50 protein-coding genes and 2 pseudogenes (1 of these 52 running past the window's edge) are annotated in these 57671 nt (G+C 58.0%); 31 read left to right on the top strand and 21 right to left on the bottom strand.

The window, feature by feature from the left end:
- The 4 genes in view from AABO57_05055 to AABO57_05040 are tightly spaced (at most 11 nt apart) and all read right to left on the bottom strand, a layout consistent with a single transcriptional unit that may run on beyond the window.
- Positions 1-1594 carry the 5' portion of a transglycosylase SLT domain-containing protein gene (locus AABO57_05055; GenBank protein ID MEK6285089.1) on the bottom strand. Its footprint begins 920 nt before the window's first position, so 1594 of the gene's 2514 nt are visible here — the first part of the coding sequence; its start codon is at positions 1592-1594; its stop codon lies off the left edge, out of view.
- Positions 1587-2753 (bottom strand): M20 family metallopeptidase, encoded by a 1167-nt coding sequence (locus AABO57_05050; protein ID MEK6285088.1) that lies wholly within the window; start codon positions 2751-2753, stop codon positions 1587-1589. The genes AABO57_05055 and AABO57_05050 overlap by 8 nt, the downstream gene beginning before the upstream one ends.
- Positions 2754-2764: 11 nt before the next feature.
- Entirely contained in the window at positions 2765-3169 is a 405-nt protein-coding gene (locus AABO57_05045; protein MEK6285087.1) for a PIN domain-containing protein, read from the bottom strand.
- On the bottom strand, positions 3166-3408 hold the full coding sequence (locus AABO57_05040) for a hypothetical protein (GenBank protein ID MEK6285086.1): 243 nt from the start codon (positions 3406-3408) through the stop codon (positions 3166-3168). Before AABO57_05040 ends, AABO57_05045 begins: the two co-directional genes overlap by 4 nt.
- A 339-nt stretch (positions 3409-3747) precedes the next feature.
- On the opposite strand from AABO57_05040, the gene AABO57_05035 reads away from it, so the two are divergent.
- The 7 genes from AABO57_05035 (at position 3748) to AABO57_05005 (ending at position 9424) form a co-directional block, all read left to right on the top strand.
- A complete protein-coding gene (locus AABO57_05035; GenBank protein MEK6285085.1) occupies positions 3748-4239 on the top strand; it encodes a roadblock/LC7 domain-containing protein in 492 nt (163 codons plus the stop codon).
- Between the two features lie 73 nt (positions 4240-4312).
- Entirely contained in the window at positions 4313-4906 is a 594-nt protein-coding gene (locus tag AABO57_05030; GenBank protein ID MEK6285084.1) for an ADP-ribosylation factor-like protein, read from the top strand.
- Positions 4907-5070: 164 nt separating this feature from the next.
- Complete coding sequence (gene greA, locus AABO57_05025; GenBank protein MEK6285083.1) at positions 5071-5547, top strand: transcription elongation factor GreA; 477 nt, start codon at positions 5071-5073, stop codon at positions 5545-5547.
- 149 nt (positions 5548-5696) lie between these two features.
- Positions 5697-6404, top strand: coding sequence for a CDP-alcohol phosphatidyltransferase family protein (locus AABO57_05020; GenBank protein ID MEK6285082.1), 708 nt, complete (start codon positions 5697-5699; stop codon positions 6402-6404).
- Positions 6405-6434: 30 nt separating this feature from the next.
- A complete protein-coding gene (locus AABO57_05015) occupies positions 6435-7208 on the top strand; it encodes a hypothetical protein (protein MEK6285081.1) in 774 nt (257 codons plus the stop codon).
- A 136-nt stretch (positions 7209-7344) separates the two neighbouring features.
- Complete coding sequence (gene accC / locus AABO57_05010) at positions 7345-8856, top strand: acetyl-CoA carboxylase biotin carboxylase subunit (GenBank protein MEK6285080.1); 1512 nt, start codon at positions 7345-7347, stop codon at positions 8854-8856.
- A gap of 73 nt (positions 8857-8929) precedes the next feature.
- Positions 8930-9424: a biotin/lipoyl-containing protein gene (locus AABO57_05005; GenBank protein MEK6285079.1), complete on the top strand. Its 495-nt coding sequence runs from the start codon at positions 8930-8932 to the stop codon at positions 9422-9424.
- 152 nt (positions 9425-9576) lie between these two features.
- On the opposite strand, the gene AABO57_05000 is transcribed toward AABO57_05005, so the two are convergent.
- From AABO57_05000 to AABO57_04985, 4 genes are read right to left on the bottom strand one after another with little or no spacing between them, the layout of a single operon-like run.
- On the bottom strand, positions 9577-10194 hold the full coding sequence (locus tag AABO57_05000; GenBank protein MEK6285078.1) for a hypothetical protein: 618 nt from the start codon (positions 10192-10194) through the stop codon (positions 9577-9579).
- A 6-nt stretch (positions 10195-10200) separates the two neighbouring features.
- A complete protein-coding gene (locus AABO57_04995) occupies positions 10201-10899 on the bottom strand; it encodes a DUF4252 domain-containing protein (GenBank protein ID MEK6285077.1) in 699 nt (232 codons plus the stop codon).
- Positions 10900-10934: 35 nt separating this feature from the next.
- Entirely contained in the window at positions 10935-11492 is a 558-nt protein-coding gene (locus AABO57_04990; GenBank protein MEK6285076.1) for a hypothetical protein, read from the bottom strand.
- Entirely contained in the window at positions 11489-12043 is a 555-nt protein-coding gene (locus AABO57_04985; GenBank protein ID MEK6285075.1) for a sigma-70 family RNA polymerase sigma factor, read from the bottom strand. Before AABO57_04985 ends, AABO57_04990 begins: the two co-directional genes overlap by 4 nt.
- Positions 12044-12322: 279 nt before the next feature.
- On the opposite strand from AABO57_04985, the gene AABO57_04980 reads away from it, so the two are divergent.
- The gene (locus AABO57_04980) at positions 12323-12529 is read left to right on the top strand and encodes a hypothetical protein (GenBank protein MEK6285074.1); all 207 of its coding nucleotides are present in this window, start codon (positions 12323-12325) and stop codon (positions 12527-12529) included.
- Between the two features lie 37 nt (positions 12530-12566).
- On the opposite strand, the gene AABO57_04975 is transcribed toward AABO57_04980, so the two are convergent.
- Both AABO57_04975 and AABO57_04970 read right to left on the bottom strand, forming a co-directional pair.
- Positions 12567-14225 carry a GMC family oxidoreductase gene (locus AABO57_04975; protein ID MEK6285073.1) on the bottom strand — a complete coding sequence of 553 codons (1659 nt, stop codon included), beginning with the start codon at positions 14223-14225 and terminating at the stop codon, positions 12567-12569.
- Between the two features lie 60 nt (positions 14226-14285).
- Entirely contained in the window at positions 14286-14873 is a 588-nt protein-coding gene (locus AABO57_04970) for a gluconate 2-dehydrogenase subunit 3 family protein (protein ID MEK6285072.1), read from the bottom strand.
- Positions 14874-15349: 476 nt separating this feature from the next.
- On the opposite strand from AABO57_04970, the gene AABO57_04965 reads away from it, so the two are divergent.
- Together AABO57_04965 and AABO57_04960 are read left to right on the top strand one after the other, a co-directional pair.
- On the top strand, positions 15350-16411 hold the full coding sequence (locus tag AABO57_04965; GenBank protein ID MEK6285071.1) for a M14 family metallopeptidase: 1062 nt from the start codon (positions 15350-15352) through the stop codon (positions 16409-16411).
- 14 nt (positions 16412-16425) lie between these two features.
- Positions 16426-16995 carry a BMC domain-containing protein gene (locus tag AABO57_04960; GenBank protein ID MEK6285070.1) on the top strand — a complete coding sequence of 190 codons (570 nt, stop codon included), beginning with the start codon at positions 16426-16428 and terminating at the stop codon, positions 16993-16995.
- A 135-nt stretch (positions 16996-17130) separates the two neighbouring features.
- On the opposite strand, the gene AABO57_04955 is transcribed toward AABO57_04960, so the two are convergent.
- Complete coding sequence (locus AABO57_04955) at positions 17131-17574, bottom strand: helix-turn-helix domain-containing protein (protein MEK6285069.1); 444 nt, start codon at positions 17572-17574, stop codon at positions 17131-17133.
- A 271-nt stretch (positions 17575-17845) separates the two neighbouring features.
- On the opposite strand from AABO57_04955, the gene AABO57_04950 reads away from it, so the two are divergent.
- The 5 genes from AABO57_04950 to AABO57_04930 all read left to right on the top strand — a co-directional run bounded on the left by AABO57_04950 (position 17846) and on the right by AABO57_04930 (position 24117).
- Complete coding sequence (locus AABO57_04950; protein MEK6285068.1) at positions 17846-18016, top strand: Trm112 family protein; 171 nt, start codon at positions 17846-17848, stop codon at positions 18014-18016.
- Positions 18006-19100: a glycosyltransferase family 9 protein gene (locus tag AABO57_04945; GenBank protein MEK6285067.1), complete on the top strand. Its 1095-nt coding sequence runs from the start codon at positions 18006-18008 to the stop codon at positions 19098-19100. Before AABO57_04950 ends, AABO57_04945 begins: the two co-directional genes overlap by 11 nt.
- A gap of 6 nt (positions 19101-19106) precedes the next feature.
- On the top strand, positions 19107-20099 hold the full coding sequence (gene rfaE1 / locus AABO57_04940; GenBank protein MEK6285066.1) for a D-glycero-beta-D-manno-heptose-7-phosphate kinase: 993 nt from the start codon (positions 19107-19109) through the stop codon (positions 20097-20099).
- 135 nt (positions 20100-20234) lie between these two features.
- Positions 20235-21551, top strand: coding sequence for a nucleotide sugar dehydrogenase (locus AABO57_04935; protein ID MEK6285065.1), 1317 nt, complete (start codon positions 20235-20237; stop codon positions 21549-21551).
- A 298-nt stretch (positions 21552-21849) separates the two neighbouring features.
- Positions 21850-24117 carry a S8 family serine peptidase gene (locus AABO57_04930; protein MEK6285064.1) on the top strand — a complete coding sequence of 756 codons (2268 nt, stop codon included), beginning with the start codon at positions 21850-21852 and terminating at the stop codon, positions 24115-24117.
- Positions 24118-24339: 222 nt separating this feature from the next.
- On the opposite strand, the gene AABO57_04925 is transcribed toward AABO57_04930, so the two are convergent.
- Positions 24340-25407, bottom strand: a complete 1068-nt coding sequence (locus AABO57_04925; protein ID MEK6285063.1) for an energy transducer TonB — start codon at positions 25405-25407, stop codon at positions 24340-24342.
- A 6-nt stretch (positions 25408-25413) separates the two neighbouring features.
- Positions 25414-26259, bottom strand: coding sequence for a 16S rRNA (cytidine(1402)-2'-O)-methyltransferase (rsmI, locus tag AABO57_04920; GenBank protein MEK6285062.1), 846 nt, complete (start codon positions 26257-26259; stop codon positions 25414-25416).
- A 297-nt stretch (positions 26260-26556) separates the two neighbouring features.
- On the opposite strand from rsmI, the gene AABO57_04915 reads away from it, so the two are divergent.
- The 3 genes from AABO57_04915 to AABO57_04905 all read left to right on the top strand — a co-directional run bounded on the left by AABO57_04915 (position 26557) and on the right by AABO57_04905 (position 33433).
- Positions 26557-31053: an AAA family ATPase gene (locus AABO57_04915; protein ID MEK6285061.1), complete on the top strand. Its 4497-nt coding sequence runs from the start codon at positions 26557-26559 to the stop codon at positions 31051-31053.
- A gap of 94 nt (positions 31054-31147) precedes the next feature.
- Positions 31148-31852 (top strand): hypothetical protein, encoded by a 705-nt coding sequence (locus AABO57_04910; protein MEK6285060.1) that lies wholly within the window; start codon positions 31148-31150, stop codon positions 31850-31852.
- 141 nt (positions 31853-31993) lie between these two features.
- Positions 31994-33433, top strand: coding sequence for a hypothetical protein (locus tag AABO57_04905; protein ID MEK6285059.1), 1440 nt, complete (start codon positions 31994-31996; stop codon positions 33431-33433).
- 69 nt (positions 33434-33502) lie between these two features.
- On the opposite strand, the gene miaA is transcribed toward AABO57_04905, so the two are convergent.
- From miaA to fmt, 4 genes are all read right to left on the bottom strand, one after another.
- The gene (gene miaA, locus AABO57_04900) at positions 33503-34447 is read right to left on the bottom strand and encodes a tRNA (adenosine(37)-N6)-dimethylallyltransferase MiaA (GenBank protein ID MEK6285058.1); all 945 of its coding nucleotides are present in this window, start codon (positions 34445-34447) and stop codon (positions 33503-33505) included.
- Positions 34448-35526: 1079 nt separating this feature from the next.
- Entirely contained in the window at positions 35527-35910 is a 384-nt protein-coding gene (locus tag AABO57_04895) for a helix-turn-helix domain-containing protein (GenBank protein ID MEK6285057.1), read from the bottom strand.
- Positions 35907-36212, bottom strand: a complete 306-nt coding sequence (locus AABO57_04890; GenBank protein MEK6285056.1) for a toxin — start codon at positions 36210-36212, stop codon at positions 35907-35909. Before AABO57_04890 ends, AABO57_04895 begins: the two co-directional genes overlap by 4 nt.
- Before the next feature lie 178 nt (positions 36213-36390).
- On the bottom strand, positions 36391-37365 hold the full coding sequence (gene fmt, locus AABO57_04885) for a methionyl-tRNA formyltransferase (protein MEK6285055.1): 975 nt from the start codon (positions 37363-37365) through the stop codon (positions 36391-36393).
- Between the two features lie 296 nt (positions 37366-37661).
- On the opposite strand from fmt, the gene AABO57_04880 reads away from it, so the two are divergent.
- From AABO57_04880 to AABO57_04855, 6 genes and pseudogenes are all read left to right on the top strand, one after another.
- Positions 37662-38579: a dihydrodipicolinate synthase family protein gene (locus tag AABO57_04880; protein ID MEK6285054.1), complete on the top strand. Its 918-nt coding sequence runs from the start codon at positions 37662-37664 to the stop codon at positions 38577-38579.
- Positions 38580-38599: 20 nt separating this feature from the next.
- Entirely contained in the window at positions 38600-40408 is a 1809-nt protein-coding gene (bshC, locus tag AABO57_04875; GenBank protein MEK6285053.1) for a bacillithiol biosynthesis cysteine-adding enzyme BshC, read from the top strand.
- 192 nt (positions 40409-40600) lie between these two features.
- Positions 40601-41035: pseudogene (locus AABO57_04870) on the top strand (nuclear transport factor 2 family protein).
- A 75-nt stretch (positions 41036-41110) separates the two neighbouring features.
- Positions 41111-41440, top strand: a pseudogene (locus AABO57_04865) (FKBP-type peptidyl-prolyl cis-trans isomerase).
- Between the two features lie 107 nt (positions 41441-41547).
- Complete coding sequence (locus AABO57_04860; GenBank protein ID MEK6285052.1) at positions 41548-42498, top strand: cation diffusion facilitator family transporter; 951 nt, start codon at positions 41548-41550, stop codon at positions 42496-42498.
- A 70-nt stretch (positions 42499-42568) separates the two neighbouring features.
- Positions 42569-44122: a glycosyltransferase family 87 protein gene (locus tag AABO57_04855; protein MEK6285051.1), complete on the top strand. Its 1554-nt coding sequence runs from the start codon at positions 42569-42571 to the stop codon at positions 44120-44122.
- Between the two features lie 30 nt (positions 44123-44152).
- On the opposite strand, the gene AABO57_04850 is transcribed toward AABO57_04855, so the two are convergent.
- Together AABO57_04850 and AABO57_04845 are read right to left on the bottom strand one after the other, a co-directional pair.
- Positions 44153-45238: a hypothetical protein gene (locus AABO57_04850; protein MEK6285050.1), complete on the bottom strand. Its 1086-nt coding sequence runs from the start codon at positions 45236-45238 to the stop codon at positions 44153-44155.
- 40 nt (positions 45239-45278) lie between these two features.
- The gene (locus AABO57_04845; protein MEK6285049.1) at positions 45279-46211 is read right to left on the bottom strand and encodes a VWA domain-containing protein; all 933 of its coding nucleotides are present in this window, start codon (positions 46209-46211) and stop codon (positions 45279-45281) included.
- Positions 46212-46665: 454 nt separating this feature from the next.
- Here AABO57_04845 and AABO57_04840 point away from each other — a divergent pair, with 454 nt between their 5' ends.
- The 4 genes from AABO57_04840 (at position 46666) to AABO57_04825 (ending at position 52060) form a co-directional block, all read left to right on the top strand.
- Positions 46666-47475, top strand: coding sequence for an SDR family oxidoreductase (locus tag AABO57_04840; protein ID MEK6285048.1), 810 nt, complete (start codon positions 46666-46668; stop codon positions 47473-47475).
- A 22-nt stretch (positions 47476-47497) separates the two neighbouring features.
- Positions 47498-48307 (top strand): hypothetical protein, encoded by an 810-nt coding sequence (locus AABO57_04835; GenBank protein MEK6285047.1) that lies wholly within the window; start codon positions 47498-47500, stop codon positions 48305-48307.
- Between the two features lie 60 nt (positions 48308-48367).
- Complete coding sequence (locus tag AABO57_04830) at positions 48368-49957, top strand: M28 family peptidase (protein MEK6285046.1); 1590 nt, start codon at positions 48368-48370, stop codon at positions 49955-49957.
- A 258-nt stretch (positions 49958-50215) separates the two neighbouring features.
- Positions 50216-52060 carry an amidohydrolase gene (locus tag AABO57_04825; GenBank protein ID MEK6285045.1) on the top strand — a complete coding sequence of 615 codons (1845 nt, stop codon included), beginning with the start codon at positions 50216-50218 and terminating at the stop codon, positions 52058-52060.
- Between the two features lie 91 nt (positions 52061-52151).
- On the opposite strand, the gene AABO57_04820 is transcribed toward AABO57_04825, so the two are convergent.
- Positions 52152-54404 (bottom strand): caspase family protein, encoded by a 2253-nt coding sequence (locus tag AABO57_04820; GenBank protein MEK6285044.1) that lies wholly within the window; start codon positions 54402-54404, stop codon positions 52152-52154.
- 619 nt (positions 54405-55023) lie between these two features.
- Between AABO57_04820 and AABO57_04815 the strand changes: the two genes are divergently transcribed.
- Both AABO57_04815 and AABO57_04810 read left to right on the top strand, forming a co-directional pair.
- Positions 55024-55443, top strand: coding sequence for a polymer-forming cytoskeletal protein (locus AABO57_04815; protein MEK6285043.1), 420 nt, complete (start codon positions 55024-55026; stop codon positions 55441-55443).
- On the top strand, positions 55443-55892 hold the full coding sequence (locus AABO57_04810) for a hypothetical protein (protein MEK6285042.1): 450 nt from the start codon (positions 55443-55445) through the stop codon (positions 55890-55892). Before AABO57_04815 ends, AABO57_04810 begins: the two co-directional genes overlap by 1 nt.
- A gap of 92 nt (positions 55893-55984) precedes the next feature.
- Here the strand turns inward: AABO57_04810 and AABO57_04805 are convergent, their stop codons facing one another.
- Entirely contained in the window at positions 55985-56674 is a 690-nt protein-coding gene (locus AABO57_04805; GenBank protein MEK6285041.1) for an SOS response-associated peptidase, read from the bottom strand.
- A gap of 509 nt (positions 56675-57183) precedes the next feature.
- Here AABO57_04805 and AABO57_04800 point away from each other — a divergent pair.
- On the top strand, positions 57184-57552 hold the full coding sequence (locus AABO57_04800; protein MEK6285040.1) for a hypothetical protein: 369 nt from the start codon (positions 57184-57186) through the stop codon (positions 57550-57552).
- Positions 57553-57671 lie beyond the last annotated feature (119 nt).

The following is a 57671-nucleotide window of genomic DNA, read 5'->3' as shown; positions in this document are numbered from 1 at the left end:
GCTCCTTCCTCGCCGCTTCCTCTTCGATCAATCGCAGCGCCTGACCCGCAGCGTCCTTCGCTTCCGCGTATCGCCCGCCTTCAAGCGCGGCTCGCGCCTGAGCGCGATAGGCGCGAGCCATCGGCTCGATCGTTCGCCGTCCCTCGTCGGTGGCCATCAAAGCGCGCATGCGCTCGGTCGCGCGATAGCCGAAGTAGTTGTCGCGCTCGTCAGGAATCGCGAGATACGCGCGAGCCGCTTCGGCGATTCGTCCCATTTTCTCCAGCGTGAATATCCGCAGGAACGCGGCCTCGCCGCGAATCGGCGCGCTAATAACTTTCGCGGTCACCGGTAGCGCGGCGACTCGAGTCATCAACTGAAGCGCCGCGTCGTAGTTTCCTCGGGTAAGCTCTATCTTAGCCTCATTGTACAGACCGACGGTCGCAAGCGGGTGGCCAGGGTACTTCTGCACGATGCGGCGCGACCACTCGATCGCTTCGTCAAACTTGCCCGCGTAGCGCAAGCAATCAACTACGTTTCGGTAGGCGCCTTCGAGCACCTCGCTCGAGGGATAAGCCCCGATGAAATCGGCGTAGCGCCGGCCGGCTTCCTCATAGCGACGCGCCTGCTGCAAAGACGAACCGACATAGTAGAAACCCTTCTCGCCGTCTTTCGTCGCGGGAAACTCCGAGTGTGCGCGCTCGAACCATTTGATCGCTTCGACGTGGTTGTACTCTCGGAAGAAGGTGAAGCCGGCCTGGTAAAGCGCCTCGGCGCGATTTGGGCTTTCCGGGAACCGTTCGACGATATCCGCAAGGTGCGCGCGCGCTTCCGGCCAATGACGGTTGAACAAATAGATTCGAGCGCGGCGCAACGCGTCGAACTCGTTAGGCTTGATTCGGGCTGCGCGGTCGAGCCCGTCCAGCCCAATCGCCGCCGCCAGCGCGTAATCGTCGCGCGCCGCGCCGATCAGTTGAGTGAAGATACCGCGGGCCGGATCTGCCTCTCCAATCTTTGCGTAAGCTTCACCGAGCCTCGCCATCGCGCTTCGACCTTTCACGCCGGTGGATGAGGCGAGCGGCCTAAGCAGCGCGATAGTCGCGCGGTAGTCTCCGCTTTCGAAGTGGCTGTCAATCAGGCGTTCCCGCGCGCGCGACGAAAGCGCGCTCGACGGATAGCTCACCAGCAGCCGCGTTATGTACTGGCGTTCCAGCGCCAGATCACGGGAATCTTTGGCTAACAGCGCCAAATGCCACAACGCGTATTGACTGAGTATCGAGCCGCGGTTCAACAACGCGAGGAAGAGCGCCGAAGCTTCGCTGTTGGCGCCGCGCCGCTCGAGCAGTCTTGCAAGAAGATAATCGTAGTTGTTGCGAGTGAACGCGGCCGAGTCACTCGAGCGCAGTTCACGCACTAACGCTTCGGCGCGCTCGAAGTCGCGCTCGTCCATTGCGGCGCGAATGTCGTTGGCTGGAGGTTGAACCGTCTGCGCGTTGGCTGCGCCTGCCAGATCGAACAGCGCCAGAATCACCGCAGAGACGCAAAGCACGCAGAGATTGCGCAGAGCCTTTGCAAAGACCCTGTGATCTCCGCGTCTCCAGAGTGTGCTAACCAAAGAAGTAAGCCTCGAGCGTTTCAGCATAAAGCACCGAGCCCAATACCAGTTCGTCAATGATTACAAACTCATTCGGAACATGCGCCAGCTTGTCGTCTCCGGGATAATGCACAACCGATGTTATGCCCGCGAAGAAGAGGTTCTTAGCAACAGTGTTGCCGCCGAAGGTCTCGTACTTCATTGGGAGATTCAACCGACGAGCCGCCTGATCAAAGCTTCGAATGATGACCGAGTTCTTATCCGAAAGATGCGCTTCCGTTTCGTGCAGCACCTTCACTCGAATATCCGCGTCAGGAGAACGAACGTGTACCGACGACATCTTTTCGTCGATCTTCGCCAGCACCTGTTGCTTGCTGATGCCCGCCGGCAAACGGAAATCAATGGTCGCGCGCGCCATCGAAGGCACTGTGTTAGTCGACGAGCCGCCTTGAATCGTCCCGACGTTCATCGTCCAACCATCAAACGCGTGATCGTAACTCGCGCCAAGATCGAGCGACTTGATCTCGGCGATCGCCTCCGCGAGCGGCACTATGGCGTTGCGGCCAAGCTCGGGAGTGGAGCCGTGTGCTTGAATGCCGTGGCTTTCCAGCTCAACCCAAAGAATTCCCTTCTCGCCGTAGATCGAAAGGTCCATTCTCCCTCCGTCGGGAATGATCGCAACGTCGAACTTCAGGCCGCATTCTTCCACTAGATAGATGATACCAAGCTCAGACCCCACCTCTTCGTCGGCCGCGGCTATCAAATAAATGGTGCCGTCGAAGCTCGGATGCTCGCCCAGGAATGCCTTGCAAGCCGAGTACGCGCAGGCGAACGAACCCTTGTCGTCGAGTGTGCCCCGCCCGTAGATGCGGCCATCGATGATCGTGGGCTCGAAGGGCGGGGTGTTCCACTGTTCAAGCTCGCCGGGCGGGACTACGTCCATGTGCGAGACGAATCCGACTGACTTGCTGCCGCTTCCGATTCGGCCGACGACGTTTGTGCGCCCCGGCTCCTTTTCGTAGTAAGAGACTTCCATTCCGAGCGATTGAATGCAGCGAGTAACGATCTCCTTGCAGAGATACTCGTTGCCCGGCGGGTTGACTGTGTTTTGGCGAACGAGGTCGCAGACAATCCCGACGATCTCATCGCGATCGACGTGCTTGAGAAACTTTGACTCCATTGATTCTCCCGTCACGGTGCTTCTGATAGCACCGTGAGTCCATCAACACCAAGGTAATGCGAACGATTGTGAGTAACAAGGGGAATTCCGTGCAGGAGTGCTGTTGCTGCGACCCAGGCATCTGCGGTCTCTATCGGACGCCCGTTCCGCCGCGCGTTATTGGTCGCCTCGGCCCATTTGAGACAAAGCGGACGATCGCAATAGGAAAACAGGAAGTCCTGGAGAAACACTTCGAGGCTTCGCCGCCTTCGCGCTCCCCAGTTATGATGAATCGCCCATCGGTCGAGCTCAGCAATCGTCATGAAGGATACGACTACGAGCTTGTCGTCAATGTGCGGGCGATACAATTCAGCGCGGCTATCCTTCTTGAAGGTGAACGAAAGCACGTCTGTGTCAGCAACTACACTGGGTATCAAGGCAATTCCCTGTCGTGACCTTCACTGCGCCACTCCGCCACCGTTGCTATGAATTCATCGATGCTTTCGTCTTCAGGCCAAAAGTCAGCTTTCGCAAGTAATGCATCTAGGTCCAAAGGCCTGACACCCTGCTCTTCAGCCAGTTTCAGAAGTCTCTCGAGGGCCTCCTTCTGCTCAGGAGTCCTTTGCGCGTCTAAGATGTCGTGTTCCTGGTCCGTTGTGAGATTACTGGTTGTCATTTCACCTCCACTCAGCTCCAGTATAGACCGGCTCCTGTCGACTAGAAAAGAGGCGACCGCATCGGCACGCGAACGGTTAGGCGAGCCCACAGCAGAATCGAAGCGCACCCACGAGCTGACAGTCAAATGCCCCCCAGGAGCCGCGCTTAAACGAAGCCAAGGAAAGTGTTGAACTGGTTTTAGCGCCATGCTATAAGAGGCATACCCCATAACTGCCCCTTCCATTGCACACAATGCCAGACTCCGGATTTTTTGAAAGAGTTGCGTTGCGCGGTGGTTAAAGGGCGCATCTACTCTGGCGTGGCTGCGCTTACGCCGGTCTACCATTGAGGAGAAGCGATGACGACTCCGGTCGTACTTTATGAACAGGAGTACGAGCAGCTCAAGCGCGTAATCACCCGCCTGTGCGCCGACGCCAACGCGAAGTTTATTATTCTCGTGGACAAGAACGGCCAGCAGATCGCCGCTCACGGAGAAATGCTGAACCTGGACACTACCAGCCTGGCGAGCTTGACGGCGGGCAACGTCGCGGCTACAGACGGACTGGCTCACCTGATCGGCGAGCGAGGCTTTCCGGTCCTGTCGCACGAGGGCGAGCGCGACAACATTCACATTTCGATCGTCGCCGCGCGGGTGATACTGGTCGTCATTTTCGATGAGCGGTCGAGCCTTGGTCTGGTGCGGCTGCGAGTCAAGCGCGCCACCGCGGAAATGAACTCAATCTTTGCGGCAATCGAAGCCAAGGTAGACCGCGACCGGGACATGGGACTCGCGCTCGATTCGCCGTTTGCCGAGATTACCGAAGCGGACATCGACGCGTTGTTCAACTAGAGCCCCTGCAAGAGCGAGAACGACCGGGGGCGGATTCTACCTCCCCCGGCGCAGCGATAAAGGGATACGAGCCTTGACGTTCATCAACTACGCATCGCGCGAAATCAACTGCAAGATTGTCTATTACGGGCCCGGGCTGGGCGGCAAGACGACCAATCTCCAGTACATCTACGACTCGACGGCGGCGCAGGCGAAAGGCAAGTTAATCAGCCTCGCAACCGAAACCGATCGCACCTTGTTCTTCGACTTTCTCCCGCTGGATCTGGGTTCAGTGCGCGGCTTCAAGACACGCTTTCATTTATACACGGTGCCGGGCCAGGTCTTTTATGACGCGAGCCGCAAGCTTATTTTGAAGGGCGTGGACGGAATGGTCTTTGTCGCGGACTCGCAACGCGAACGCATGGACGCGAACCTGGAATCGCTATTCAACCTCGAAGCCAACCTCAAACAGCACGGGTATGATCTGTTGAAGGTCCCTTACGTGCTTCAGCTCAACAAACGGGACTTGCCCAACATCGTTTCAACCGCGGATCTGACCGCCGAGCTTGTCCGCAAGGGCGAACCTGTGTTCGAGGGCGTGGCCAATCGCGGCATCGGCGTGTTCGATACACTCAAGGCAATTGCCAAGCAGGTGCTGCTCGAGCTTCGCAAGAACAGCGGCGGATAATCGCCAATCGACTTCTCCGCTACCATCTCCAGGAAGCGATTCAACGGTCGCGAGGTCGAATCAACGACCCGCCGCAACCTCCCGCCACAACATCCCGCCGCACTTCCGGCTCTTGTATAGTAACTCTCCTGGGCTATAATCTTGGGGTCAGTTAGGCAAGCACTATGGCGGACGAAGGCAAACAAAAGATCCAGGATGAGTTGCGACAGCTCGAGACGGAACTGAGGACCGAGATTCCACAGGACCTGAAGATAGCCGTCGCAATGGGTGATCTCTCCGAAAATGCCGAATATACGGCTGCGCGCAATCGGCAGGACTACGTGCGAGCGCGAATCGGTAATCTGCGGAAACGTCTTTCGGATCTGTCGATGATCGACCTTTCGCGGCTTCCAACCGACCGCGTTGGGTATGGCTCGACAGTCCTGCTCTATGATGTCGACACTGGTGACGAAGTGACCTACAAGTTGGTAATGGCCGAGGACGCGGATATCGCACAGAAAAAGATTTCCACTTCATCACCTGTCGGGCGCGGGCTGATGGGCAGGAGCGAAGGAGATGATGTCGAGGTCACCACACCCGCCGGAAAACGGCGATTCGAAATAATTAAGCTTACGACCATACACGATTCGGCCGACCTTTGAGCGGTTATTTTCCTCCCTGCGCTCATATGAATCGCCGCTCGTAAGTCGACGACAATGCTACACACCGCGTAGGTTGACAATGGGATTGCGCGTTTGCGATAGTAGCGCTTCGCAACTGGCGGGCGCGGCCGAGACGGGGAGGCCCTGCGATGATAAGTGAAGCAATCGGGGCCGGTGGTCTGAGGATACTAAACGCGATCACCCGCGGCCTGACTCGCAGCCGGATAAACCCGAACGCGCTGACATTCACCGGGTTGCTGATCAACATCGGCTGCGGCGTTTTGTACGGCTACGGCAGCTTTTTCACGGCGGGGCTGCTGATGATCCTCGCCAATTTGTTTGATATGTTGGACGGACAGGTGGCCCGTCTTCGCGGGCGAGTCACCAGTTTCGGCGCGTTCTTTGACTCGGTGATCGATCGTTATTCCGACGTGATCGTTTATGTCGGGATAATGGTTTTCTATGCGCGCGATACGGCGGCGCATTCGACGCTGCTGGTTGCGCTGACGGGCCTGGCACTCGTCGGATCGGTGATGATCAGCTACTCTCGCGCTCGCGCGGAGTCGCTTGATATAGCCTGCAAGGTGGGCTTCCTGGAACGACCCGAGCGGGTGGTGCTGCTGATCATCGGCTCGCTCACGCAGATCGGTCCGGTCGACAATCCGTTCCTGCACAAGATGCCGCAGGTTCTGTGGGTGCTTGCGGTGCTCTCACACTGGACTGTCGTTCACAGGGTGTATCACACCTGGCGCGAGCTGAGAGAGCCTGACCGCCGAGCAGTTGAGGCGGCTCGCGTGAAGCGAGAAGAAGCGCACAAGGAAAGCTTAGTGCAGGCCGACTACTTCGTTCAGAACTGAATTTTGGTTTCTGAGTAAGGAAGGGATAACGTGACCTCGAGACTTGAAATTCAAAAGAAGGTCAACAGCACCCAGGCAATGCTTTGCCCGTGTTGCGGAGCGTTAGTGCTTCGCGGGGCACGGCAATGCGGCTGCGGGGCGCGATTTGTCGGCGAGCCGCTCGACGAAACGCCTATCAAGGTTCAACGGCTGGGACCGGCGTTCACGTCGGTGGTTTTGTTGATCCTGGTCGTCGGCGCAGCGCTGGTCGCAACCAAGTGGCTGGCTCTTGCGGGGTTGCTTGTGATCTGGTCCGCGTGGCGCGCGGTTCGGCTTGCCAGGCAGGACCCCGGTTGGTACGGCGGCTACAAGACCGCAGCCGCGACGCTGGCTGTCACAACCGCCGCAAGCCTGGTCTTAGCCGCTTACGGCATCGCTCACATTCCGCAAGCACTGGATAACTACTTGCTCCGGCAGCGAGCTGCAACCAACAGCGCAATGTACTACGTTGCGAGCCTGCTCGAAGAGTACAAACGCAACGACCCTAACGGCTCGTATCCGCGCAACGCGCAGGAGTACAAGCGGGCGATTGGCGAGTCGTTGCCCGCCGACTATTGGGACCGAAGCATCAAGTATCAGAGCTACGCCGGCGCTATCGCGGACCGTTCGATCGAGACTACCGTGATACAGTTTCGCAATTTCGAATTGCGTTCGGCCGGGCCTGACGGTGTAGTCGGCACCGACGACGACATAGTAATGCGCGACGGGACACTTTTCACAAACTCTGAGGTTAAGAACCAACCGGCAGTTCAACAGCTCCGCTGAGCAGTGAAGAAGTAAGAACCCACCTGGGAGCGCAGGCATTTTCTGCCTGCTCCCCCAGTCTGAATGTTCGAATATTGGAAGGGCAAAGGTGACATGTTCACTTTTGCCTTTTTCGTTTAGACTCTCCTTCGCCTCAATGTTTAAGAAACTGCTGATAGCCAATCGCGGGGAAATCGCGGTGCGCATAGCACGTGCGTGTCGCGAGATGGGCATCTCGCCGATCGCGGTTTACTCAGACGCCGATCGCGCATCGCTGCACGTTCGCGTCGCCGATCAAGCCATTCACGTCGGCGCTTCGCCTTCTAACGAAAGCTACCTGGTCATCGACAAGATCATCGCCGCCGCCAAGACGTCCGGCGCCGAAGCGATTCACCCGGGCTACGGCTTCCTGTCTGAGAGTGCCGAGTTTGCCGAAGCGGTTGAACGTGCCGGCCTCGTGCTGATAGGTCCGCCCGCGGCGGCGATGAAGTTGATGGGCTCAAAGACGAGCGCCAGACGGACCGCCCAGGCAGCAGGCGCTGTCGTGGTGCCCGGAACAATCTCGCCGCTTACATCAGTAGAAGAAGCCGAGCGGCTCGCCGGCGAGATTGGCTATCCCATCATCCTAAAAGCCGCTTCGGGCGGCGGAGGGAAGGGCTTGCGAGTGGTCCGCTCGCGCGATGAGATCGCAAGCGCTTTTTCACTTGCCGGATCTGAGGCCGCGTCGAGCTTCAACGACGCTTCCCTCTACATCGAGAAGTATATTGATTCGCCGCGGCACATCGAGATTCAACTGATCGGCGACCGCTTCGGAAATATCGTTTACCTCGGCGAACGCGAATGTTCGCTTCAACGGCGGCATCAGAAGGTGCTCGAGGAATGCCCTTCCCCGATCGTCGACGCCCAACTGCGGGCGCGCATGGGCGAAGCCGCCGTCACCATCGCGCGCTCGGCTGGCTACGTCAACGCGGGAACGATTGAGTTCCTGGTTGATCGTGAGCGCAACTTCTACTTCCTCGAAATGAACACGCGCCTTCAGGTTGAGCATCCGGTGACCGAGTTGGTCACGGGCCGCGACCTCGTTCACGAACAAATAAGAGTAGCAGCGGGAGAGAAGCTGTCTTTCAACCAGGATGACATAGTAATGCGTGGAACTGCGATCGAATGCCGCATCTATGCGGAAGATTCGGAGAATGGTTTTCTGCCGAGCCCCGGGAGAATCACAAAGCTGGTGACGCCGGCCGGTCCCGGCGTGCGCTACGACAGCGGCAGCTATCAAGGATGGGAAGTGCCGATCTACTACGATCCGCTTCTCGCCAAGCTTTGCGTGTGGGCCGAAACTAGAGAGGCCGCGATCAACCGGCTGTCGCGAGTTCTGAACGAGTACACGATCGAAGGCATACGCACTACAGTGCCGTTCTTCCGCGCGGTTGTTCGGAACGAAGAGTTTCGCCGTGCCGAGTTTGATACCGGATTCATCGATCGGTTTCTGAGCTCCGGTCTGCGCGCCCGCGAAGCAGCCGGTGAACATGAAGCGACGCTCGCGGATATTGCCGCCATTGCATCGATCTTGCACGCGAAATCGATCACTAAGCTGCCCGATGCAACGAGTTCGGCTCGGATCGAGAGTCGCTGGAAGCTCTCCCGCCGCGTCGCGCAGAGGAGGTAGCACGGACTTTAGTCTGTATGCGTTCACGAGTTAAGGAAACGCCATACAGGCTAATAACGCTTGCCACGTCGATATGAAATACGAAGTAGAAATCCACGGCCGCGAAGTTAGTGTCGAGCTTGAACAGCGCAACGGACGCGTCCAGGCTCGCGTCGGCCCCCGCAAATACGACCTGGAAGTCCTCTCTCCCGAAGAAGGCGTGTATACATTTCTAGCCGGGGACCGAGTCTACGAGGCGAACGTGTGGGCGATCGAGCCCAACTCGCTTCGTGTGGAGCTCGCCGGCCATTTCTTTTCGACAACCATCATAGACAGAAAGCACCGTCGCCCGGCCATCGAGCACGGAATCGAAGGCCGGCAAAGCCTGGTCGCGCCCATGCCCGGAAAAGTTGTCCGGGTGCTGCTTGCCGCGGGCGATGAAGTAGCGATGGGTCAAGGTGTCATAGTAGTCGAAGCGATGAAGATGCAAAACGAAATCAAGTCACCAAAGTCGGGCCGCGTTGTGGAGGTTCGCGTCGTTGAAGGAGCGACCGTCAACGCTAATCAGGTACTCGCCGTAGTCGAATAAGCCACTGAATCCGTGAGAATCCGTCAAATCAGTGTCATCGGTGGTCTATGAGTTCACAAGAGTCGCATTGCCAGCGCCGCATAGACCACGGATGACACTGATTCGGCTGATTTGCGCGGATAAACCCCGCTTCCACTAGCAAAGGCGATGAGTCATTCCGGCGGTTTTGCAACAACCGGCTTTTGCTTTTGCGAACCGGCGTCATCATCTTCGTCGGCATCGGCGGTTCCAATTGCGTTACCCTTCGACCTGTTGTCGCTATTGAGCGATATGCCCATGATCTGAGGATTGTTCATGAACTCGACCAGCTTTTCCGGACTGAACTTCGTCTGAAGCACAACTGCGTCTCTCTGCTGAAGCGTGACAACTAGCAACTTCACGTCTTCCTTTTCGCGCATCACGTACACGTATGACCACTGCCGTTCGCGCGGCGAGCTGTACTTCACCAGCGGCGCCCAACGCGGGTCGATCTTGCTGTTGATGAACGAATGAAACTCACCGCCCTGAGGGCCGGGCGCCTCGGAATAATCGAGGTCCCGCAGCAGCACGACCTTGAAACTCTTGACGCCCGCCGGCTTGATGATCTTGACCGCGAATCTGGCAAGCATCATCGCTCCGAAGAAGCCTTGCTGCTTAGCGTGGTAATTCGTCTTGATGTGTTTGACCACCGAGTTGAAGCTCTCATCGCCGGCTAACGCAATCCCCGGCACGAGCGACACCAGCATGATCGTGATCGAGAATCGAGTGAAGAGTCTCTTTGATGTAGTCATGGCTGGTTACTCCGTTGGAGGCTTTTCGCCGCGTACGAGCGTTGGCGGTTTCTTCTCGGGACGTTTTGCAGCATCCGTGGTCTGCTGTTCCGGGTTGTCCGGTTCCGGTTTCTTGTCCTTCTTCTTGTCTGTGACTGTCATGCCCGGTATCTGCTCCAGCCCGAAGTGCGGAATGCCGAACTTGCCTTCGAGTTCCGAAAGCTTCGCAAGATCGATCGGGCCGACGATGTTGACGACAGTGAAGGCCTTCGGTTCTGCAGCCAGCACGGCGAGCCCTCTGATGATGCTGCCCTCGCTCATGATAACGACGTCGTAGTTGCCTTCGCGTTTGCTGCGCACATTGGCAACGTGTGACCATCCCGGCGCGTTTAACTGCGTCCGAATCGAATCGACATCGGCCATCGTGTATTCGTTGTCCTTTTCGAACTCGAACCGTTTAACGAAGACGCCTTTCAAGCCAAGAATGAGTTCTTTGATTTTCGCCTCATCAGGTGATCGCTTCTCGTTGAGAAAGGAAGCGGCCAGGCGCAAGAGTTGTTCGTCCACCGTCACGTTAATGACCTTATCCGCACGCTCGGCGAACTTGTCGAGGTGGCTCATGTCTACCTTTGCCGGGTCTTGCGCGTAGGCTGGCGCCGCCGCCAGAACCGCGAGCGCCGAGCAAAGCGCGATCGCTCTCACTGATTTGGTTATAAGCAATTTCATAAGTCCTCCGTGGGTACTGCAAGATTTCTTTTCAGCTAAGGCTTGGGGCTGTCATCGTGAATCGCCTTCTGCGCGTCGTTGAGAGCGCTGCTGGCTATGTGGAGCGCCAGCATTAGCTTCTCCTTGGCGGCTTCACCTTCAGCTCTCAGCTCTCGCTCCCTCTGCAATCGAGCCAGGGTGAGCCGATGATTCGTTGAAGAGGCGACGCCGCTGCGTCGCGGTTTCGAAGCCGGATCGGAACTAGTCGCCTTCGATTGAGAACGATCATTGACCGGCGGCTGCGCCGCGTGCTCCGGACTCTTGTTGGCTTCCGCGGCGGCGGGGAAATTTTTCGCGACCTTGCCGTCATCGTTGACCACGACTTGATGAAGCTTGCGGTATTGTGCCGCGCCTACTGCCAACAACAACGACGCGGTGACACCGATCGCGACCCATCTCAGCTTCGGTGGATCGAGCAGCATCGCGAGCCTCTGCCACCAGGCCGGCTTAGGAGCGGGCTGCTGAGCAACTCGCCGGAGAAGGTGTTCCGTGAAATCAGCCGGCGGCGGCTCGCGTCTGAAGGCATTTCTCAATTCATCATCAAGACGGCTCATATCGTTATCTCCCCCAACGTGCGGCTCAACTTGTCTCTCAGAATCGACAGCGAGCGCCGCAGATGGCTCTTCACTGTGTTGAGCGGCATATCCAGCACTTTGGCGATTTCCACCGGATCGAGGTCTTCCTGGTAGCGAAGTATCACCACTAATCGCGCTTTCTCGGACAGCGTGTCTACCACTCGCCGAAGCATCTCCGAAAGAAAAAGATCGTTCTCAGCAGACTTGGCCACCGGTTCCGGCACATCATCGAGGCTGACCTGAGGCCTGACCTTCTGCCGCCGAGCCTGGTCGATGCAGCGATGGCTGGTAACCTTGCGTAACCAGAACGTGAGGTGTTCCGGCGACTTTATTGAGTGGAGGTTCTGGTGCAGATTCATAAAAACCTCCTGAGCTAGCTCCTCAGCCAGCGACCGGTCTCGCAGAAAGTGACAGGCCAGGCCGAAGACCATTCCCTGGTGCTGGCGAACGATCTGCTCGAAAGCCAACTCGTCGCCAAGCGCCGAGCTTTCCAGCGTGTCATCAAGCCGGGCTGCCGTCGCCTTATCCAATGTGATTGTTCCTTCCCACCCCACCATGCATTAGTACGCAGGAGGTTTGAGGATCGAATGCAAGTTTCTGTTGCACCCCCGCGCACGCAGACTAGGGTTTAGGACCACTTGACGCAATCAGGGAAGATTACGGCGGTGTCCTAATTGGATCCAAGATAGGACTCTGCCGGCTGTTTCCGAAGCTGAAGTCAATACTGACAGAACAAGACCACAAGTGTAGCCCTACGCAACTCAGCGAACCTTTCACCTGCCATGCTTCGTACGACAGTCGGGGGAAACATGAGAGACCCGGGCATAGCGGCGGTTTTGAGCTTCTTCATCCCAGGGATAGGGCAGATCTACAACGGCAAGATCCTTCGCGGAATCTTCTGGCTGATCGTCACGCCGGGAATCTGGATTGGGACAGGCGGATGGTTCGGCTGGGTGTGCCACATCATCTCGGCTTTCACTGCGTACCGTTACGCTCGCCGGCATCCGATGGGTTAGTGGCTCTTTGTGCCTTCGCGTCTTTGTGGCGAGTTCCTTAAGCGCTTTTAATCTCTCCATTCTTAGCCATTCGAATGATGTGATCAGAAGCGCGATACGCGAGCGCTTGTATCGTGCACGTAGGCTGACCGCGTCCCGATGTCACGAAGCTGCTCCCATCGCAGATGAAAAGATTCGCCAGATCGTGAGCGCGGTGATACTTGTTCACCACTGATCTCTTTGGATCATTTCCCATTCGGCAAGTCCCCAGCAGGTGAACCCCGAAGGTCGACTCCTCAACGGGCCCCGCCCACCTCTTCGTCGCGCCGGCGGCGTCGAGCAACTCCATGCCGCGGTCTGAAAAGAACTTCATGATCTTGAGATCGTCGGGGTGATCCTTGTACGTCACTCGCATCGCCGGCAGACCCCACGAGTCTTTCGCCTCCGGATCGAGCGAAATGCTATTGCGTTCAACCGGCAGCGAAGTCGTGTGCCCGAATGTGAACATCGATCGCGTGTAATACTGCTTGAGAGCCTTCTTATAATCCGCGCCCCAGCGCGGAGTTTCGCGCGGCAACGCTCCAAGCGCGTAGCCGATCGGGTAGACATCGAATCGGGCATCGAGCCCGCCGCCGCCATAAAACCCGCGCTTCGGGTCCGAATCGTAAAAGTCGTGTATTATTCGCGTCACCGCCACGCTTTTGAATTCATTAAGCTCGTGCTCGAAGACTCCAGTCGCGAAGCCGCCTCCGTTGAACATCAGATACTTGCCGACAACTCCACTCGAATTGGCGAGGCCGTTTGGAAAGAGATTCGACTTGGAAATCAGAAGCAGCCTCGCCGTCTCGGCTCCGTTAGCGCACAACACTACAGCTTTGGCTCGCTGGAAAATCTCGGTCTTCTTCTCATCGAAGTAAATCACGCCGGTCACGCGGCCCGCGTTATCGGTCTCGATCTTGCGCACGTAGCTACCCGAGCGGATCTCGCAACGGCCGGTCTTTTCCGCTTCGGGGATGACTGTCGCAAGCGTGCTCGACTTCGCTTTTATCTCGCAGCCATAGCCCTCACAGAAGCCGCAATGCGAACACGCGCTTCGTCCGCGATAAGGCTGGGAGAGGATCGCCATTGGCGCGGGTTGCGGGTGCCAGCCCAGCTTGCGAGCGCCGTTTGCCAGAAGCGCTCCCGCGGACTTTATTGGCAGCGGCGGCAGCGGGTAGGGTTTCGAGCGCGGCGGGTCGAACGGCCCCGGCTGCCCCGAGATTCCGAGTTCCCACTCGGCTTTGGTGTAATAAGGCTCGAGCTCGGCGTAAGTAATCGGCCAATCATCGAAGCCCGTGCCCGAGATCGTTCCAAGCTTGCTTCGCTCTACGAAGTCGATTTCGTGAAACCGCCAGTAGTTCGCCGTGAAGTGCGCCGTGCCCCCGCCCACCATTCGGCCGTACATGACTGCCGGTTGAACCGTGGCTTTCGCTTTCGGAGTCTTGCGAAAACTATTGGGTTGCTTCTTCCAGTCGTTTATCAGCGCCGCCTGCCAAAAGTGTTTTATCTCGTCGTGATCGAAGTCCTTCTCCTTCAAGTACGGCCCTTGCTCGAGAACTACGACTTGAAATCCGGCGGTGGACAACTCCTTGGCAATGATTCCGCCCGCCGCGCCCGCGCCGATAACGACGAAGTCCACCTGCGTCTGCGTTTCAAACTTAGGTTGTTGCGCGCTCATAATCACGTCGGCAGAAAACGGAACTTTACTCGTGCCGTCGCCCTGTCTCCCCGTCGCCGGTCACTGCGCTTCTTTGTACTCACGATCGTAGTAACCGAACGGCGGTTTGAAGTAGAAGTCGTCTTTGAATCCAATCAGTTTCCAGCCGACCTTGTCGTAGTTGCCGCCGTACGACGGATCCGCGAAGAAGCCCACTATCGTGTGCATGCGAACCGTCTCGAAGAACTCATTCTTCTCGAAAGCTTTCAGCACCTTGATTTGTTGTTCCGAGTTCAGGTCGGAAAACTTCGCCGAGTTCTTGAACATCTTCTTCTGCTTCGACTGAAGCTCTTTCAGACCTTTGACGTATTGGCTCTGTTTGTCCTTGTCGAAGGTCGTCAACGCGCGGTCGATGAAGTAGATCACGCGCGCTTCGCGAGCGCCGGGTGAGTCATCAGTCGGGATGATCTGTGCAGCGACGGCTTCCACCTCGGCGGCTTGTTCGGCGGAGAGAAATTCGAACTTGACCGGCGCTGCTGACTGCATCGCGCGATGAGCGTGCTCCTGAGCGGCGACGATCTCCGGAAGCCGCAACGCGAGCCACGCTGAGCTTACCCCTGTGAGCGACTTGATCAGAAACAAACGCCGGGAAGTGTCTTCGCTATCCATAGAGCAGGCCCTCTCAGCGACGAAAGTTAGCGACCTGACCACCAGGGCGCGGTCACTGTGACGTGAACCTACTCGTTCTGTGGAGTGATGTCAATGGCGTTGGCTTACTTGTTGGCTTGCTCGGACTGGGCCGCCTGTTCCTTTGATCATCGAGTATGTCAGGCAGCGGCTTATTTGGACTGCGCCGCCTCTTCGTCAACCAAGGAGTGTCTCAGGCAGTGGCGGCGCTTTTGGCAAACACTCTGCCAACACGCGGTTGCTCACTCCCCCTGGGCCAAAGCGCCGCCACTGCCTGACCAACTCCTTGGTTGACGAAAAGGCGGCGCAGTCCAAATAAGACCTTGCCTGAGGCAGTTCCAAAGAGCTTTGACAATCTCACTTCGTTTCGTTGCAATGAGCCTCATTTCGCGATACTCTCGCCGCCTTGGGGTTGAGTCGCGACTAGGTTTTTAGCGGCTCGCATCTGGAGGTTCAATATGCAACGCGCAATCATCGCTTCAGTCTTAGCCATCCTCACCCTGAGCGGCGTCGCCGCCGCTCAGGATCGAACGACGTTCAGTGTCGGCACCGCGACTGCCACGCGCGGTCAGAAAGCTACCGGCCTCATCGAAGTTCCGCGCGGAGTTGACGCGGCTACCAGCATCCCAGTCGCCGTTGTTCACGGAGCTAAACCCGGACCAGTGATTGCGCTCGTCTCGGGCGCGCACGGGACCGAATACGCGTCGATCATCGCGCTCGAGAAACTGATCGGCCTGCTCGATGCCGCCGAGATATCCGGCACCGTAATCATCGTGCCCCTGGTCAACATCCCATCCTTCGAGCAGAAAGTCCCGCACGTCAATCCGGTTGACGGCAAGAGCATGAACCGGATGTATCCCGGCAAGATGGACGGCACGCAGACGGATCGCGCTTCCTACCTGATCACTAAACAGGTAGTCGAGCAGTGCGATCATTTGATCGATCTGCACGGCGGCGATCTCGACGAGAGTCTGCGGCCGTACAGCTACTGGACCAGGACCGGCAACGAGAATCAGGATCGAATCTCGCGCGAAATGGTTCTTGCGTTCGGGCTAGATCACATCATTATTTCAACCGATCGGCCGAAGGACCCGAATGCTTCGAGGTATCTCGAGAACACCGCAACCACTCGAGGTAAACCTTCGATCACCGTTGAAGCCGGATACGCCGGGACGGTTGAGCCGGAGGACCTTGCCGCGCTGGTCGACGGATGCTTGAGCGTGATGCGCTACCTGAAGATGCTTCCGGGCGTGCCCGCTCCGATTGAGCGTCCTGTGTGGATCGAAAAAATCGCGACGATTGCGAGCGAGCAGACCGGGATTTTCTACCCGCTGGTGAAGCGCGGTACCTATGTCGAGCAAGGGATGAAGGTCGGCTACGTCACCGACTATGTCGGCAAGACGATTTTCGAAGCCCGCGCGCCGGCGGCCGGAGTTGTCCTATACATCTGCGCCGTGCCGTCGATGACCAAAGGCGCAACAATCGCCAACGTCGGAGTTGTCGCCGGCCAGAACAAGTAACAGGAGAAGAATCGATGAGCGCAAGCGACCTGACTGACCCGCATCATTGTATCGGCTTCCTCGAGACTGGCTCGATTGCCAAGGGCATCCAAGCCACCGATGCGATGATGAAGATGGCTGACGTTGAGCTTCTGATGACCACGATAATCCCGCGCGGAAAGTACCTGATAATGATCGGCGGGAACGTGGCCGATGTCGAATCGTCGCTGCGAGCCGGTCTTCAAACCGCCGCCGGAACGGTCCTGGACCACTTCATTATTCCGAACGTTCACAGCGAGCTCTTCCCCGCGATAAGAGGCCGTGTGAAGGTCGAGCACATCGAGGCCATCGGCATCATCGAGACGAAAGAGGTGGCCTCGGCGATTTACGCGGGAGACGCCGCGGTGAAGTCGGCGAACATCAAGCTGATCGAGGCTCGGAACCAACCCGGCGGGAAAGGCCTTGTGGTTTTGACCGGTGAAGTGGGGGCCGTGCGGACAGCGGTCGCTGCGGGAGTGGCCTCGATCAAGAAAGAAGGGATGTTGATCGCCGAGGTTGTGATTCCCTACGCCCACGAGGCGCTGCGGAAAATCTTGACCGCGTAGTCGGGATCAGGCTCATGGACCTGATTTTCTCAAGATGAAACGCAAGATGGAACGCAAGATGGAACGGATGATGTGACGATAGACAGGATTCTAGAAGCTGTGGAACAAATAGTTTTGCAGGGTCGAAACGAGAAGCTAGACTGACCGGCCCTTTCGCTGCGCCCTCCGCTCCGGCTTCCCCAATCTCTTGATATACTGAAGCACGATAGCGCGGTCGGCTGGTGACAACTTGACCACCTCTTGAACGATTTCGGCCACGTCGTTGCTAATGACCGTTTTCTTTGTAATGTCCACAAGTACAAGGTTGTGCGACAGGTCCACGCTTCGATGAGCTTCGCGTTCGTCCGATAGTCCGAACGCCACGCGAATCAGCTCCAGCTCGCGCACTCGGAGCCCGCGCGCCAAAGCCTTGAGCTTCTCGACGCTCAGGTTCTTTGCAGTGCCGCTTATGATTCCGCTCACGTAGCTATCGGTTATCTCTCCGCCGGATCTCAGCTTCACATCGCGCCGCGAAAGGTGCTTCTCCTTCATCACCCGGTCGACGTAATGACTCAAACCTTGTTTGCGGGTCTTCGACATAATGAAACTCCTGCTTAGTCGATATTAGTTTGAGGATGGCCAGTTCAAAAACCCATTGAAAGGCGGCCCTATTCTAAACCAGTACCCTGGTTGACTACAATCTTATCCTGTCCATCTTTTGAGCGGGGCAGCCCCGGGAGGTTCGGGGGTGAGTCTAACCGCGCTCGGCAGTGGAGATCGCACCAAAGCAATGAAGCAGCGGCGTGCCAAAAATTGACGCTCTCAGAATCCGGGTGTTAGACTTGACGCCTCAACTCAAAGGAGGCGCCAGATGCCGGTAAGCGAGAGACTTCTCGAAATCCTTGCGTGCCCGGTCTGCAAGGTGAAAGTCGAACTGAAGCCTGACGCGAGCGCTCTGAAGTGCGCCAAGTGCAAACGCGTGTATCCCATCCGCGACGATATTCCGGTGATGCTCGTAGACGAGGCAGTGATTGAAGAGTGAAGCAAGCAGTTCCCCGAACGCCGCGGACACGCCCGTCGATTGGTCGCGAGTTCAAAGCGTTCTGCTCATTCGCCTGCGGTCAATCGGCGACACCGTTCTCATGACTCCCTGCCTTACGGCGCTCAAAGAGTGGCGGCCGAACCTGGAGATCGCCGTAATGTTGGAACCATTAGCTGCGCCCCTCCTCGAAGATCACCCGCTAGTCGATAAGCTCATAATCGCACGAAAGTCGGTCGCCTCACGCGTGTCGGTGATTGCCAGGTTGCGACGAGCGCGTTTCGACGTCGCGTTCAACATGCATGGCGGCTCGACGAGCGCGATTCTCGCTCGACTTTCGGGAGCGAAACATTCCATCGGCTATCGAGGCCTGCCCCTATCGTGGCTGCTGACCGATCGCACTCCGTCCCCCGGCGTCGTGCTGGAACGCTCGCGAATACACAGCAGCGAGCAGCAACTGGCGTTGTTGAAATGGTCGGGTGTGCCATGGCCGGCATCGCAACCGCGTTCGAGCCTGGTCGTGTCACCCGATGCCCGGGCTAGGGTAAGAGAGAGACTCCAGGCGGCGTGCGACGCAGGTTGGAATGGAGCTGGCGGCGGCGGCTTCGCTTGCATAGTACCCGGAGCAGCTTTTGAATCCAAGATGTGGACCGCCGAGGGATTCGCCAGGGTGGCAGACCATTTGACCGAGCGTTGGAGCCTGCCGAGCGTCGTCGTAGCTGGGCCAGGTCAAGAGAGGCTCGCGCGAGAAGTCGCTTCGGCAGCAAACGCCAAGACCACCGTGCTTGCCGGACTCGGCTTGAAAGAGCTGGTCGCGTTGCTCGAAACAGCTCGCTTGTTCGTGGGCAACGACAGCGGGCCTATGCACATCGCGGCAGCTCTCGAGTGTCCCGTTGTGGCGGTGTTCGGGTCTTCAAATCCAGACGTGTGGCATCCCTGGACCGGAGCGGCTTATCGAGTCCTCGGCGGCGAGCGAGGTACTGCCGACAGCAACGTCCGCGGCTCGATCGATACGGTTAGAGTGAGCGAGGTGATCGCGGCCGTGGACGAGGTGCTCCAGTCCGCTGCGACCCGCGCCGCTTCCTGAAACCTTATGAGCAAACTTAGTCGGGAACGCGCAGGTACACTGACCGCCGGCTTTGATGGCAAGCGCATCATCGTGTTGGGCGACGTGATGCTCGACGAGTTCATATGGGGCCGCGTGCGCCGAATCTCGCCGGAGGCGCCCGTCCCGGTTGTTGAGGTGGATCGGCAAACACTTGCGCTGGGCGGCGCCGGAAACGTCGTTTCGAATCTGGTCGCGCTCGGTGCAAGCCCCACACCGATCGGCGTGGTCGGCGATGACGCTGACGCCGAGCGGCTTCGCCAGGCTTTTCTCGAGCTGGCTGTCAGCACCCACAGAGTCGTGGTCGATACGACCCGGCCGACGACCGTCAAGACTCGCATCATTGCTCATAGTCAGCAAGTCGTGAGGGCCGACCGGGAGAGCCGAGCGCCGATTAGTGAGGAGGTACGAGATAGCGTGATCGAGGCCTTTCGCAGTGAGATCGATACGGCCGATGCCGTTGTTGTCTCTGACTATGGAAAAGGTCTTTTGACGCCGGGCCTGCTTTCTCTCGCGCTCGCGGCTACGCGAGAACGAGGGTTGATCGTTTGTCTCGATCCGAAGATGCGCAGCTTCGTTCACTATCAACCGGTCACAGTCATCACGCCCAACAATCAGGAAGCGGCAGACGCGTCCGGGGTCCCGATCGATGACAAACACAGTCTGGCCGAAGCCGGCCGCAAGCTGCTCGGCTCGATCGACACTCGCGCCGTACTGATCACCCGCGGAGAAGAAGGAATGACGCTGTTCACCGGCGGCGGCACGGATGGCGCCGAAGTCACGCACATCCCCACGGTAGCGCGTGAGGTCTACGACGTAACCGGCGCCGGCGACACGGTCATCGCCACGCTCGCGCTTGCGCTTGCCAGCGGCGCTTCGCTTGAGGAAGCTGCCATGCTCGCCAACCATGCTGCAGGCGTGGTTGTGGGTAAGGTGGGGACGGCAGCGGTTACCCGCGACGAATTGCTCGCCGCTATCTAACGCGTGAGGGGGCGTGACAGCAGGATTAAGGCACTATTGTCTTGACGCGACGGCTGAGGCGTAGTTTCATAACGATTGCGCCCTGCCTCTTACTAATGTGAATCAAAATCAATCGCAACAATGGGGTTCCAACGAATGAGTGAGGAGATTCTGAACAAACTAAACGAGCGTCGCGCCATCGTGGGCGTGATTGGGCTCGGCTATGTGGGACTGCCGCTCGCGGTCGAGTTCGCGCGCGGCGGATTGAAGGTAATCGGATTCGATCTGGACCAGTCGCGCGTCGACTCGATCAACAATGGCCGCTCATACATTCCCGACGTGCCGACCGAGATGGTCGCGGCTCTTGTCGAGCGCGGCAAGCTTTCGGCGGCGACCGACTTCTCGCATCTGGCCGAAGCCGATGCGGTGATCATTTGCGTGCCGACTCCTCTGCGCAAAACGAAGGAGCCGGACATTTCCTTTATTCTCGCTGCCGCCGAGCAGGTCAAAACGTATCTGCATTCGCCGCAGCTCGTGGTGCTGGAATCTACAACCTATCCGGGCACCACGGACGAAGTAGTGCTGCCGATGCTCGAAGCGACAGGGCTTAGCCTCGACAAGGATTTTTACCTCGCATTCTCGCCCGAGCGCGTCGATCCCGGTAACCAGCAGTATCAAACCAACAACATACCCAAAGTCGTCGGCGGAGTTTCGGCCTCGTCCACTGACATCGCGGCCGCTCTGTATTCGACGATCGTTGACGAAGTGCACAAGGTTTCAAGCGCGCGGGTCGCCGAAACCGCGAAGCTGCTCGAGAACACCTATCGCTCGGTCAACATCGGACTGGTAAATGAGATGGCGCAGCTCTGCTATCACATCGGGATAGACTCCTGGGAAGTGATCGAGGCGGCGGCGACAAAGCCGTTCGGGTTCATGGCCTTCTATCCCGGTCCCGGCATAGGCGGCCACTGCATTCCACTCGACCCGCACTATCTGTCGTGGAAGGCGCGGCTGCACGGGTTCGAGGCGAGATTTATCGGGCTCGCAGAAGAAGTGAATTCGCATATGCCCGGTCACGTTGTGCAGCTCGTGCAAGACGGCTTGAACAATCACGGCAAGGCGGTGAAGGGCTCGCGCATTCTCGTTCTGGGTGTCGCTTACAAGCGCGACATCAACGATGTTCGCGAGTCGCCTGCGCTGGGAATAGTCGACCAGTTGCTTCGCAAAGGCGCCGAGATCAGTTATCACGATCCTTTCATTGATGAGATGTCCCTGGACGGAAGGGGCTCGCTCTCCAGCGTCGCGCTAACCGACGAAGCGCTGTCAGGCTGCGACTGCGCCGTGATCGTGACCGACCATTCCGATGTCGACTACGCGCAAGTGGTGAGGCTCGCGCCGCTGATAGTCGACACACGCAACGTCACCCGCAAGCTTGGCATGCCTGAACACGAAGGAAAAATAGTCAGGCTTTGAGGCGCCGTTATGCCTCTAAACTTCGGGCGTCGCCCGGCTAAAAATGGAAAGCCTCATGAATTATGTGACCATCGGGCTCTGTTCTGCGTCTAGGACAATGCACGCCTTCAACCGTACGTGACAGGCTAAGCTCGCTCTAACGCAGTGAGACAGCTATAATGTCCGAGTCTCAAGTCCAGCCTTTGGCCGATTCCAGGCCGGATGCCGGCGAGATGAGAGGTTTAAGGCGACAAGTTTGAGTTCGCTCAGGTTTTGAAACAGCATCGGTTGTCGATCAAACAACAAAAGAGGTTTTTGGATGAAGACGAAGTTATATCTAATCGCAATCTCAATGACGCTTGCGCTGGCAATGCAGGCCTCCACCGGACTACTTCGAAGCGCAAAGGCTCAAGTCAAAACCGATGGAGTTGGAGCGCTTGCCCAAAAGCCGCAGCGTGCGCCCGGCCCAATGGCCGCGATAGTCGAGTTCGAGAGCGAGCCGGTCGCAGCGCACCAGCGGCTGGCAGAACGCATACCTCGTCGAGGCGTCGATTTCGAAGCGCTCAATGCGCAGGCTTACGAGGCGCGACTTGAAAGCGAGCACGCGAGCTTCAAATCGCGGGCGGCGCTCATATCGCCGAACCTGCGCGTGCGTGCTGAGCTTCGCAAGCTTGTGAATGCGGTTTCGATCGAGGTTTCCGAGAGCGAGCTTGCCGAAATCGCCGCCCTGCCGGGTGTTAGACGCGTTGAGTTAGTTAAAGAGGTTCACGCCCTGCTCAACTCGAGCGTTCCACTCATAAACGCACCCGCGGTCTGGGATCGCCTTGGCGGGATCGGGGCGGCCGGTCAGGGAATGAAGATAGCCATTCTGGACACCGGCATTGACATCACCAATCCGCTGTTCTCAGATGCAGGCTTCAACATGCCCGCCGGCTTCCCGAAGACGAACAACGGAAGCGATGCCCTCATCAACAACAAGGTGATTGCGGCAAAGTCGTTCCTTCAGTCGGCCTCGAATGCGGGCGACGAGAACGGGCACGGCTCGAACGTTGCCGGCATCGCAGCCGGAAGTGTGACCGCCGCGACGGCGCTAGGCACACTCTCGGGTGTAGCTCCGATGGCGTACCTTGGCAACTATCGCGTGTTGGGCGCGAACGGCTCGGGAAGCACCGATTTGATAGCTCAAGGGATCGAACAGGCGGTGGCCGACGGATTCGATGTGCTGAACTTGAGTTTTGGCGGCGACGCGGGTCCCGATCTGGATATTAGCGCAAGGGCGGCGGAAGCCGCGGTCGCTGCCGGACGCGTTGTGGTGATCGCCGCGGGCAACATAGGAGACGGAGGCGCTCAGATGACAATCACGTCACCGGGCATCGCGCCGTCAGCCATCACCGTTGGGGCAACCACGAACGCTCACGTAGTCGGACCGGTGATCAGCGTAGCGGGACCGGGTCCGGTCTCGGCAGTTCTAAACGGAATCGGATCGACTCTTGGCAGCGGCAGCTCGGCAGTCGTCGACGGCACCCTCGGGCCATTGACTTACGCAGAGCCGGACCCACTGGGCCGCGCTTGCGGAGGGATTCCGGCGGGATCACTAAACGGAAAGATCGCGCTGATCGAGCGCGGGAACTGCGACTTTGTGACGAAGATCAACGCCGCCGCTGCGGCAGGAGCACGAGCCGTGATCGTCTTCAACAGAGACGCGAGTGAAGACACGGCAGGCAGTACTGGCGGCGGTGACAACCTCTTCACTATGCTTGTTACCGGCACGACGATACCTTCGTTCTTTGTCGTGCGCAGCAAGGGGCTAGCGTTGCGCGATTTCGTTAGAGCGAATCCCGACGCCACCGTCAGCATCGCATCGTTCGGATCCGGCAGCTTCACGCCCGACGTCTTTGCGGATTTCAGTTCGCGAGGGCCTTCAACGATCGAAGGCCTCAAGCCGGATGTCTCGGCCCCAGGTGTGATCATCTATTCGGCGGCCGCGGCCACCGGTAACCCGAATGTCGGAGTAGTAGACCCTAGCGGCTTCCTTGCTATCAGCGGTACCAGCCAGGCCACCCCGCACGTAGCCGGAGCCGCCGCGCTTCTCAAACAACTTAACCCCTCATTCACGCCGGAGCAAATCAAGTCTGCACTGATCAGCTCGGCTACAACCGATGTCTTCACGACGGTCGGCAAGACGGCGCGAGTCGGAGTCCTCGATACTGGCGCCGGCCGCGTCGATCTTGCTCGAGCGAGTTCGGTCAGCGCGACGCTCTCACCGCCCAGCTTGAGCTTCGGAATCAGAAAGCTCAAGAAGAATAACGTTTCGGTGACCATCGATCTCCAGATCACCAGCACGGTCGATGGGCAAAACAGCTTTACTGTAGGGGTGGAGCAGCTCAATCCGGGCGATGGGATTACCGTCACTCCTTCCGGCGGCTCGGTGCTGCTCGTGCGCGGTGAGACAAAGACGATCACGATTACAATGGCGGCTATCGTGGGCTCTCAAAGACGTGACTACACGGGCTACGTGGTCGTCACCGGGGGTGGCCAGACCCTCCACGTTCCGTATTGGGTACGATTCGTTAAGAAGAAGTTCTAGAAATCGCAATTCGTGATGCGCGATGCTCAAAGTTGAAAGTTCGCGTGCGTAGGATTCACAGGTTGGGAAGCGCGGTTTACCCCCGCTACCGGCAGACGTTACATCGCCAAGGTGAGAGACAAGAGTGCGGATAAACCGCCCTTCCCAACCTGTGATCCCTCCCATAGATCCTACCCAAACAGTGTCACGAATCACGGATCATCAATCACGAATCAGGGATCATCACGGCTTCTTTCGCTTCTGCTTCTCGCGTTCCTTCTCCAACTCGCGCTGCTTGCGCTGTTCCTCTTCGATTTCCAATAGTGACGGAGGAGCCGCCGCAAACGTCAGTTCTTCGCGGTAGGTCGCGAACACAGGCTTGCCGTTCAAAAGCGCCGGAGAGAACTTGTACTGGCGGAACGCTTCCACTGCGCGCTCGTCTATCACCGGGTCGAGCGATCTCAGCACCCGGATGTTGACTATCTTCCCCTCGGGTGTGACCACGCCGCCTAACAACACGGCTCCCCTAACGCTGCGGCCGGCTTCAAACTGCGGCGCCACGCGTTCGAGCGCCACTGGAGGAGTGAAGCGGTCGCTCTGGTTCGAACGAATCGGGCCGCCGTATTCATCAACCGGATGCGACAACTCCCCGGGTCGATTCCGCAGGTTTGTGACGGGAACGATTTCGGGTGTTACCGACACCAGCAAAGTGCGCTCGACGGGCACGCTTTCCTGGCCTCCGCCCCCGCCGACGAAATACTTCACGCCGAACATGCCTTTGCCGCCGCGCAGCATCACCGTTTCGTAGTTATCGAACTCAACACCTTTGACCTCGAGCAGCGGTTCATTCGCGTAGCGCACTCGCAGGTCGAGCTTCATGTAGCCGCGGACCACGTCGCGCGGCGTCACCGTGAAAACCATGTATTCGGGACCAAGCAGGACCGCGTCGTTGAATGTCTCGCCGCTTCGCAGACCGACCGACCGAACGTGACGGACGGCGAGCTCTTCGAGCTTGTTCTTGTCCTTCAAGTAGGCGATTTCTTCTTGAGCGGTCGAATAGGTGCCCGACAGTCGCGTCAGTTCTTGCAGTACGGGCGAACGCCCGGCGTCATACTGATAGACGGCGAATGTGAGATTCACGCCGTATTCGCGGCCCCCGGCGCGCACGCCGCCGGCTCCGCTTTGCGCCATTGCGGTTACCTGGACGTCAATCGTCAACAATAGAATCAACCACAGAGGACCCAGAGATTCCCAGAGACGGCCCCTGCGCGCCTTTGCGCCCTCCACGGTTTGATTTCCCGTAAACGTCATCGCTACTTACTCCTTAGCGCGCTCAGCGATCATCAGCCTGTAAGCTTCGCTCTTGCCGATCCCTCGTTCGCGGGCAACACGCTTGAGCGCGGTCTTCCGATCGAGTCCTTCGGCATTGATCAAATGTTCGACCTCCTCGGCCATCGAGCGAGTTGCCTCCCCCGCGGTTTGTTTCGCGTGACCTTGAACCGGCGGCCCAATCAACAAGACGATCTCGCCGCGAGCCGAGCCTTCGGGCACTTCTATCTCAGAAAGCCGGCCTCGCACAAACTCCTCGTGCAGCTTCGTCAGCTCGCGCGCAATCACACATTCGCGGTCGCCAAGGGCTTCGCGCGCATCAATGATTGCGATTCTGATCCGGTGGGGAGCCTCGTACAAGATCAACGCTGATTTAATCCCCGCAAGCTCCTTGAGCCGCGCTCGTCGCGCTGGCCGCCGCGAAGGTAGAAATCCTACAAAAGTGAACTCCGCGGTCGAAAGCCCAGCTACCGAAAACGCTGTCACCAGAGCCGAGGGCCCCGGAATCGGCACAACCGTAATCTCCCGCTCGATGGCCTCGCGCACGATGTGAAGGCCCGGATCTGAGATCAGAGGGGTTCCGGCATCAGATACGAGCGCGATGTTCACACCGGCTTCAAGCTTCTTGATAAGTTCGGCCGTGCGCTCACGTTCATTGTGCTGGTGATAGCTTACGGTTGGCTTTGAGATTTGATAGCGAGCCAGCAGCTTTCGCGAGTGCCGGGTGTCTTCGCAGGCGATGAGGTCGACCTCTTTGAGCACGCGCAGCGCGCGAAGGGTGATGTCCTCAAGATTGCCTATCGGCGTAGCGACGATATACAAAGTGCCTGCCATTAGCGTCTTGAAGGAATCAGACTAAGAGAGATAAGTCCTGTCGAGCCCGAACCAATATAATGCACCGGTTTTGAGGATGAGTAAAAGAGCAGACCGCAATGGAGGAGAGCAGGAAAGATTGTTCGCCTACTGCAGCCTTGAAAGCTTTGTCCTCGAATGAGTCTCAACGGTGTATCGGTCACTCCGTCTCAACATTGATAAAGTTTGACAGCTAATCCTCTCTACACTATAGTGTGCTACGCCCTTATTCGAAGCGCTATTAATGGTGGTCTGTGTCATCAGACCACGGAGCGGTGAATGTTCAGACTCGAAAAACTTGAGATAGCCGGCTTCAAATCTTTCGCGGATCGCACTCATCTCGTCTTCGGCGAAGGCATCACCGGAGTCGTCGGCCCGAACGGCTGCGGCAAGAGTAATATCGCTGAAGCCATCTCTTGGGTGCTGGGCGAGCAGTCCGCCAAAAACCTTCGCGGCGGCAAGATGGAAGACGTCATCTTCAACGGCACCCGCGACCGCAAGCCTACCGGGATGGCCGAGGTGCTGCTCACCATGGTAGCTATCGAAGACATCGCCGTCCGCGACAGCGAAGGCTCGGAAAAAGACGACGAGCAAGAATACGAAGACGCGCTGACCAACGCAGAACACGCCGCCGAAGCCGCGCGCTCGCTGGTTCAAGAGATGGCTCCGCCGGAACCCGCTAACGATGCTCAAGTGGCGCTAACAGCTTCGCCCGAGCCCGCGACCGACGGTCAACGTGAGCCGGCTCTGCAACCGGGACCCGCTGACCTGGAGAGCGCCGGGCAGATTTCGACTCCTGCCGAGTTGGACGCTGGAAAACCAGAAGAGCAAAACCAATCTGGCAACCGCGCACTGTCCGAGGACGCAACCGCCGAGACGGGGACATCGCCGGCGGTAACTTCGCACTCGCTCGATGATAACGAATCACCTCATGAAGCATCAGCGACTGTGAAACACGAGCCGTCGCCGGCGCGGCTTGAACTCATCGCCGTCGAAGCCGATCAAGAAACACCGAAGCCTGCCGAGCGCAAACGCACTCGTCATCATCGCAAGCGCACGACGATAGCCATCTCCGCCGGCGAACGCATAACAGTAGGCCGCCGCCTCTATCGCACCGGCGATAGCGACTACCTGATGAACGGGCGGCCGTGTTTGCTTCGTGACATCCAGGACTTGTTCGCGGGCACCGGGCTCGGCGGGGCCCATTACGCCATCATCGAGCAGGGCCGAATAGGACAGATTCTTTCGTCCAAGCCGCTCGACCGTCGAGCGCTGATTGAAGAAGCGGCCGGAATAACCAAGTTCAAATCGCGAAAGCGCGCCACCGAGCTCAAGCTCGAATCCGCGAAGCAGAATCTTACAAGGCTCAACGACATCATCAGCGAAGTCGAACGTCAGGTGAACAGCCTCAAGCGCCAGGCACAAAAGGCGCGCCGATATCGGCGGCTCCGGGAAGAAATGCGCTCGCTGCTGAAGATCATTTTTACCGCCGATTATTATCGACTGACTGAGGCGAACGAGCGAGTTGGAAGAGAGTTTGAAGAAGCCCGGCACAATCAGGCGGAACTGGATGCGCGGCTATCGGAACTCGAGGCCGAAAACAGGACGGCGTCAGCTCACGCGCGCGCGGCGGAAGATCATTTGGCAGAGTTGCGCGAGCGCGCGGCGGCGGTCGAGCTTGAAGCGGACCGCGCTCGCAATCGGCGCGCATTCGAGGAGCAGCAGATCAATGAACTGACCGCCCGAATCGAGGAGCTCAATCGCGATCAGAAGTCGCTCGATGAACGGCTCACGCAGCTCGACTCGGAATCGCAGCGTCGAGCGGCCGCTCTCCAAGAACTCGAAGCTGAGGTAGCCGCCGAGCAAGCCGACCTGCTCGCGCGCGATGGCGCATACCAGGAAGAGCTGAGGCGCTCGCGGGATGCCGAGAGCGATATCGAGCAGATGCGCCAGCGGATGCTCACCGAGATCGGTATGACCGAGCGGCTTCGAAACCTCGGCGCTAATCTCGAAGATGCGCTCAGACGATTGGATCTGAAACAACGAAGCCTGGCCAGTGAGCTCGAGCGGGCTGCCGCGCGGCGGGATGAGGCTTCGGGCGAGTTTGCCCGCGTTGGAGGCGAAGTCGAGGGTGACGCCAGGCTTCTTGCGGAGCTGATTGAACAAATCGCGGGACGCACGTCCGCTCTGGAGACGCTTCGCGAACAGGCGTCGGCCCTCCGCTCACAGTTTGAAGCCTCGCACGCCAGACGCGACTCTGCCACGCACAGGTTAACGTCACTCGAAGACCTCGACGCGCATCACGCTTACTATTCGGACGCGGTTCAGCAAGTTCTTTCGCGGGAGCAGGCCGCGCGCATAAATGCGCTCGGAACGCTCGCCGACTTTGTCGAGGTCGAGCCTCAATATGAGCGCCTGATCGAGAGCCTGTTCGCGCGCGAGCTGCAAAGCGTTCTGGTCCCTACCATTGATGACGCGCTGGCTGGAGTCGACTACATCAAGAGTGAAGGACTGGGCCGAGGCGCCTTCCTGGTCGTTGGCCTGCATGGCGGCGAAGGGGATCCTGAAGACGAAGGTCGTGAACAAGACGATTCACAGGTGCAACCATCCAGCGGGATTGAACGGTGGCTGATTGCGACTGATGACGAACGCGACGCGTTGCGAACTAACGAAGAGTACGTGCCTGAAGAGCGGCAACTGCCTGCCGCCGATCTCACATCGCTTGACGCCGTGGTGATTCAGCTCAACGATGAGACCCAGCCGCTGATCTCCGACTCCGGAATTGAAGCGGCGGCGGAATCAGATGATCGCGCCGCCCGGCAGTTTGATGAGGAGGCCGCGGCGCACGCTTCGCGCTTTCAACTCGACGTGTTGCGCGCAATCGATTTGCTCGGGATTAGACCCGAGATCAAGACGGTGGTCGAGCGCGCGTTCCCGGAAAAGTGCGGGGCCGCGATTGTGCCCGACATGGAAGCCGCGCTTCAACTGTCGATTGAAAACGCATCCCTGATCTATGTGACCTATGACGGCGATCAGGTCGCGGGCGGCAGGCTGATCGTTACCGGCACGCAAGCGGGGCAAAAGGGCACCTCGCTTCTGGGCTTGAAGCGTGAGATCAAACAGCTTCGAGAACACGCGGAGAGCGGCGCCGAAGAAGAGCGGCAAGTGTCCGAGGAACTGACCGGCGCCGAAGAGCGCCTGCGTCTGGTCGAAGTCGAAGCCTCGTCGCTGGACCAGCAGCTTCGCGAGCACGAAAAATCGGCGGCCGCGCGCAACTCGCATCTGGAAGGACTCGGGCGCGACCTGGAACGCGCCGCGCAGCACGTTCGAGTCGTCGAAGCCGAAATCGAGCAGTCGTCCGCGGAGCGCGCGGAACTCGAGACTCGCATCGAACAACTCGGCGTGGAGCGGGCGGCAGCGGAAGCTTCGCGGGAGGCGGTGCAACGGTCGCTCGACGAGGCAGGGTCGCGCTTCATCGAAATGCGCGCGCACGTCGACGAGTTAGCCCAGCAAGTGTCCGCCGTCCGCGCGTCGGTTGCAGCGCGCGCCGAAAGGTTGCACGCAGCCAAAGCTGAAATGCGGCGGACGGAGAGCGAGGCCGAAGAACTCAGATCGAGAATCAATCGCAACCGGCTGGAAATGTACGACAGCCACGGCCGCATCGACACGTTGAGGACTTCGCTCGAGGAGGGCGCGGGCGCCGCGGCGCAATTCGAACAGGAGCGAGCGTCGCTCGGTGAGCTCATCGCCACCGGCAGCGAAGAACTCACGTCTGCGCGAGCGCGAACAGACGAGCTTGAAAAGCAGTTAGGTGAGCAGAGGCAGGCGTCGGCGACAGCACACGATCGTCGAGCCCAAATCGAAGTCGAGCGGGCAAGGATCGAGTCCGAAGCCGAGCACCTGACCAGGACCTGTTTCTCGGAACTGGCGATGTCGCTCGAGGACGTCGTGACCAGCGTTGAGCTGGCCGGCAGTGGTCAGTGGTCAGTGGCCAGTGACCAGTTGGCCGAGGCCGCGAAACTGTCGCCTGACCCGACGGTTTCTGAGAGTAGCGACGAGAGCCATCCCGAATCTGAGTTGGGTCGTGAACAACAACTGGCCACTGATCACCAGCCACTGACCACTGTGGATATCGATGCGGCGCGCGCTCGTCACGATGAGTTGCGCATCAAGCTCGACGAGATGGGGCCAGTCAACATGATGGCGCTCGAAGAGCTTGAAGAAGCCGACGAGCGCTTCGGGTTCTTGACCGTGCAGCGGCGCGACATACTCGATTCGATTAAGATGACAGAGGAGGCGTTGACCGAAATCAAGCGGCGCTCGCAAGAGCGATTCCGCCACGCGTTCACTCATATCAACGAGAACTTCCAGCGCATGTTCGTCGAGTTGTTCGGCGGCGGCCGCGGCGAGATGATGCTCATCGACGAGGACGACGTGATGGAGTCGGGCATAGACCTGATCGCCCAGCCGCCGGGCAAGCGCTTGCAGAACGTGCTGCTGCTTTCGGGAGGCGAGAAGGCAATGGCCGCGATCGCGCTGGTGCTTTCGATCTTCCAATACCGGCCGTCGCCTTTCTGCATACTTGACGAAGTTGATGCGCCGCTGGACGAAGTGAACGTCGGCCGCTTCGCCGGAAAGGTCACAGAGATGAGCAGCGAAACCCAGTTCCTGGTCATCACTCACAACAAGCGCACGATGGAGGCGGCCCGCGCGCTGTACGGCGTTACGATGGAAGAGCCCGGCGTGTCAAAGCTGGTTTCAGTGAAGTTCGATTAGATTTCTCAACAACAGGGATGGACAGGATGGGCGGGATAGATTTTAATTATCCTTGTTTATCTTGATCGTCCCTGTTTGAATTTGAAGCAACCTTATGCGCAGGCATCGTCTTACGTTATCTGTACTGGTCCTCTTGCTGGCGGCGGCTTATGGACTAGCATATCAAACGTCGCAGAGCCTGGTTGACGGGTCGGCCTCGCGTGATCTGAGTTTCAGCTACAAGTTTGAGCACCCGCGGTTCGACATCCGGGTGATCGAGATCGACCTCGACTCGAACGGGGCGGGCGAACTACGATTCACGCGCGGAACGTCAGATGAGATTCTGGACTGTAAGGTCAAGCTTTTCCCTGCGACCATCGCGCGCATACGCAACCTGTTTGAAGCCTCCGGCCTTCTGGCCTCGGTCATCGACTATCAGGATAAGAAGGACTTTTCGCATATGGGCTGGGTAACGCTCGTCGCGCGGCAGGGAGCGCTCGAGCGAAAGACGCGGTTCAACTTTACTACCAACGTTCACATGAAAGCGCTGCAGGAAATCTTTCGCGCCATCGCGTCCCAGGAGATATCGCTGTTTGACATGGAGAACGCCGAGCGCTATCAGCCTCTCGATCTGCCTAAGCAGATTGAGATCCTCGAGAGGGATTTGAAGCTCGAGCGAATAGCCGAGCCCGAGCGATTGCTGGCCGCCCTGAACGAAATCGCCGGCGACGATTTTCAACCGTTGATCGCTCGCAATCACGCCAAGCGGATAATTGAAGCCATTAAGAAAGGTAAGTTCAAATCGCCGGTAAAGAAATAAAAGGACGTCCGTAGTCCGTAGTCAGTAGTCCGTTGCTCCCCTGCTGCAACACTGACCACTGACCCACTACTGACTGCCTACTGACTACGGACCACGAACTACGGACTACTGACCTCCTCCATGTTCATTCCTCGCGGAAAAATGATCCACGAAAATCTGGCGACCAGCTACGTGCAGGTGGATGCGCTTGTTGCCGATCTCGGCGAAGGTGGCTTCTCGGGTGTTGTTGAAGTAGTGCTCCGCGATACGGATAGCTTCGTCATTATCAGCGCCGGCCGTGTGGCTGCCGTTGTCGAAAGGCGCGGCGAACACGCCCAGGGCAGGGTCGCTTATACTCGCGCAACTATTGAGCAGCTCGCAGAGCGTGCACGACGGGAACGGGGTCGCGTTTCGATCTACGGCTACCCCGCATCCACGGCTGCTGCCGTCGCCGGTAGGATAAACGCGCGGCCGCTTTACGTCGGGTTGAGCACCGAATTTACCGACCTAGAGAAGATGATCTGGAAGCTCGTCCGCGAGCGCGATCGCGAGTGGTTCATCGAAATCTACGCCGAAAGCGCACCAGGCACCCTGATACACATGCGCGATGGCCGCTGCCGAATCCTGAACTCAGAACTTGCGCCGGCCGAGGAGACTGAGGCGCTGGACCTGATGGGTAACACGGCGCTCGCCAGGCTGCTCGATGAAGGCAACCGTGCGGCGGCAAGTTTCGATGTGTACTTCAGACCCGCGGCCGAAGCCGACGTCGCCGCGACTGACCGCGTTGCTTTTGAAGCTGCGGAGCCGATCTCAGATTTTCACCCGATCGAGACGCCGATGAATGAGACGCACGTCGAAGCGCAGCCGGCTAACAGTCTCGACGGCCTCGATCATAGGCAAGCGAACGACACGGGGAGAGCGGCATCCGGACCGTTGACGCCGCACGATATGTCGAGTCCGGATGTTTGGCGGCTGCCCCCGGATCGCCCAGCGGGCGAGCCCGAAGCGCTAATCGAGGGTTCAAACAGCGCGCGATCGGCTGCTGCAACCGGGCCGATGTCAACGCTACCCGAAGAGATCGCCACATGGCCCGAAGGAACTCTCGCGATCGAGAGGCCGGGCGGCCCGATTGAGACGGAGGCTCTCGCCTTGTCGCTTGGAACCGGTGAGCTTTCAGTATCAGCAGACGCCGAAGCTATGGCCGAGATCAAGCGGCTGATGGGCGAGATAGCTCGGACGATCGAACAGGCGGCACAGGCAGTCGATCGACCCGAGAGCTTCTCGATGTCCCTGCGCGCCGGGCAGTTAAAGATCGCCGACCGCTACCCGTTCCTCGATCCGTTTGCGGGTGAGATCGAATACCTGGCGGGCGAAATTGTTTTCGTAGGACACGCCACCGCCACAGAGTTCATCGCCGGCTTAACGGAAGCTCTCAAACTCGCAGTTGCTGCGGTGACGCGTTCCACCTCGTACGCAGACAGGTTTCGCGCTTACGTGACTGAGGATCTGCAGAAACTGCTCGCGGGCAATCGAGCGGAGTTTGAGAGCTTTGGCCTCGATCGAGTGATCGAGAAGATAACCGGCTCTTGGAATAATGACTGACGACTGGCGACCGATGACGGATGACCGGAGACGGTCGTCCGTCATCTGTCGTCGGTCATCTGTCGTCGGTCATCTGTCGTCGGTCAGCGCGCGGCTCGCTTCCTCGAAGGCCTCGGGCTCGTCTCCGAATCGATCGATCCACCTCACTCCAGGCCAGGAGCGCCACCAACTAAGCTGTCGCTTGGCGTAGTGACGCGTGTCCAGCTTCATCTGATTGAGCGCATCCTCACGCGTACGCTTACCGTCGAGATATTCGACCACTCGGCGGTAGCCGTGAGCCTGAAAGGCTTTTGCCGTTGACGGAATGCCCGAGGCGATCAGCGATTCGACTTCTTCGACCAGCCCGCGCTCGAACATTTCATTGGCCCGTGTGTTGATGCGCGCGTATAGCTCTTCGCGCGGCGGGTTGAGCGCGATCACCCGAACGCGTGAGGCAAGTTCGGGCGGGGGAGGCGTCGCCGGTTGGGACTCCGAAATGCGCCGGCCGGTTTGAAGGTAGACTTCCAGCGCGCGCATCGTACGCGACCAATCACGCGGACTAAGATTCAACGCGGCTTGAGAATCAACGCGCGCGAGCATGCGATGCAGGTGCTCCGGGCCGTGCCTGTCGCGCAAATCAACAAGCCGGTCGCGAAGCGCGGGGTCGGTCGGCGGTCCTTCAAACAAAGGCTTCATCAACGCGCGCAAGTAGAAGCCCGTGCCGCCGACGAAAACCGCGCAGTGATGACGAGCTTCGACTTCCTGGATCGTGCGAGCGGCGAGGCGTGCGTAGTCGCCCGCGGTGAAGTTCTCCGTCGGCTCGGCGATGTCGATCAGATGATGCGGCACCCCTCGTTGCTCGGCTATAGGGACTTTAGCTGTTGCGATGTATATTTCCCGATAAACCTGGATGGAATCCAGATTGATGATCTCTCCGTTGCGGGCCAGAGCCAGCTCGATGCCCAGTTCGCTTTTGCCGGAAGCAGTGGGCCCTACGACGGCGGGAATCAATTCTGTTTCGCGCTCGGGACTCACGTCTCGATGTTACCAAGAGGGGTGGCGTAGATTGAACTCGATTTCTTCCTGGCCGGGTGTGGCGTTGGCGCCAAAGCTGGCACGCGAGTAGTTACGCGAAGTGTCATTTACAACGCTGAAAAGAAAGGGCCCTGGGGTGGAGTGTCAACAATGTCAAGCCTGACCCCTCCGACCACTTTTTGCCGACATCTGGCAGACAATCTCACTGGCAACTTCACGCTAAGGCCTATCACACTTCACGTGGAACTAGTTGCTGAAGAGTCTTACTTGCTCGTCAGAGAAAACATGATTCTGGGTTTGGTCGTGTTCGTGCTTATGTAGGAATTCGTCTTGGAGTTTGTGTAAGGTGTCGTAGAAATTTGTCTGGTTGGATTTTGATTGCAGGGTGTAATTTGCGTTTTCGTTTGCTTTCGAGTCTGTCGTGTATTTCGTGGATGTCGCGTAGAAGATCTTAATTTCGCATTTGAAGTCTTAGTCGCTTTGGCCTTAGCTTTCGGTTTGTGTTTCGGTTTCTGTTTTGGTTCTCCTCTTGACCCCGGAGGGTTGGTTATTCTCTGATCCGCTGGACCAAAGATGCTGAAGTTCACGAAGCAGCCGCTTGGGGCTACAGTGAACGTTATGGTCAACGCGACCGTTATTGCCAACTGGAGGTTTATTCTCCTCATACGCGTCCTCCTTGTCTTCAAATTTACAAAAGGAACCGTAATGGTCGTGATAAACCTACAGCGTGAAGTTGCCAGTTAGATTGTCAAACACCAGGGCACTACTTCGCGATAGTGCTACCAAAGAGTCTACCGAACGTGTCTTCCGAAAGGCAAGAGGAAAAATCAACTTGTGGCTTCTCGCATTAACCTCTTGTTTGTGCCTTCCGCTTCATTTGTTCGACAGAAACCAGTAGGTAGATATTTTGAAGGACTGATGCGTCCCCTGCTTTCTCAAATGGCCGAGACGCGTCAGGAGGCGTCAGGGTTGAGTTTGTTGAGATTTGGACCGCGCTGGGAATCTAAGCAGCCGACGTAGGGGAATGTAGAAATGTCGACAAACTCAAGCCTGACCCTCCTGACGCTGTCTCCCGCGATCTATACTGAATCAAATAAGGCTTCGGGGTGCTTCTCGGCAATAGCCAGCAACTTCAAGGCAGCATCGCTTGGAGTTCGACGCCCAGCCTCCCAAGCTTGAATGGTCGAGGGACTAACGTTTAGAGCTCGGGCCAGCATTCCCTGGGAGAAGTTGAGCCGCTCTCGAAGCTGAACTATATCTTTTTTGTTTCGTGGCCGCGGTTCGGCAGGCGCCTGGCGGACGCTTATCCGTCCGCCAATGAGTTTTGATCCTTGGACCATCGCGAGCGCTTGGCTGGCTGATTCAAGTAGGTCGGAAGACTCTCTATCCGTCATCAGGCGTTCGCGTTTGGTCACGGGCTTGCGCGCAGACTTAATCTGCTTCATTTTTGCTTTGCCGCTCATTTGATCGCTCCCTTAATCTGGCTCACAAACTGGGCCAGTTGCTTTTTCACTTTGGCCGATAAGTCGGCCGCGTCATTCTTGGCAAACAGGTATAACAGGATTATGTGATGATATTCGGGAAAGTACGCGTATATGTACCTGTAACCGCCTCGCTTCCCTCTTCTGAAAGCTGGATCGCCTATTCTGGCTTTCCGGGCTCCGTGCGTGCCCTGAATGACATCTCCACGTTCAGGGTTCTTCAATAAGTCGTCTTCGATGGCAAAGAGCACTTTCATCGATGCCCGCTGTTCGATCTGTCTCATGAATATCGGCGTCTCAAAAAAGCTGTAGAGCCTTTCGGGCGATTTGCTCAAGGCGCTCCCTTTGCAATTACCTTTCTATAACGTAGTTACTATACTACCCTGTCACAGAGTACGGTACTGGCGTAACCAAGGGCAAGCGGAGGGAATTCAAAAACTCGAGAGAAGAAGAAGGTCACCTTCACTGCGAAGGATTCAGTGCTGGAGGCTGGACCAGATCATTCCTGTTGATTAGGTCGCCTGGTTTCAACCGCGCGCCGTTTGCGAACTCGCGCGCCGAGACACGTCGTTTGCCTTCGATCTGAACCTCCTGGATGAGCAGAGCGCTCAAGCCGCTACACGCAATCGTGAGCCCCGATTCGTCGATGTTCAAAATAGTTCCAGGTTCGGCCGCAAAGTCCGCTTCTTGGCGAGAGGGCGCTTCAGATCCCTGCCATACGATCAGCCGCCCGCCGCGGAAGTTGGTATAGGTGCCCGGCCACGGTTGAAACGCCCGAACGCGATTAGCTATTTCGCTCGCGCTCATTCGCCAGTCGATCAATCCGTCTTCGCGTTTGAGCATCGGCGCGTAAGTGGCTTCGCTATCGTCTTGAGTGAGTGGCGCGATTTCGCCTCGCTCGATGCGCGGAAGCGTTTCGCCCAGAAGCTCCGCTCCCAACTGAGCGAGGCGCGTTGAAAGCACAGGAGCGGTTTCTTGATCGCCGATCGATATGGAGAGCTTTGCCAGCATCGGTCCGGTATCCATCCCGGCGTCCATTTGCATGATCGTCACGCCTGTTTCGCGCTCGCCGTTCGCGATCGCCCAGTTGATCGGCGCAGCGCCGCGATACTTCGGCAGCAAGGATGCGTGAACGTTGATACACCCGAGTCGAGGGATGGAAAGCATCCACTGAGGGAGGATCTTACCGTACGCCGCGACCACGCATGCATCGGGCGATATGGCCTCGAAGATCGCGCGCACCTCGTCGTTGCTTTTGATCTTTGCCGGCTGGTGCACGGGGATGCCGCGTTCGACCGCCAATGCTTTAACCGCGGGAGTGTTCAGGTGCTTTCCCCGGCCCGCCGGCTTGTCAGGCTGAGTGAACACAGCCGCGACTTCGTGGCCGTCACGTATCAACCGCTCGAGCGACGGGACTGAGAATTCAGGCGTGCCCATGAAGATCAGTTTCACGATTCATTCATAACCCAGGCGGGAATCAAACACAAAGGCACTAAGGCACGAAGGGAAAACCAAGGAAGATCACAACATAGCTCGGCATCGGACTGAGCAAGGGTCGGTGCGTCGCGTGATTCTCAGAACTCGGACCTCATTTCTTCTCTTCGTGCCTTAGTGCCTTAGTGCCTTTGTGTTTTATTCCCAAAGTTGCGTGCGCGAGCTATCGACACCTATAATCGCACTTTACTTTGCAGCCGGCTGAAACTGCCGACTGGACGAAAGCGTAGAATAGAACAATGTCTACCAGCGAGCGCCCCATCAACCTCAACGGAATACTCCCGCCCATAACCACGCCGTTCAACCAACGCGGCGACGTTGACTATGCAGCGCTTTCCTCAAACATTGCTCGCTACAACGAGACCGGGCTCGTGGGTTATGTCGCCTTAGGCTCAAACGGCGAAGCAGTGCACCTCAACGCCGACGAACGCAGAACAGTGATTGAGACGCTCAAACGCGCGGCCACAAGCACGCACACGATCATCGCCGGTGTGAACGAGCTTTCAACCCGCGCAGCCATCGAAGCGGCGCGAGCCGCAGCCGATTGCGGGGCCGACGCCGTGCTGGTCATCACTCCGTACTTTTACAAATCGTCGATGACTCAGGAAGCGCTCGGTCGCCACTTCACCGAGGTCGCCGATCATTCACCGATTCCTGTTTTGATTTACAACGTCCCACAGAACACCGGAGTGGTTATCGAGCCGGCGACGATCGCCGCGCTCGGTGCGCACGAGAAGATCATTGGTGTAAAAGACAGCGCGGGAAACATGGGAGCGATGTCGGAGACTATCCGGCGCGCGCCTGAAGGGTTCGCGGTGATGGTCGGAAACGGGGGCATTGTGTACCCCTCGCTTACGATGGGAGCGACAGGCGCGATCCTCGGTGTTGCATGCGCCGCCCCGCGCGCCTGTGTAGAGCTGTACGCCGCGGTCGATTCCGGCGACCACGCGCGAGCGCGCGAGCTTCAACATCGCCTCGCGCCGCTGTCGCACATAGTAACGGCAGGTTTGAGTGTGCCCGGATTAAAGGCTGCGATGGATATGCTGGGGTATGCCAGCGGGCTTCCGCGCGCCCCGCTCAATCCAGTAAGTAACTCGCATAGAGAGCAGATCAAGGCGGTGATTCGCGAGACCGGGCTCTTCCCGGAAATTGAGTGACGCGTGAAACGTGATGCGTGATGCGACGACAGATGACCGATGACGGACGACCGGAGACGGTCGTCGGTCGTCGGTCGTCGGTCGTCGGTCATCCGTCGTCGCATCACGTTTCAAGAATGAAAACTATGACTGCCGACTGTAACAATCTCGAGGCTGCTGCCAATAAACTTACTGATGCGGTGCGGTTCACCGACATCCCGCGCATGACTCCTCTGTTCACGGATTTCTTGTACGACTATCAGAAGGTCGCGCGGTTTTATCCAAACTACGGCCGTTCGGTCGAGCCTCTCGCCGATCATTCCCGCCGCGTCGGAGCGCAGGAGTTCGATCGCAAGCGCGTGCCCGACGCGCTCGAGCGAATCAATCGCCGGGCCGGTTCCCCCGAGCTGACGTTCAAGCATATCGAGATGCTTCGGCATCCGGGTTCGGTCGCGATCGTAACCGGACAGCAAGCAGGGCTGTTCACCGGCCCTCTGTACACCATCCACAAGGCGCTCACCGTGATCAAACTGGCCGCTTGCCTTCGCGATCAGGGCGTTGAGGCCGTACCCGTTTTCTGGGTTGCGAGCGAAGACCACGACTACGAAGAAGTGAACCATTGCCGAGTCGTCGACCGCGAAGGACATTTGAAACGGATTCAATACGAGGCAAGCGGTCATAAACCCGACGAGCCGGTCGGCAGCGTTGTGCTTTGCGAAGACATAAGCCAGACGATTGACGATCTCATCGCGCAGCTCGCGCCTTCGGAGTTCACGCCGGCGCTCGAGCGCGACCTGCGCGAGAGCTATGAGAAAGGCGTCGGATTCGCGGAGGCATTCGAGCGATTGATGGCGCGGTTGTTCCGCGATTACGGCGTCGTGTTGCTGGACCCTCTCGATGATGAATTGAAGCAGGTCGCCGCTCCGCTTTATGAACGCGCAATCCAGAAGTCGAGCGAGATAGCCCGGGCTCTGGTCGAGCGGAGCCGCGAGCTCGAGGAAGCGGGTTATCACGCGCAGATCAAAGTATCCGAAGACATGGTTCCGCTGTTCATAATGGACGATGGACGACGCAAGGCAATCACACAGCACCAGGACGGGCGCTTCACGGTGAAAGGCTCGGACCGCTCGTTCGCCGCCGAAGAGCTTGTTGAGCTGGCGGCTCGGTGTCCGAGTTGCTTTAGCCCCAACGTAACGCTGAGGCCGGTGGTTCAGGATTACTTGCTGCCGGCTGCCGCTTACATCGGGGGTCCGGCGGAGATCGCCTACTTCGCGCAGCTTCGCGCGGTGTACGAGACGCTCGGCCGCCAGGAGCCGTGTGTTTTGCCGCGCGCGAGCCTTACGATCGTGGAAGGCCGTCATCAAAAAACGATGCAGAAGTACGGGCTGGAACTTCGAGACTTCTTCGATGGGTTGCACCCGGCGGTTACAAAGGTCGTCGAGCAGAGCCTCGATCGAAACGCAGCCGGCGCATTCACCGAAACTGAGCGATTGGTGAACGAACAACTGGACAAGCTCGGAGAAGCATTGCAGCAGACTGACGCTACGTTGAGTGACCCGCTAAAACGAGCTCGCGAGAAGATTACTTATCAGTTGGAACACCTGCGAACTCGCTTCATCCACGCAAGCGCGCATCGCGAACAGACCGCATACCGCCAGGTCGAGCGCGCGTACACTACCCTTTGCCCGGACAAGAACCTCCAGGAGCGCGAGCTGAATGTCTACTACTTCCTGTCGCGCTACGGACCCGCCCTGATCGAGGAGTTGTACAACGCCGCCGAGTTGGGCTTCTCTAATCACAAGTTGGTATACGTCGGCGGAGTCGCGTCTCAAGTTGTCAACGCTCGTTGATCTCTGGGAGCGCAGGCATCCCTGCCTGCTCCCGCCGACTCAGAAAACCGCGGAAGAATATGCACGCGGGGATGCCTGCGCCACAAAGCCACAACTTGCCGTTGCTTGATAGAGCAATATAAACTCTTGCGCTGTGCAAACGCCGATGCGCCGCGCAAAGATCCGGCAACGGCGCCGCGAGGGGAGAAGCGAATGAAGCGTGCAAGCCTGGTCATATTGCTGATGCTGGTGATGACATCCGTTGCAGTCCCGCAAACGAAGGGGAAGCGAACTGCAAAGGCCCGGCAGAACAAACCCACCGTGGCCAGCATCGAGCGGCTCAAAGACCTGAAGCTTTACTGGGCCGAGGCTTTTAAGAACCGCGACTTAATCGCCCTCCACATAATTCTGGATGACCAGTTCAATTTCACCGACGATAATGGGCAGGTCTCCGACAAGACGCAATATGTCGATACTGTGATGATGGCAATCAAGGTTGAATCATATAAGCTCGATGACGTGACGGTTCGAGCCTATGGCGACACGGGTGTTGTTGCGGGCCGCTGGACTGGCAAGTTCACAGTCTACGGCAAGGATGCCAGTGGCGACTTCAGGTTTACCGACACGTTCGTTCGCCGACTGGGTGCGTGGCGAGTGGTTGCGTCGCAGGATACTCGGATACCACGGAAAGGGAGTGCGGCTGTGGGTGATGAAATTACGACTACGACCCCTTCGGGGCTGAAATACGTTGATCTGGTTGTCGGGACAGGCGGGAGTCCGAAGCCCGGCCAGATGGTGACCGTTCATTACACCGGGAGACTTGAGGACGGAACCAAGTTTGATAGCTCTGTTGATAGGGGTCAGCCCTTAACTTTTTCGATTGGCATGGGTCGCGTCATCAAAGGCTGGGATGAGGGTGTCATGACGATGAAAATCGGCGGCAAACGGAAGCTGATAATCCCGCCGGACCTCGCCTACGGCGCGAGCGGCAGACCGGGGATTCCGCGGAATGCGACGCTGATTTTTGAAGTTGAGTTGCTCGGCGTGAAGTAGCGTAGACTTCCCTGGGAGCGCAGGCATCCCTGCCTGCTTTTTCTCACGCAACGCCAGGCACGCAGGGGCGCCTGCGCTCCCAGGGACAGCCGGCCACGGCAATCCGCATGTCCGAAGCACACAAGAAAGAACACGCTCACAGTCACAGAAGCAACCGGCGGCGTCTTACCGCGGTGCTCGTGCTGACGTTCGCCTATATGCTCGCGGAGGCAATCGGCGGGTTCCTCACCAACTCGCTTGCTCTGCTTTCTGACGCCGGGCACATGCTGGCGGATGTCGCGTCGCTCGTGTTGGCGCTGCTTGCGTTGTGGTTCTCGGCCCGTCCCACGACCGCTAAAAAGACCTACGGTTATTACCGGATGGAAATACTGGCGGCGCTTGCGAACGGCTCGACGCTGGTGGTCATATCCCTGCTGATCGCCTACGAGGCGTTTCACCGGATCAAATCACCCGAAGAAGTGCGAGGCTTCGAAGTCACCTTGATCGCGATCGGCGGACTGGTAGTCAACGCGGTCAGCGCGTTTATTTTACACTCGGCATCCGAACAGAACCTCAACATGCGCGGCGCTTTTCTGCACGTGGTGGGCGACGCGCTCGGCTCGGTCGGCGCTATCGTGGCGGGCGTCGTGATCTGGCAGTGGGGATGGGCGCTGGCCGATCCGTTGATCAGCATCGCGATTTGCTTGCTGATTATGTACAGCTCGTGGCAGCTCATCCGTGAGTCGGTAAACATACTGTTGGAGGGAACGCCGTCGCACATCAACATCCGCGCGGTTGCGGCGACGATGCAGCAGGTATCCGGAGTAATCGATGTGCACGACCTTCACGTGTGGACTATCAGCTCCGGGATGGAAGCGCTTTCGGCTCACGTGACGATCGAACCGGGCGTCTCGCACAGGGCGGCGCTCGAAGCGCTTCAAGAGCGGTTGCGTTCCGAGTTCAACATCGGGCACGTAACCATTCAAATCGTGTCCCCGGATGAGCCGGAAATCCCGGGCGGCAGGCTTTACCAAATCCTGCGAAAGGGCGAGGCGGAGCCTGGGGTGGAAGGCCATTAAAAAGATATCGGAGAGAGATGACCGCTGCTAAACCGTCCTTCGACCGCAAGGCTTAGAGAGGCGTCTAGAGTTGAACCCATTCACACGCGCGCGACTAGACGTCGAGCCCTCATCCTGCGCGGCTGCCGATCGAATGATTGAGACAACCAGAACCGACATACCGAGCCCACAGCAAACGCCCGAGCCGATTGTTGCGCGCTTCAGTGCTGTCGTTCCCCTCGCGCTCCTTGTGCTGGGAACCGCCAGCGCAGGACTTTATTTTTGGGGCCGCGATCTGCACCGCTTCACGCAATGGATCGCCGCTTATGTCGGTCTGTTTGTCGGCCAATTGGGCTTTTACGTCGTGGCCTGTTACGTTGTGCTGCGCTGGAGCAAACGCTCGTCGCCCGCCGCAAGATGGGCGACCATCGGTCTGGTGATCTTTTTTGCCGCAGGGTTTCGTGCGGTGCTGGTGCCGCAACGCCCGTATCTGTCCACCGACGTCTACCGCTACATCTGGGACGGCCACTTGCAAGCGGCGGGAGTTAACCCGTACCGCTACGTTCCTGAAGCCCCCGAGCTGAGCAGCCTGCGAGACGACAAAATCTTTCCGAACCTCAACCGCGAAGACAGGCAGTGGTTGTCGGCTTATCCGCCGATGGCTCAAATTGTTTTTTTCGCGGTGTCGTGCATTCGGCCGATGAGCGTGGCGGCGTTCAAGGCTGCGATGGCGTCGTTCGATCTGATCACGGTGCTGCTGCTGATGCTGGTACTCGCGCGGAGCGGTCTCGATCCCGCGCGCGCGATCATTTTTGCGTGGCACCCGCTGGTGATCTTTGAGGGCTCACACAGCGGACACATCGAATCGGTTTTCGTCGCGTTCTTAGCACTTGCGCTTCTGATGTGGTCGACGGGAAAGCACGCGCTGACCGGTGTGTCGCTCGCCCTCGCAACGTTGGTCAAGTTCTATCCGATTCTTCTGCTCCCGGTCTTTCTTAGCGCAAAGAGAGATCAGTCGCCGAGCGATGCTCCACTTGGCCTCGCAAGGGGCGAGCGTTTAACGCTGTCCGCTCTTTTCGAGAAGCGCTCACTGACGATGCTCGGCGCTTTTGCCGCGACCGTCGTGCTTGCATATTTGCCTTACGCCGGCGCCGGCAGCAATGTGTTTGGATTTCTGCGCGGCTATATAGAGGAAGAGGGGTTCATCCAAAGCGGCTCGAGGTACTTTCTGCTTGCCGCGGTGCGCGAGCTTATCCCCGTGCCGACCGTTGGATTCCTGGTTGTGGCTGCGATCGCTTTTGCCGCGGCAACGCTATGGTGGGCGCTCAAGAAAAAGCTTGATGCCTGCGATGTCGCCCTTGGAGCAACAACGCTCATTGGGCTGTTTCTGCTGGTGACCACGCCGCGGTATCCTTGGTACTACGTCTGGATAATCCCGTTCCTTTGCCTCGCGCCGCGGATTGGTTGGTTGTATCTGACCTGCGCGTCGACGCTGTTATACCTGGTGTGGTACACGCCGCTGGTCTATCCCGAGATCCCGCTCTGGTTGGGTGCCTGTATCTATGTTCCGACTCTCGGTTTGCTTGCCTGGGAGTATTCGAATTTGCGCTGGAAGCGTGGACGTCCTGCGCGCAATGCGATCTAGTCTGAAATTCACCGCCCTGTCGCCTACTGATCACTCCACACTGAAGTCCATCTCCTGGCGGATGACGCTGCGACTATCTTTTCCTCTCAGCTTGTCGCGAACGGTCACCTCCAAAGTGTAATCGTCGGGTGGAAGCTTCAGGAGTTTAACAATGCCGCCAGTGATGACTCGAGTCGGCGTGCTCCCCTGCGTCGCCAGGACCGGCCGCGGCACCCCGTTGTACACGACCTGGCTACCCTTCAAGATTCGCGCGCGCATCTCGAGCTGCGGCTGCGTCGTCTTGCGGTCAAGCTTCGGATTGTAGATCGCCAGCGAATACGAAAACTCACCGTCCCGAGCGAAGCGTCTTTGCGACGGCGTGCCTCCCTCGCCTGCCGTGTTGACGACCTTTCCTTCTTCAACGGCCTGGCCGCTAACGAAAAGACTGCTCGTCGATAAGCGGTCGGCCTTCATATCCGGAATTTCGATATAGTCGTTCGCGGTCCCAATGAGTCCTGAGTCCGCTTCGCGTACGAAGAGTCTTATCTGATAGACGCCGGGCTTCACGTTCAAAGTCCGTGTGGCTACCAGTCCTCTTTTGAGAACGGCCTCATAGGTTCGCGCCTGTAGGTTCAACTTCAGAGTGTTTGAGAACGAATCAACCACCTTCCCGTTAGCATCGAGCACAAAGCCGAGTTGATCGAGCTTGTTCTGAAATCGGCCTTCGGATTGAGTGAAGCTCAGCTTGGATGCATCGATGTGAAGCAACAGACTGACAACCGGCTCGCGTTGGGCGTTGTCGGTGTAAAGCGGCGTCAGGCGAAGGTCAAGGTCGCGTCGCACAAGCGGCGACGAGATGGCTTCAATCGCCTCGGCAATTTTGGGATCCAGCTTCGCCTTAGAATCGGGTTGCGGCGACTTCGCAACATAGCCCTTGCGGAACGACGCAGTAAGGCCGGGCCGGTTGCGAACGACAACTTTGATCTTGTGAAACTTTCCGTCCCAGCGGCTCGCCTCCGGATAGAAGCCCAGCATGTAGTACGCGGAGTTCTCCTCGAGCATTCGATCGAGCCCCTGCTTGATATCGTTGTTGTTCCCAAAGAACTTTCCCCCGGTGTCAGCCGCGATCGCCCTCAAGCTGTCTTGAGACTCGTGGAAGTCGTCTCGTGTTGCCGTGTCAGCATCCGGGTCGAACTCGTCTGCCGCACTGGCTACAAGAGGGTCCAGTCCCCGCGGGATCGATCGTGTAGAAGACCACGTTTGCGCGCGCGGCGAGGCCGGTTGTCCTATTCACGGAGTCAGTCCTCTGCGTTGTGAAGATCCTGAGTCCCTCGGATACGAACACGCTGACCTTGCGGCCTGGAAGCTTTGTCATCGCTTTGATGGTTTCATCCAACGCGTTGAGAGTCGCGCGTACGTCGGCTTCTTCGAGCGGGTCAGGCATCGCTCCAAAGGGTCCACCCCCGCGAGACATCGATGACCCGCCAGCCGCGCGTCCACCCATGCCCATCTGGCCACCAGGCGTACCCGAAAGGCGGGCGAAGCTTCGATAGGGAGTGGAGCCGTTCGAAAAAAAGGAAGGGCGGAGGCGGTCTATCGCGCGATGCAGTATGCGCCGGTCGGATGTGAATTGCTGAAACACGCCCGAGCCTCCTCCCGTCGGCAGTATCAACACCAGGTCACCGGGCTGCATCTTGTTATCGACAAAGTCTTCCAGCATCCTCCGTGTCCGATTGACGTTCTCGAACTTGATGTGAAGCGTGTCTACGACGAAGGCGATCACTCGTTTGAGCTCACCGGCGGCGATAGCTCGCGGCAACGAGCTGGTCCCGGTCGTTTGATCTGCGACCCGTCTCTTGTCGCTCTGTTCGTAGGAGAAGTTGGTTATGTGCTGGGGCTTGTTGTTGTCGTACAACTCAAAGTCTTCCAGCTTGAGTCCGGCCACCGGCTTATTGGTCTTGTCAGACACAAGAACATCGATCTGTACAAGCTCCGTGGTGAGCTTTATCGCGCCCTGGTCTTGTTTCTTTTTGTCCTGCGCGCCCAAAGCGAGTGCCTGGCAGGAGATCAACACAACCAGCAGCAAGATCGAGACTCTATTTTCTCTCAAGGGTTACCTCCGATGGCTTCGAGTCGGCGGTGCGCCGGCGAGTCGTGCAAAGCAGGCTCTCGTACACGAGAGAGTTTAACAGCACACCCACCAATTGGACGACAACAACAGGGCGCCGGCAGTGGGGTACTTACAGATCTAATCGGAGATGACGTGATTCTCTGCCAGATTACAACTCCAACTCGCGCGGACGGATATTCGATTCCTCTCTCAAGAGCTGATTTTGTGAGTGGCAGGATAGATCATGATTCGGCCATACGTCCTAATCATCTGTTTACCGCCGACTCTAGAATCATTGCTTATTGTGCAGGAAAGTTATCCCAAGCGAAAACGGATGAAGTCATCAACAAAGCAATAGAAATCATCAAGTCTTAACCCGCCGGCTTGATTAGACTGCGAGCTTGATAGACACTTGTGTTCCGCCACAACGGTAGGCCGTGGAGGAGAATCAAGCTTGTCACACTTGGACGATCCATTCGATTTTGATTTCAACGAGCGGTCGTTAGCCAGCCGCGTAATCCTTGTAGCCGGCGGGACGGGTGGGCTCGGCAGCGCGGCCGTTGCGCTGCTGGCTCGCGACGGAGCCACCGTCGTCGCGGGTTACCGGACTGACCGCGTCCGAGCTGAAGCCCTGAAACAGGCTGTGGAGGCCAAATACAAAAGCACCGTCCATCTGGTGGAAGGCGACATCTCGGAACCGGCCGTGCGTGCGCGCTACGTTGAAACGGCCGATGCAATCGGTGAGGGCGTGTACGGGCTGGTCTGTTTCACCGGCGATCCGGCGCGGGTGAAGTTTGAGGATGTGACCGATGCCGACTTGCACGATTCTATGCAGAAGAACTACGTCGCGCCGCTCCTGCTTGCGCGAGAAGCCGCGGCCCGGATGGCGAAGCGCGGCAACGACGGCGCAATTGTGCTGCTCTCGACGATGCAGGCGGTGGCCGCTTTTGAATCGAGTATCAACTATGCCGGTCCCAAGACTGCGTTGATTCAAGCCGCTCGAATCATGGCCAAGCAGTTGGGCGGACCCGGCGGAGTCCGTGTCAACGTAGTCGCGCCGGGCGTCAACCGCGCCGGCATGGCTCTGAAGTCTATCGAGTCCGGGAAGTACGACTTCTACGTCGATCAGAAGATCATCCCGCGGTTTGGCAGACCCGAGGATGTAGCTCGGGTGATCAGGCTGCTGGTCGAACCCGACAACTACATCACCGGTCAGGTGATCACGATTGACGGCGGCTTGACGCTTCGACGCGACCGCGGTTAGTAGCGGATATGGAGTCATATCCATGAAGACAAAAGAAATCCTCAACCTTGCTGACGATCCCCGGTTCATCGAGGGCATCTACAACTACTGTGATCGTTGGTGTGAGCGTTGCCCGTTTACTTCCCGCTGCATGCTCTATGCAATGGAAGAAGAGGATCGCGATGATCCCGCCGCTCACGATATAAACAGCGACGCGTTCTGGACAAAACTGGGGGCGATATTCAAACAGACTCACGAAATGATCGCTAAAATGGCGGCGGAACAGGGCATCGATCTGGACTCGATAGACACCGAGTCTGTGATGGAGGAAGAGAATCGACAACGGGCGAAGTCCGAAAGCAACCCGCTATCACAATCGGCAAAGCAATACGTCAAGCTGGTTAGTGAATGGTTCGATCGCGAGTACCCCGCATCCGAGCAAGAGCGCGATGCCGACCCGACCCGTACCGACCTGCCGCTCGTCGACTTTGACGCTCAGGATCGCGCTTCCAATATACAAGACGCGATAGAAGTGATTCGTTGGTATCAGTTTCAAATTGCGGTGAAGATCATGCGGGGGCTCATGGGAGACGAGCCCGTAGAAGACTACGAACCGGAAGGCGTCAGGCAGAGAGACTCGGACGGTTCCATCAAAGTCGCATTGATCGGGATGGAGCGCTCCATCAGCGCGTGGGGCAAGCTGCGCGAGCTTCTGCCTGAAAAGACCGCCGGCATCCTTCCGATGATGCTTCATCTGGAGCAACTGCGCCGCGGGACTGAGCAGGCCTTTCCTAACGCGAACAGTTTCGTGAGACCAGGCTTCGACGAAGCCCCAGACCGGTTCGTGAGCTAAAGGTTTCGACTCGCGCGTCCCGCCGGACAGTCTGGAACGCAACGATCAAAGAGGTGACGGATGACATTTGATGTTAAACACGCGGCACTTTTCTATTCGACTCGTTTCATCCGCAGTGTTCTTTTACTGATCATCGGCGTTTGCTGTCTCAGCGCGCAGCAGGCGCCGCGGCAATACACCATAACGCCGGACACTCGGGCTGCGCTTGATCGGGTTTCTGCCGACTCGCTGCGCGGGCATCTGTCGTTCATCGCTTCGGATGCGTTACAGGGCCGGAACACTCCGTCTCCCGGACTCGACATCGCCGCGGAATACGTCGCCGCGCAGTTTCGACGCGCGGGTCTCGAGCCGGCCGGCGGCGAAGGCTTTTTTCAAGCTGCCAACTTTCTGCTCTCGGAAACGCCAATGGACGCCTTTGAGTTGAAGCTCAAGGCCGGCGCCGAGACGATAAGCGTCGCCAAAACCCAGGTGAGCCTCAACATCGCCAAAGAGCTGAATGTTTCAGCCCCGGTGTTAAAGGTCGACTTCGCGGACGCATCCGCTGCAGCGGCGCTCACGCCCGAGCAGGTTGAAGGCAAGGTGGTCATCACTGAAATCCCCGACCCTCGTCGTGCAGAAGGGCCCCGCAGGCTTGAGTTGTTCATGGCTCGAGAGGAATTCCTCAAGAAGATGACCGTGCTAAAAGCCGCGCTGGTGATATCGATCGATCGCCTGAGCACCATAGGCGCTGGAGCCGGACAAGGTCGTTTGATAGATCCCGAAGACAGGAGGGCGTTCTTTCGAGAGTCGAGCATGCCGGTGATAACGGTTCACGATCCCAAAGTCATCAAGCTTTACGACGAGCTGAAACCCGGGGCGGCAACCGCGGAGTTGCAGCTTCGGTTGCCTGCGCCGGTCGAGCGGCCAGTGCGCTTGCGAAATGTTATCGGGTTGCTGCGCGGATCGGATCCGATCTTGAAAGACACCTATGTCATGGTTACCGCGCACTACGATCACATAGGCACGCGCCTCGAGCTTGCGGGCGACAACATCTTCAACGGCGCGAATGACGACGGCAGCGGGACCGTTTCTGTGATCGAGCTGGCCACGGCGCTCTCGACTGTGAAGCAGCGTCCGAAGAGAAGCATCATCTTTATGACATTCTTTGGCGAAGAGAAGGGACTGCTGGGTTCGCGTTATTACGGCCGTCATCCGGTTTTTCCGATCGCAAAGACGATTGCCGACATCAACCTCGAACAGGTGGGCCGCACTGACAGCAGCGAAGGGCCGCAGGTTGCGAATGCGACGCTGACCGGCTTCGACTACTCCGAGGTGGGAACGATTTTCCAGGCGGCCGGGAAACTGACTGGAATCACGGTCTACAAACACGAACAGAACAGCGACTCCTTCTTCGGCCGTAGCGACAACCAGGCGCTGGCAGACCAGGGCGTGCCTGCTCACACGCTGTGCACCGCGTTTGTCTACCCGGACTATCACGGAGCCGGCGATCACTGGGACAAGATCGATTACGCCAACATGGAAAAAGTAGATCGTATGGTTGGTCTGGCGCTCATCATGATCGCGAATAACCCGGAAGCGCCGAAGTGGAACGAAACGAATCCTAAAGCCGCGCGCTACGTGAAGGCGTGGAACGAACATCAAGGCAAGTGAGGCAACCCGCGCGAGAGCTTCAGCGCGGGAGGAGATTACCGCAGTCGTGGGCCATCGACACATACGATCGGCCCGTGAACCGTGTGTCAGAGAAAATGTCGCCACCCGCTTCGCGAGTTGGTGACTCGCTTGGGAAGCCCACCACGGGTTCGCGGACTCACCCGTGGCTTTACTCCGTCATCCCTTTCGGGATTCGAGCCGTCGAGCCTGAGCCGAGCTTGGCAGTCAATCGGCGCTTTGAGCAAGAGGAGCAGAACCATGTTCAAACGCATTTTGATCGCCGTCACGGTTTTCGCGCTTGCTTCGTGTGCGCCTTCTCTTACGTTCACGATTGCCGCCCAGGAGATGATGTCGCCTGACCCTGCGGACTTGATTCTTCGCAACGGTCTCATCTACACCGTTGATCCTACGAACACAATGACCGAAGCCGTAGCTATCCGCGGCGGCAAGTTCGTCTTCGTTGGTTCAAACCAGGACGTGAAAAGGTATAAGGGCAAGCAAACTCGAGTGATCGACTTGAAGGGCCAGTTCGTTGTTCCAGGCTTCAACGACAACCACGTTCACTTCGCTTCGGCGGCGCAGTTCCTCGAGTTCAACATCATGCGCGTCACGACTCAACAGGAGTTCGCCGCGCGAGTTAAAGACGTGGTTGCGCGCTTGCCCAAGGGTGAGTGGATACTGGGCGGCTATTGGGGCGCTTACGATCAGTGGGCTGCCGGAAGCGCAGGCAGCGGCCGCCGCGAGCCGTTCTCACCCGACATGCGAGCCGTTGAGGTGATGAGCAAGGACCACCCGATGCTCATCCGAAAGTTCGACGACTCAGAGTTCGCCGCGAACGCGCCCGCGATGCGCGCAGTCGGAATCGATCCTGCTGACCCGAAGCTTCCGGCTGCGGCTCGCGCCGCAATGGCGGAATCAAAGAGACAAGGAACTGAGCCCGCCGGCTCGAAGATCGAGGGCGTCGAGTTCATCACGGATTCCGGCGGGCGCTTCAATGGACATATGCGCGGGCGAGGCGTGATGAGTCTCTTCGCCTCCGTGATTCCGAAGAAGTTTTCGCACGAGCGGCGCATCCAACAAACAAAGAACGCGCTCGCCGAAATCCGCCGTTACGGAGTGACCAACGTTAGCGACATGTCCGACGACGAGCAACTCGACATCTATCGCGAGCTGCACAAGGCAGGCGAGCTGACTGTGCGCGTTCATTTCAGGCCGGGGCTCGATCGCGCGCAGGAAATGTCCGATCGCGGAACCCGGGTCGGATCGGGCGATGAGTGGATTCGGCTCGGCGCGGTGAAGGGTCACATAGACGGGATCATGGGAACGAGCACCGCGCGGTTCTTCCAACCATACTCGAATGATCCGGCGAATCGCGGCAAGTGGCGGCCGCTGATGGTCGATGAAAAGGGCAACTTCGTCGAAGGCAAGTTTCTTCAGTACATGCTCGACGCGGATCGCCTTGGCTTGCAGATAACGGTGCACGCAATCGGCGATGAAGCAAACAGCGTCTTGCTCAACTACCTCGAAGAGTTGAACCGGCAGAACGGCGTTCGCGATCGGCGCTTTCGTTTGGTCCACGCGCAGGTTATCGCGCCCGATGACTTCAAGCGATTGGGCAAGCTTGGCGTTATAGCAGAAGTTCAGCCGTTTCATCTGAGCGACGACATGCGTTGGATGGAGGAGCGCATCGGCCGCGAGCGTTGCAAGGGCGCTTACGCGTTTAAGAGCATCAAGGACAGCGGGGCGGTGTTGTGTTTCGGGACCGATTGGCCGGGAACATCTGCTTCTGAGTATCCGATCAATCCGATGCTGGGGCTTTATGCGGCGGTGACTCGTCAGACGTTGAGCGGCGAGCCGGCCGGTGGCTGGTTCCCCGAGCAACGGATATCGATGGAAGACGCGATCCGGGCTTACACGTACAACACGGCGTACGCGAATTTCGAAGAGAAGATCAAAGGCTCGATCGAAGTGCACAAGGTTGCTGACCTGGTGGTGCTGACAAAGAACCTGCTGCAGGCGTCCCCGCGCGAGATACTTGATACGAAGGTGGTGTACACAATCGTTGGCGGAAAGATTGCGTATGGGTCGTCAGCGAGTTCTTGATCCCAACTTCACTCGTCTTGGAATGCCTACGCTCCTGATGCTCGGAGGTCAACACGCCCGCTCCGGGCTTATCGAACTTGCAAGGGCCCCCTCAAGGCTTCTTCTTCTTCCCAAACGGTATTTTTATCCCGCCCGGTACGCCGGGTACAGTCACGCCGCCTGTGTTTATCAATCCCCGCACCTCGGAAGGCAAGTAGGCCGTCATCCGATACGAGACCCCGCTGGCAGTGAGAATCTTCAGAGCTGCCTTTAGCGTCGGGTCGAATCCCCGCGCTTCGGTTTCATGCCCCTTGCCAGCTTTGCCGATGGCGTCGCCCTCAGGACCGCCCACCTGTTGCCCCTTCTCGGTGTACAACGCTGAGAGGGCAAGGTGATTGCCAGCCATCTCGCCGGAATTGTTGGTCTCACCTTGATAGCCGCTTGCTGTGTTGTATTCACTTATGGCGCGATCAGTTTCGCCTGCCGCGTGATAACAATAAGCCAGCTCCCGATGCGCTTCGTAGTAGTCGGGGCGCAGCTCGAGCGCCTTCTTCAACTGCGGTATCGCCTGCGGGTACTGCTTCATCAGGCGATAGGTGTAGCCGGCCCCGTAGTAGCCTTCCGGGTCTTCGGTCGCAATCGTCGTCGCGCGCACAAACGCCGAGATAGCTTTTGGCCGGTCGCGCTCTTCGAGACCGTACGCATAGCCGAGCGCGAGATTGACAACCGCAAGGTCAGGCGCTTTCTTCGCGGCGAGCTCTGCCGATCGCAGCGCTTCTTTGGCAGCGTCCTTCTGTTTGATCGCCTTACTCGGCCGCGAATTGGTGGAGGCGTCCTGGGTTTCGTCCCGAACGGCCCACTCGCTTAGTGCGCGCGAGCGGCGCGCAATCAGCGCGGCATTGTCAGGAAGTTTTTCCGAAGCCCCGGTGAGCAAATCGACCGCATCGCGATACCGCGCAGCCGCCATATATGCGGTCGCCAGCCGCTCATAGGCGGCTACCGAAGTGGGATCTTCGCGAACCGCTTGCTCGTAGGACCCGATGGCCTGGGGCCATAGATTTTGAGCTTCGAACTGGACTCCCTTTTCATAGCTCGCATTACTGGTCGTGGGCTTCAAGGTAATCGTGAACTCCTGCTGGTAGCCGGGTACAACGGTGATTTTTGTTTCGGTTGGTTGAAAGCCCTGCGACTCGGCACGCACGGTGTATTCGCCCGGCTGAAGCTGTTTTTCGAGCGGCGCGGTGCCCAGGACCTTACCGTTCAAACTCAAGCTGGCATCTTTGGGAGACGTCGCAAGGACTACGGTGCCAATCGTTGGCGCCGACGGTGGACTGGCGGCAGACTGAGACAGACGCACGATAACCATCGAACCGCGAATTTCGGTCGCCACCATCGTAGGCGTTTGTTCGACTGCAAACTTCGAGCGGCTCTGGAAATCAGCGCTCCATTTTTTCACGTTCTCTTCAAGGAACTTCGCCAGATAGCCTGCTTCAACTCGGCCGTCCGGTCTGTTCGCCACCTGGCGGATTCCCTCCAGGATGAAATAGGTGAAGACACCGTGTTTCAGTTGAGGGTCTTCGAAGGCGCGTTCCCCGACTTTGCAAGCGTAGAAGACAATCGCGGTTGGCTGCGGGGAATCTGCAGGGCGGGAAACGCTCGGCGTAATGCGCAGACCGCGGCTCATCACATCGGTCATTGTGTTTCCCTTGATGCCACGACCCGGGAATGGATCTTCGCGGCACGCGTCTATGAAGATGGAAAACTGCGACGCCTTCAATTCGCTAAGCTTGCGGGCAAGTTCTTCAAGGTCTACGGCTGTTCGCTCCAGCGACTCCTTCGACTGAGCATCGACATCGACCGGCAGGAAATAGCTCTTGGCCTGAATGCCCAGCCCGCGAGCGATGCCGTGGCCAGCCAGGAACACGATCACCTCCTGGCCCGGCTGCACGCGCGGCGCAAAATAGTCCACGGCCGCCAGGATATTCTGCTTGGTGGCCTTCGCGTCTCCGGCGCCGTCGTCGGTCAAGAGTCGGATGTGGTCTTCGGGAAAACCGGCATCGCTAACCAGCAAGTCTTTGATGGCGCGAGCATCGTCGCGCGGGAACCCCAGGCTCTGAATCTGCCCGGGATATTGGCTTACTCCGACCAGCAGAGCCCACTGGTTGACGGCCACGGGCGCCTTTTTGGCGGACTGCGCCCGGGCCGGTTTTGCATCCGTTGACGAGGGGGCCTTCTTGTCATCCTTAGGCGATGTGGATGTCTTCGGCGCCGGCTTCTGTTTGCCGGGTTTCTGCGGTCCATTCGCAAAAACTAAATGCCCAGACAAAAAAAAGCTCAGAACGATGAGAACGATTCGATTACGCATGATCAGCCTCCGTAAAAGAAATATCCGACCTCGAGAGACATTCAAATCTTGCAGAGTTGGCGAGATAGTTGCGGCCGCGAATTCTCAAACAAATCCGGCGGGAAAAAGTCTGTTCGCGCCTGCGATCTCGCCCGCGGTTCAACCTTCGGGAGTATTGCACAGCCTCACCAATCCGATCAAGAATGTGGTGGTGGGTCAGTTTGAGTTCAGAGTACAAGCTTTCAGCTTGCTCTTTCGGCCGCATGAACCTGAGAGGCAAGCTAAAGCTTGTACTCTGAACCGCAAACTGACCAACTACCAAGAATGTCCTTCCACGACCAAGTCGCTCCGCTGGAGCCGTGGCGTCAGAAACTGGCGTTCCCGTTGCCATAGACAGGACATTTAGGGAGCTAAACCAACAAGAACCACCGAATGGCTAGAGAAAGATGTTCACTTTTCGCAGGGCTGTGCTATTATCTCGTCCGTTGCGAGACACGCAAACGGTTCGGCCCTGATCCTCATCTCGTTCTTAGAAATCGGAACAACAACACAGTTCAGAAATCGCACGGCACCGCCTCGTCCCACCACGAACGGTTCGGCGGGATTGTTCTTTCTCTAAACCACAAGCAGGGAGGATGACATGAAAGGGTTCAAAGGTAACGCTGACGACTCAGGCCAGGGTAGGATAAGCCGAGGGGTCGAAGTGTCTGGAGACGTCTCCTTTGCAGACGCGCTGCAGGTGGACGGCAAAGTCAACGGCAAGCTGGCCTCGGAAAGCGGCACTCTCGTCATCGAGCAAACCGGCGAGGTCGAGGCTGATATCGACGTCGGCGTTTGTGTGATTCGAGGCGCCGTTCGCGGAAACGTCAACGCCCGGTCCAGAGTTGAGATCTACAAGACCGCGCGCGTCCAGGGTGACGTAAGCACTCCGGTCCTGCTTGTAGAAGAGGGCGCAATTTTGAGCGGCGCTGTAACGATGGGCAAAGAAGCGGCGCGATTGCCCGAGAAGATCAGCGTCGAAGCGAACGACCAGTTGCATAAGAGCAAGGGTGCGTCCTAATGCAGCGGCTTGACCAACTGACTCCTCACCCGACATGGCTCCGCGGTTGGGGCTCGGTGCTCGCATTGATTGCCGGGATCAGGAGTCGCATAGCGTCCGCGATGAACCTTCCGAGGCGCAGAGACAAGAGCTCTCGGCGAACATCCCAGACGACGCCCGCGTTGAAAATAGCCGGGTATAGCCTCGTCTTGATGGACTCTGATGGGCAGGTCATCTGGACCCGAGAGTGGGATTCAGGCGGCGTGTTTGAGTTCGGTCCCCGCCAGCGTTTGTGGGTGTTTTGCGGATTCACCAACCATTCCGAATGCGAGACAGAAATATCAGAATACGAGATCGAGCTTATGAGCGAGGACGGATTGGTGGTCGAGCGTTTCGGAGATTCATTCGGGGACTCAGTGATCATACCACCCGGTGAAAGCAAACACTTCCCCGCCGATTGGCGGATGTAGCCGCGGTTTCGGTAGAACATGCTTGGGTGATTCTTAGGATGGTGTTGAAGCCGCCATCCTGCGGCTCATCTCACTTGGTCAAGGCCTTAGCCTCAAAACAGCAGCGGCTCGCTCGTGTCTGGCGCCGGCTCAATACATTCCGGCGAATCGTTTTTGACCGAGTTTACGAGACTCGAAACCGTGTGCGCGGCCATCTCATCGGCCGGATAGGGCTGCAGCAGATCGAGCAACCGCCTGGGGTCTTCCACCTCGGGGTCGAGCCAGAGACCTTCGACACCGCTGGGCAAAATTACCGGCATACGATCGTGGATCGGACGCACCAAATCGTTCGGCTCTGCTGTGATTATCGTGCACGTAACGAGCCGCTCCCCAAAAGGCGGCGTCCAGACTTCATAGAGGCCGGCGAAGCCGAACGAGCGCTCCGGCTCGAGGTGAATGAATACCGGAGTCTTCGCGCCGCCCCGCTTCTGCCACTCATAGAAACCATCCGCCACGACCAGACATCGGCGTCTCCTGAACGCGTCCTTGAAAGCTGATTTCTCCATCAACGTCTCCGCGCGTGCGTTGATGAGCCTGCTGCCAATCGCCAGGTCCGTCGCCCATGAAGGCACTAGCCCCCAACGCATCGCGACCAGCCGGATAGCTCCATCTCTCAAAACGACCGCGACATTCTGCGTCGGCGCTATGTTGAAACTGGGCTGGAGATCGTCAGTGATTTCTTCGACGCTGAAATCCTTTGCCATCAATGAAGAGGATCTTTTCCTGACGAATCGACCGCACATTGCGTATGCAGGCTACACGGATGCAGTTGAAGCTGTAAAGCGCGGAGTAATACGCGGGTGACGTCGTCTTCTTCGGCGCACATTGGCAAAGTCTGCCGGCGCGCGCGGAGCTAACCTGGTCCGTGAGTGCGCGCGACCATGACCGTCGCGCCTCACGCGGGAGGGTCGCGCATAATGATTCTCCTGGCTCAACTAGGAATGTCAGTATGGAAGACAGCTAGTCAGGCGCCACTTTGAACATCTGTGCAGCTTTGTACTCTTCGAGTACAACTCTATCCCAAGCTCACTCCCCTCAGGCCATCGAGTTCCTTAGAATCCACACAGATAAATTAAAATGACGCTGGACAATCGCGACGCGGCTTTCGACTCAAGTTGGCACAGGCATTGCTTATATCTCGTCTGAATCGACGGCTGTCTTTGCTTCGTACTGTTGAATGAGCGAAGAGAGGTCCGTGAGAAGCGATTATTGAATGAATAGTTTTAGACAAGAGTCGTGAGGAGAGAACCTTATGCTGACAATAATGGTGGCAACCGCGATCGCACTGGGATTCGCGAGCCTCGTCCTGATGAAGGGCCGAACCGCAGATCCGGCGCAGCTAGTTCAGCCGCGCCCCGGGTTGATGACGATTGGAATTCAGATAATCTGCGGCAACTGTTCCGGGGAAGGCGCTCGGCCAATCAAGACGTACCTGGACCGGGCCGGCAACTGTGCACACTGCGGAGGCAGTAGTTACTTGTTGGCGTCGGCCGTCGGCGTAAACATCGCAACGCTCAGGGCTGGTCGCGTGAGAGACGCTCACGTCGCGTCAAGCCACGGCCGAGTAATCCCGTTTGAGGTGCCGGGATCTCGCGCAGCGCGAGAAAGAATAGCAGTTTGATGATCGGTTGAATTCGGGCAGAAAAAGGAGGCCTTCGCGCTGCGGGGGCCTCATTGGCTTTTGGTCACACCGTACCCGCTGGGAACTTAGTGCTGAGCAATATGTAGCCAGCGCCCGCC

Source organism: Acidobacteriota bacterium (genome assembly GCA_038040445.1).
Lineage (GTDB): Bacteria > Acidobacteriota > Blastocatellia > UBA7656 > UBA7656 > Onstottus_A > Onstottus_A frigus.
This window is presented reverse-complemented; position numbering and strand designations above follow the sequence as displayed.

Excerpts from the sequence above, each read along its gene's own strand:
- AABO57_05050 (MEK6285088.1), bottom strand. The coding sequence starts at position 2,753 with ATGGAGTCAAAGTTTCTCAAGCACGTCGATCGCGATGAGATCGTCGGG.
- AABO57_05040 (MEK6285086.1), bottom strand. The coding sequence starts at position 3,408 with ATGACAACCAGTAATCTCACAACGGACCAGGAACACGACATCTTAGAC.
- AABO57_05035 (MEK6285085.1), top strand. The coding sequence starts at position 3,748 with ATGACGACTCCGGTCGTACTTTATGAACAGGAGTACGAGCAGCTCAAG.
- greA (MEK6285083.1), top strand. The coding sequence starts at position 5,071 with ATGGCGGACGAAGGCAAACAAAAGATCCAGGATGAGTTGCGACAGCTC.
- AABO57_05020 (MEK6285082.1), top strand. The coding sequence starts at position 5,697 with ATGATAAGTGAAGCAATCGGGGCCGGTGGTCTGAGGATACTAAACGCG.
- accC (MEK6285080.1), top strand. The coding sequence starts at position 7,345 with ATGTTTAAGAAACTGCTGATAGCCAATCGCGGGGAAATCGCGGTGCGC.
- AABO57_05005 (MEK6285079.1), top strand. The coding sequence starts at position 8,930 with ATGAAATACGAAGTAGAAATCCACGGCCGCGAAGTTAGTGTCGAGCTT.
- AABO57_05000 (MEK6285078.1), bottom strand. The coding sequence starts at position 10,194 with ATGACTACATCAAAGAGACTCTTCACTCGATTCTCGATCACGATCATG.
- AABO57_04995 (MEK6285077.1), bottom strand. The coding sequence starts at position 10,899 with ATGAAATTGCTTATAACCAAATCAGTGAGAGCGATCGCGCTTTGCTCG.
- AABO57_04990 (MEK6285076.1), bottom strand. The coding sequence starts at position 11,492 with ATGAGCCGTCTTGATGATGAATTGAGAAATGCCTTCAGACGCGAGCCG.
- AABO57_04980 (MEK6285074.1), top strand. The coding sequence starts at position 12,323 with ATGAGAGACCCGGGCATAGCGGCGGTTTTGAGCTTCTTCATCCCAGGG.
- AABO57_04975 (MEK6285073.1), bottom strand. The coding sequence starts at position 14,225 with ATGAGCGCGCAACAACCTAAGTTTGAAACGCAGACGCAGGTGGACTTC.
- AABO57_04970 (MEK6285072.1), bottom strand. The coding sequence starts at position 14,873 with ATGGATAGCGAAGACACTTCCCGGCGTTTGTTTCTGATCAAGTCGCTC.
- AABO57_04965 (MEK6285071.1), top strand. The coding sequence starts at position 15,350 with ATGCAACGCGCAATCATCGCTTCAGTCTTAGCCATCCTCACCCTGAGC.
- AABO57_04960 (MEK6285070.1), top strand. The coding sequence starts at position 16,426 with ATGAGCGCAAGCGACCTGACTGACCCGCATCATTGTATCGGCTTCCTC.
- AABO57_04955 (MEK6285069.1), bottom strand. The coding sequence starts at position 17,574 with ATGTCGAAGACCCGCAAACAAGGTTTGAGTCATTACGTCGACCGGGTG.
- AABO57_04950 (MEK6285068.1), top strand. The coding sequence starts at position 17,846 with ATGCCGGTAAGCGAGAGACTTCTCGAAATCCTTGCGTGCCCGGTCTGC.
- rfaE1 (MEK6285066.1), top strand. The coding sequence starts at position 19,107 with ATGAGCAAACTTAGTCGGGAACGCGCAGGTACACTGACCGCCGGCTTT.
- AABO57_04935 (MEK6285065.1), top strand. The coding sequence starts at position 20,235 with ATGAGTGAGGAGATTCTGAACAAACTAAACGAGCGTCGCGCCATCGTG.
- AABO57_04930 (MEK6285064.1), top strand. The coding sequence starts at position 21,850 with ATGAAGACGAAGTTATATCTAATCGCAATCTCAATGACGCTTGCGCTG.
- AABO57_04925 (MEK6285063.1), bottom strand. The coding sequence starts at position 25,407 with ATGACGTTTACGGGAAATCAAACCGTGGAGGGCGCAAAGGCGCGCAGG.
- rsmI (MEK6285062.1), bottom strand. The coding sequence starts at position 26,259 with ATGGCAGGCACTTTGTATATCGTCGCTACGCCGATAGGCAATCTTGAG.
- AABO57_04915 (MEK6285061.1), top strand. The coding sequence starts at position 26,557 with ATGTTCAGACTCGAAAAACTTGAGATAGCCGGCTTCAAATCTTTCGCG.
- AABO57_04910 (MEK6285060.1), top strand. The coding sequence starts at position 31,148 with ATGCGCAGGCATCGTCTTACGTTATCTGTACTGGTCCTCTTGCTGGCG.
- AABO57_04905 (MEK6285059.1), top strand. The coding sequence starts at position 31,994 with ATGATCCACGAAAATCTGGCGACCAGCTACGTGCAGGTGGATGCGCTT.
- AABO57_04895 (MEK6285057.1), bottom strand. The coding sequence starts at position 35,910 with ATGAGCGGCAAAGCAAAAATGAAGCAGATTAAGTCTGCGCGCAAGCCC.
- AABO57_04890 (MEK6285056.1), bottom strand. The coding sequence starts at position 36,212 with ATGAGACAGATCGAACAGCGGGCATCGATGAAAGTGCTCTTTGCCATC.
- fmt (MEK6285055.1), bottom strand. The coding sequence starts at position 37,365 with ATGGGCACGCCTGAATTCTCAGTCCCGTCGCTCGAGCGGTTGATACGT.
- AABO57_04880 (MEK6285054.1), top strand. The coding sequence starts at position 37,662 with ATGTCTACCAGCGAGCGCCCCATCAACCTCAACGGAATACTCCCGCCC.
- bshC (MEK6285053.1), top strand. The coding sequence starts at position 38,600 with ATGCGACGACAGATGACCGATGACGGACGACCGGAGACGGTCGTCGGT.
- AABO57_04860 (MEK6285052.1), top strand. The coding sequence starts at position 41,548 with ATGTCCGAAGCACACAAGAAAGAACACGCTCACAGTCACAGAAGCAAC.
- AABO57_04835 (MEK6285047.1), top strand. The coding sequence starts at position 47,498 with ATGAAGACAAAAGAAATCCTCAACCTTGCTGACGATCCCCGGTTCATC.
- AABO57_04830 (MEK6285046.1), top strand. The coding sequence starts at position 48,368 with ATGACATTTGATGTTAAACACGCGGCACTTTTCTATTCGACTCGTTTC.
- AABO57_04825 (MEK6285045.1), top strand. The coding sequence starts at position 50,216 with ATGTTCAAACGCATTTTGATCGCCGTCACGGTTTTCGCGCTTGCTTCG.
- AABO57_04820 (MEK6285044.1), bottom strand. The coding sequence starts at position 54,404 with ATGCGTAATCGAATCGTTCTCATCGTTCTGAGCTTTTTTTTGTCTGGG.
- AABO57_04815 (MEK6285043.1), top strand. The coding sequence starts at position 55,024 with ATGAAAGGGTTCAAAGGTAACGCTGACGACTCAGGCCAGGGTAGGATA.
- AABO57_04810 (MEK6285042.1), top strand. The coding sequence starts at position 55,443 with ATGCAGCGGCTTGACCAACTGACTCCTCACCCGACATGGCTCCGCGGT.
- AABO57_04805 (MEK6285041.1), bottom strand. The coding sequence starts at position 56,674 with ATGTGCGGTCGATTCGTCAGGAAAAGATCCTCTTCATTGATGGCAAAG.
- AABO57_04800 (MEK6285040.1), top strand. The coding sequence starts at position 57,184 with ATGCTGACAATAATGGTGGCAACCGCGATCGCACTGGGATTCGCGAGC.